The sequence below is a fragment of the Pseudonocardia tropica genome, assembly GCF_040105315.1.
GTDB lineage: Bacteria > Actinomycetota > Actinomycetes > Mycobacteriales > Pseudonocardiaceae > Pseudonocardia > Pseudonocardia alni.
The window spans coordinates 114,145-171,815 of record NZ_JBEDNP010000007.1 but is presented as its reverse complement, the minus strand read 5'-3'; the positions used below and the strand labels follow the sequence as shown (position 1 = coordinate 171,815).

Sequence of the window (57,671 nt, the reverse complement as noted above, 5' to 3'; positions counted from 1 at the left end):
GGTGCGTCGGGTCAGCTCCACGGGTGCTCCTCAGGCGGGGGTGGCGGTGGTGGTCGTGGCGGCGCGCGGTTCGAGCCTGCCGGTGCGCTGCATCCAGCCGATGACGGCGGCGCCGGCGAGCCCGATCGCGAGCAGGACGGCGAACGGGATCCAGCGGCCGGCGCCGTCGGGATGGCGGTCGAGCAGGTTCCCGACGGCGGTGTTGCTCACCGCCACGACGGCGGCGGAGACGAGGTAGTACCAGCCGTAGTAGGTGCCGGCGAGCTGCTCGCTGCCGACGCGGGGCAGCAGGGCGAGCGAGAACGGGTTGGTCATCGCCATGCCGACGGTGAACACCACCGTGCCCGTGAGGACCGGCGCGACGGCGAGCAGACCGGCCGCCGTCCACGCGCCGGCGGGGGCGGTCGGCACGAACGGCGCCGCGACGCCCAGCGGGACGAACCCGGCTCCCATCAGCACGAGCCCGACGGCCATCGTGCGCCCGTCGGTCCAGCGGGCACGGCACCACGCGGTGATGCGGACCTGGCCCAGGATGCCGACGAGGGTCGACACGACGAACACCGCGCCGACCGCACCGGCGACGCCGGACACGCGCTGCGCCTCGACCGGGAGGACCAGGTAGAGCTGGTTGAACAGGGCGAAGTAGCCGGCCCCGCCGAGCGCGAACAGCAGGAACCGGCCGTTGCCGACGACCTCGCCCCAGCTGCCGAGCAGCCCGCGGTCCTGCGGCGGCGCCGGGCGGGCGGGCAGCACGAACAGCTGCGCGACGGTCAGCACCGTGAACACCGCGCACGCCACGGCGGCGACGAGGCGGAAGTCCACCGCGAGCAGCACGGCACCGAGCAGCGGCCCGAGCAGGGCCCCGGCGTGGCCGAACACGTTGAACACGGAGAAGACCTCGGCGCGGCGGTCGCCGGCCTCGGCCATGAGGTAGGCGCGCACCGCGGGGTTGAACAGCGCCCCGGCCAGCCCGGTCAGCACCGCGGCGGCGACCAGCCCGGGCAGGGAGTCGGCGACGACGAACAGCCCGAACGCCACGATCCGCAGCGCGCACCCGACGATGATCACCGGACGGCAGCCGATCCGGTCCGCCGCCGAGCCGCCGACCAGGAACATCCCCTGCTGGGACAGGTTGCGCAGGGCGAGGACGAGCCCGATCGTCGCCGCCGCGTAGCCCAGGCTCGCCATGTGGGTGGCCAGGAACGGCAGCACCAGGTAGAAGCCCAGGTTGATGCCGAACTGGTTCACCACGAGCATCCGGCTCGGCGCGGTCAGCTCGCCGAAGGCGCGCAGCACGACGTACCCCCCTTCGGTTGATCACCTGAACGGGATCACATACGTCCCCCCGGTACAAGTGCCACCGATGCGCACCTGCCGATCGGATGCAGCTCGTTCAGCCCAGGCGGGCGCGGTGGAACCGGGCCCAGGTCCCGGTGTCCGGGCGGGCCGGCCCGACGCCCGACAGGTCCGCGGTGACGCCGACGTGCTCGTCCCCGACCGACCAGGCGGTCGCGTCCTCGCGCAGCAGGAGCTGGGCGCGGCGCAGGGCGTCGGTCCGGCGGGCCTCGTCCGGGGCCCGGGCGGCGACGGCGAGCAGCGCCCGCACGTCGGGGCGGCCCCCCGCGGCGTCCCCGCCCCCGTCGGGCCCGCCGGTCACCGGACCGGCCGCGCCCTCGTCCGCGGTGTCGTCACCGGGGCCCCGGGGCGCCGCGGCCGCGGCCTGCAGGTAGAGCGGGATCGGCTGCGCCGCGGCACGGCGGAACCGGATGCCCGGGGTCGGCTCGACGTCCGGCGGCTCCGGCTCGCGCGGCTCGCACCGCAGCCCGACCGCCGCCAGCTGCTCCACGACCAGATCGGCGGTCGGCCGCGACATCGGGTCGAACGGGTCGAAGAACAGCGGCACCCGCGCCCCGTCCGCCCCCGCCGCGACGACCAGCTCCCGGGCCCGCGCGACGTCGCGCACCACCGGCGCGACCCCGTCCGGGTGGTCGGCCAGCCCGGCCCCGAACAGGTCGTCGCCGGGCTGTGCGAGGTCCAGGAGGATCTCGTGCACCAGCTCCACCCGGTCGATCCCGAGCCGCACCGCCTCGCGCAGCCGCGGGTCGGCGAGCGGGCCGGGCCCGGTGTCGAGGAACCGGGTCACCGAGCCCGGTGCGGACAGCACGGTCGTCCCGGTCCGCCCGAGCAGCCGCCGGGCGCTGTGCGGGAACAGGTCGTGCGCCCAGTGCACGTAGCCGTCCACCAGGGACTGGTAGCGGTTCTCCTCGTCGTCGTCGACCAGGAACTCCACCGCGGGCGCGGGCGGGCGGCCGGCCCAGTGGCCGTCGTGCCGGTAGAGGGCGTCCGGCGAGCCGGGCAGGAAGCGGAACGCGCCGGTGCCGACGGGCACGTCCCCCCGCCCGCCGCGCACGATGCCGGTCCCCGGCGCGGCCAGGGCCAGGGCGAACAGGAAGTCGGGTCGGCCCAGCACGAGCTCCACCTCGGTCGCCGACACCGCGCGGCTGGCGGTCAGGTCCAGGTGCGCGAGCAGCGGCGCGGCCGTCGCCCCGGTCGCGGGGTCGAGCACCCGGCGCAGCGACGCGAGCACGTCGGCCGGGCCCAGCGGTCGCCCGTCGTGGGCGACGGCGTCGCGCAGCCGGATCCGCCAGCGCGTCCCCGTCCGGTCGGGTGCCGCGGAGGCCGCCAGGTGCGGGCGCGGGGTCATGTCCTGGTCCCACACCAGCAGCGTGTCGGCGACGGCGGCCGCCCGCGCCCGGTCCACCGGCCGCCACACCCGGTGCGGGTCGGGTGCCCCCAGCAGGCCGGTCCCGGCGAACGAGGTGACCAGCCGCGGCGACGCCGCGTCGGCCGGCGCGCCGCACGCCGCCAGGGCCGGGATCCCCGCGAGCGCCGCGGACGCACCGGCGGCCCGAAGGAACGAACGACGGCTCAGCTGCACGGCTCCAGGGTGCCGGGTCGGGCGACGGCCAGGGTCGCCGGGATGGATCTCCTCGCGATCTCCGGCAGCCCGTCCGACCCGTCGAGGACCGCGCTGCTGCTGGAGGTGGCGGTGGCCGGGGCGGCCGCGCACGACGGAGTGTCGGCGGAGCTGCTCGCCCTGCGCGACCACGACGTCGTCTTCTCCGACGGCCGCGACCCCGCCGACCACACCGGCGACACCCGCGCGGTGATCGACCGGGTCGTCGCGGCGGACGCGCTCGTCGTCGGCACCCCGATGTACCGCGGCAGCTACACCGGCCGGCTGAAGAACCTGTTCGACGTGCTCCCCGACGACGCACTGGCGGGCAAGCCGGTCGGGCTCGTCGCGACCGGGGCACCGACCACCACTTCCTCGCGGTCGAGCACGAGCTCAAGCCGCTCGTCGGGTTCTTCCGGGCCTGGGCGGTGCCCGGCGCGGTGCATGCGAACAACACCCACTTCACCGGCGGCGACCTCACCGACGACGGCGTCCGCGAGCGGCTGCACGACCTGGCCGACGCCGTCGTCGCGTTCGCGCGGGCGGTGCCCCGTGGTGCCGCGGGACCGGCCGCCCCGGACATCCCGCGCCGCTCCCTGCGCGAGGGGTGACCGCTCAGGACAGGGCGTGGCCGAGCTCCCCGGCCCCGGCGCGGAGCTCGTCGGCGTCGCGGGCGACGAGCACGTGGTCGAGGACCCGGGCGTAGTCGCGCATCGCGCACGACGCCTGGTCCCAGTACCGCTCGGGCTCCGGGGTGATCCACCCGACCCGGTGGGCCCGGCGGGCGAGGGCCTCCAGCTCCGCGGTGCCCGGGGGCAGGCCGTTGGACCGGCCGTCGCCGACGACCAGCACCGCGGTGCGCCGGTCCACGGCGTCGCGGTGCCGCTCGTTCAGCTCGTGCAGGACGCGGCCGTAGTCGCTGCTCGCGTCCAGGTCGATGCCGGGCGCGGCCAGGACCGCGGCGAGCGCGTGGTCGTCGTGGGCCCGCAGCAGCAGGTCGGTGACCTCGACGGGGGAGTCGGTGAAGGCGACCACCCGGCAGCGGAACGCCTGCCGGTGCAGCGTCCGGGCCAGCCGCAGCACGAACGCGGTGACCGACCGCACCGACAGCGACACGTCGACGACGACCAGCAGCCGGACCCGGTCCGGGACCCGCGCCCGGTGGTACAGGTGGAACGGGACGCCGTCGCTGCGCAGCGAGCCCCGCATCGTGTGCCGGACGTCGAGCGGCCCGCGGGCGTGCTCGCGCGGCACCCGTCGCGGGGCGCCGCGCATCCGGTGCAGCAGCTCGTGGCAGGCCTGCGCCATGTCCGCGGAACCCGAGGTGTCGGGGCCGGTGCCGTCGTGGTCGGTGCCGTCGTGGTCACGACGGCGTGACCCACCGGCCTCGACCCGGTCGGCGAGCCGGGTGACGAACTCGGTGATCGCCTCGACCAGACGGTCCAACCGGCCCGTGGAGAGCTCCTCACCCGCGGGCCCGTCGGCGTAGACCGAGTGCGGGTCGTACCCGGCGAGCCAGGCCAGGACGGTCTCGGGGTCGTCGAAGGAGATCGACCCGGAGACCGGTGCGCTCGCCCCGGAGGTCAGCTCCCTGCCGACGGCGGCGCCGGCCCGTTCCAGGTCGAGGGTGTAGGTCGTGCCGCGCCGGCCCCGGTCGTCGCCGGAGGACACCGAGAGCTCCCTGTCCGCCCCGCCGAGTGAGACGTCGTCGTCGTCGCGATGGGGGTTGAACCCCTTCGCGGTCTCCTCGGCGTCGAGCAGGTCGCCCGCCTCGGCCGCGGACGGGTCGTGGTCGGCGAAGCGCCCGAGGGCGTCGTCCTCGTCGGCCAGCTCCAGCTCGTCCGGCAGGCCCTGCGAGCCCGGCCCGCGCAGGCCGGGGCCGCCGCCCCGGCCTGCCCGTTCGTCGTCGGGGAGCAGCCCGAAGAACGCGTCGAAGGCGATCTCGAACCCGGGGCGCTCGTGGACGTACTTGACGGTGACCGCGCGCAGCGACGCGCGCAGCCGGTCGGTGTCGGCGCCACCGACCATCGCCAGGACCCGGTGCACCTCGACCGACTCCGCGGGGGAGACCTCGAGCCGCTGCGCGCGCAGGACCCGGCAGAACGCCGCGGACAGCACCGGCAGCAGCCGTCCGGCGACGCCCCCGGGGCCGGGGCCGGTCATCGGAGGCCGCGGCGGGCCCGGTCGCGCGCACCCGCCGACCCGCCGGTGGACGCCGCGCGGCCCTTCCCGAACGCCCCGGAGGTGGTGTCGGCCGGGCGGCTCGACCGGCGCACCCACCCGGAGTCCTCGGCGACCTCCACCGCGGCGCCGCCGTCGCCGTCGAGCCGGGCGATCGCCAGCTCCCGGTCCGAGCCGTACTTGAGCAGGGCGGCGAGCAGCGTGGAGCGGACCTTCTCGGACTCCCCGGCCGACTCCAGCCCCAGCACGGCGGCGGCTCGCGAGGCGTCGATGACCTCGGATATGGACGGGGACTTGCGCAGGGGGAGCTCCCGCAGCCGCCGGGCGAGCTCGACGACGTCGGCGACGACGTCGGTGGCCACGGCGGGCGCACGCCGGGACACGATCTCGGTCTCGCGCTCGGGCGTCGGGAAGGCGACCTGGTAGTGCAGACACCGGCGTTTGAGCGCGGGGGACAGCTCACGGGTGTCGTTGGAGGTCAGCACCACCCACGGCGTCGAGCGGGCGGTGAAGGTGCCGATCTCGGGCACGGTGACCTGACCCTCGGCCAGCACCTCGAGCAGCAGCGCCTCCATCGACTCCTCGGTCCGGTCGACCTCGTCGACGAGCAGCACGACCGGCTCCGGCGACAGCAGCGCCTCGAGCAGCGGGCGGGGGAGCAGGAAGTCCTCGGTGTAGAGCCCGGTGTCCTCGGCCCGCAGCCGGGCCGAGGCCTGGGCCATGGTGGTGGTGCCCGACAGGAGCTCGCCGATGCGGTCGCGCAGCATCTGGACGTGCATCAGCTGCTTGCCGTAGTCCCACTCGTAGAGGGCGCGCCCGTCGTCGAGGCCCTCGTAGCACTGCAGCCGGACCAGCCGCCGCCCGCCGGCCGCGGCCAGCGACTTCGCCAGCTCGGTCTTGCCGACGCCGGCCGGGCCCTCCAGCAGCAGCGGGCGTTCCAGCGCGGTCGCCAGGTGCACCACGACGGCGAACTCGGGGTCGATGACGTAGTCCTCGCCGGCCAGTGCCTCGGCGAGCGTCTCGGGACTGTCGAACACGGGGCTCCTCGTGGCACAGGGGACGCCGCGCCCGGGGGATCGGCCCCGGGCGCGGCGATGGAAGGGATGCGTGTCCTAGTAGGACTTGTTGAACGCGTGATCCACCAGCGGCACCAGGGACTCGACGGTGCACTCGCGGGGGTTACCCGGGGTGCAGTAGTCGCCCATCATGTGTTCGGCGATCGCGTGGACGGTCTTGTCGTCGGTCGGGATCGAGTCACCGCGGCCCTCGTACTTGCCCGTGTTCATCCGGTTCTTGTCGTAGCTGTCGGAGCGCAGCGAACCGAAGTTGTCCGGGATCCCGACGTCCTTGGACAGCCGGATGGCCTCCTCGACCGCGGCGTCGGCGGCCTGCACGGTGGTCATGTTCCGGGTGTCGACGCCCAGCGCGGTCGCGATCCTGGCGTAGCGCTCGTACCGCGACGGGAGGTTGTACTCCCACACCCGCGGCAGGGCGATGGCGTTGTTGAGGCCGTGGTGGCTGTCGAAGAACGCCGACACCGCGTGCGAGGTGGAGTGCACCAGTCCCAGGCCGCCGGAGTTGAACGCCTGGGCCGCGATGTACTGCGCGTGCATCATCTTCGACCGCGCCTCGAGGTTGCGCGGCTCGTAGGTCGCCTCGCGCAGGTAACGCGCGGTGAGCTCGATCGAGTACAGCGCGTTGCCCAGCGACGGCTCGAAGTCCAGTCGCGACACGAACGGCTCGGACCCGTGCGCGAGCACGTCGAAGCCGCAGTAGGCGGTGAAGTGCTGCGGGCAGCTGTAGTAGAGCAGCGGGTCGTCGAGCGCCAGTGTGGTGACGACGGCGTCGTCGAACCCGACCCACTTCTTCGGGTTGTCCATGTCGGAGGTGTTGGTGATGACGTACGCCCAGGACGTCTCCGAGCCCGTGCCCGCGGTCGTGGAGACCGCGATGTGCGGCGGGTTCTCCGTGTTCGTGGACTTGGAGAAGCCCTCGAACTCGTTGATGTTGCGGCCGTCGTGCGCGATGACGACGCGGGCGCCCTTGGCGGCGTCGTGCGCGGAGCCGCCGCCGATCGAGATGATGCCGTCACACTTCTCGCTCGTGTAGAGCGCGGCGGCGTCCATGCAGTTGTAGTCCTTGGGGTTGGACTCGACCTGGTCGAAGACGACCACGTCGACGCCCTGGTACTCGACCTTCCCCTTCAGCTCCTCGATGATCCCGGAGCCGCGCAGCCCGGTGGTCACGAACAGCACCCGGGTCATGCCGAGGTTCTTCGCCTCGACCCCCAGGATGTCGTGCGCTCCCACCCCGAGCAGGGCCCGGGGGAACGGGTGGAACTCCTTGATCGGGAAGTCCCAGATCTGGTTGAGCTCGATGGCCATTGGCTCTCCTCGACGGCGTCGTCGGCTGGCGGACGAGCACAACCCTGGTTGTTGCGAACTACTGGCAACAGCTACAGATGGGTACCTGACCACCCATTCGTCCGTCGGGGCAGGCGCACCCTCCGTCCGGAGGGGTCACCGGCGTGGGGCGGAGGCCTCGAGGTGGGTCCCGACCGGGGTGAAACCGCTGCGCCGATACCAGTCCCGCGGCCAGTCGGCGGTGTCGGCGCCGAGTGCGAGCAGGTCGCAGCCGTACTCGGCGGCGAGCTCGCGGGAACGGGCCAGCAGTGCCCGGCCGTGCCCCCGGCCGCGGTGGGCCGGGTCGGTCTCCAGGGCGTCGAGCCAGGCCGTGGCCCCGTCGCGGCGGAGGGTCGCGGCCGCCACCACCTGGTCGTCGGCGAAGACGGCGAGGTGGTGCAGGGCGACCACCCGGTCGTCGCCGGTGTCGCGGTCGACGAGCTGGTCGAGGTCGCCGGGGCCGGTGCCGGGCAGGTCCCGGGCCCAGGAGGTGCGCCGGAACCCGCGGAGCTCGTGGTGGTCCAGCTCGGTGACCGTCGACGCGCCGGCGTCCGCGCCGGCGTCCGCGCCGGTCGCGGTGGGGGCGGTCATGGCCTCGTTCGCCGAGACCGACCACCCGGCGCCGCGGAGACCGTCGGCGAGCTCGTCCGCGCCCGGGCCCCACAGCAGCGCCCCGGGGTGCAGGCCGTGTGCGGTGAGCGCCCGGTCGGCCTCGGCGAGCACGGTGGCCGGGTCGGTGCGGTCCGGGCGGTCGAGCAGCAGCTGGTTGTGCATCCGCGACACCGGCCAGGCGTCGGTCCGGACCACGACGCCGCCGCTCACCGGCTCCTCCGCGGTCGCGCCGCGACGCAGCATCGACGGCTCGAACCCCATCGCCCGCACCGCCGCGTCGGGGACCGGGACCTCCGGCGCGGCGAAGCCGTCCGGGCCGGGGCGGTAGGGCGCCACCGTCAGCACCGCCGACGACGGCACCGGCCCGTAGGCGTGCGGGAACCGCATCGACGCCGGGTCGCTCGGCACCCCCGGCTCCCACCGGACGTCCACCCCGGCCGCAGCGATCCGGGCCGGGTCGAGGACGAGCAGGACCAGGTCGGACCGGCCCGCGAACAGGCGTTGCGCGGGCAGGGCGACCTGGTCGGGCGACGACAGGTGCACGAACCCGACCTCGTCGAGGGACGGGGGTGCCACGGCTCCGGTGCCGAGCCACCTCCGCCACTCCCCAGGGGTGCAGAGGTGCAGCAGGACCTTTCCGACCGTCATGGGAGACAGCCTGCCCTCCCCGTCCGATCGGACGGGCGTGGACATCCAGTATTGATTTCCGGCACCGGGTGCCAATAGCGTCCGATCCGCTGCCACCGCCGGCCGGCGGGGCGGTTCACCACCTCTCTCGCCGAGAGTCGGATCCAGCGGAGGTTGCGCATGAGCGAGCACCAGAACCAGGACGCCCTGACCGAGGAGACCCTCGTCGAGGAGGTCTCCATCGACGGCATGTGCGGTGTCTACTAAGCCGCTCGACGCCACGGTTCCGGGCGGTGCCGCGGGGGCGTTCGACCCCGCGGCGCCGTACCGGCTCAGCGAGAGCGTATCGCTGCGGCCGGAACCCTTCGGTGCCCTGGTGTACGACTTCGTGACCCGCAAGCTCTCCTTCCTCAAGACCCCGCAGCTGGTCTCGGTCGTGCGCGATCTGGAGAACCAGCCGGACGCCCGATCGGCGGTCTCGGCCGCGGGTGTCCCGGACGCCCAGCACGACGCGTACCTGCGTGCCCTCGCCGGGCTGCTGACGTCCCGCACGATCGTCGCCCGCTAGTCCCTCCGCCGACCACCACACAGTGAGGTGCCCGTGAAGCTGGTCGACCACTTCCAGTACGGCCTGAACTCGCCCATCTGCCTGACCTGGGAACTCACCTACGCGTGCAACCTCGCGTGCGTGCACTGCCTGTCCAGCTCCGGGCGGCGTGACCCGCGTGAGCTGAGCACCGACGAGGCCAAGGCCGTCATCGACGAGCTGCAGCGCATGCAGGTCTTCTACATCAACATCGGTGGCGGCGAGCCGACCGTGCGCCCGGACTTCTGGGAGCTGCTGGACTACGCCATCGCCCACGACGTCGGCGTCAAGTTCTCCACCAACGGCGTCAAGCTCGACAAGCAGCGGGCCGCGCAGCTCGCCGCGACCGACTACGTCGACATCCAGATCTCGATGGACGGCGCGACGGCCGAGGTCAACGACTACGTCCGCGGCCCGGGCTCGTTCGACACCGCGATCACCGCGCTGGAGAACCTGGCCGAGGCGGGCTTCAAGCACCCGAAGATCTCGGTCGTGATGACCCGGGAGAACGTCGACCAGCTCGACGAGTTCAAGGCCATCGCCGACAAGTACGGGGCCCAGCTGCGGATCACCCGGCTGCGCCCGTCCGGCCGCGGTGCCGACGTCTGGGACGAGCTGCACCCGACCCAGGCCCAGCAGAAGCAGCTCTACGACTGGCTGGTCGCGCACGGAGACCAGGTCCTGACCGGTGACTCGTTCTTCCACCTCTCGGCCTACGGCGAGGCCCTGCCCGGGCTGAACCTGTGCGGCGCGGGGCGCGTGGTCTGCCTGATCGACCCGGTCGGCGACGTCTACGCCTGCCCGTTCGCCATCCACGAGAACTTCCTGGCCGGCAACGTCCGCGACGAGGGCGGCTTCAAGGATGTGTGGGAGCACTCCGAGCTGTTCACCGAGCTGCGCCAGCCGCAGACCGGCGGGGCCTGCGCGAAGTGCCCGCACTTCGACACCTGCCAGGGCGGCTGCATGGCGGCGAAGTTCTTCACCGGGCTGCCGCTCGACGGCCCGGACCCGGAGTGCGTGCAGGGCTACGGCGAGGCGATGCTGGCCGCGCGCGACGGCGGGACGGTCATCCCGAAGTCCGACGTCGACCACTCGCGCTCCGCGCCGCGCAACACCCGTGCGCCCAAGCAGCCGACGATGCTCTCGCTCACCCCGCCGCCGCGCCGGCCGGACCGGGCCTGCGACGAGAACCCGCTCGCCGGGTTCGCGCCGGACGCCGTGCCCGCGGCGCAGCCGGTCGCGGGGAGCTGACCACGGACCTGCTGCTGACGGGGCCCGTCGACCTGCGTGGTCGGCGGGCCCCGTCGCGTGTGCTGTTCGGGCCGCACGAGACCAACCTCGGCGACGCCGCACGCGGGATCACGGCCGACCACGTCGCCTACTACGCGGCGCGGGCCGCGGGGGGTGCGGGGATCGTCGTGGTCGAGCCGGCGTCGGTGCACGCCTCGGACCACCCCTACGCCTACGCCCCCGCCGCGTTCCCGGCCGGCGCCCCTGCCGCGTCGCCCGGTTCCGCGGAGGCGTCGGCATGCGTCGAGATGCAGCTCAGCGGGAGTCGTGAGTCTCTCGAGCCCGCTGAGCCGCATCTCGGCGACCGGGACGCGGTGCGGGTGCCCGCGGCGAAGGGGTGGGCGGCGGTCGTCGCGGCGTGCCGGCCGTACGGGACGCTCGTGCTGGCCGGGCTGGCGCACTCCGGTGGGCAGGGCAGCTCCGCGCACTCCGGGCTCCCGCTGTGGGCGCCGTCGCCGGTCCCGGACGTGGTGTCGCGTGAGGTCCCCGTCGCGATGGGTGCCGCGGAGGTCGACGTCGTGGTCCGCGGCTTCGCCGACGCCGCCCGCGCGGCTGTGGACAGCGGTGTGGACGGTGTGGAGATCTCCGCCGGCCAGCACTCGCTGCTGCGTCAGTTCTGCTCCGGCCTGACCAACCACCGCGACGACGCGTACGGCCGCGACCGCACCCTGCTGCTGCGCGAGGTCCTCGACGCCGTGCGGGCCGTGATCGGACCGGGCCCGCTGCTGGCGCTGCGGCTGTGCGTCGACGAACTCGCCCCCTGGGCCGGGATCACCCCCGACGACGGCCTCGCCCTCGCCCGGGCCGTCGCCGACCGGGTGGACCTGCTCGTGCCCGTCGTCGGGAGCGCGCTGTCGGTCGCCGCGACCCGGCCGGGCCCGCACACGCCCGAGGCGTTCCTGCGGGCCCGGTGCGGGGAGCTGCGGCGTGCCCTCGGCGGAGCGACGACGGTCGTCCTGGCCGGCAGCGTCGCCGTCCCGACCCTCGCCGAGGACGCTCTGAGCAGCGGCGACGCCGATCTCGTAGAGATGACGAGAGCTCAGATCGCGGACCCGCGGCTCGTCGCGCTGACCCGGGCCGGGACGCCCGAGCGCATCCGGCCGTGCCTGCTCACGAACTCCCTCGCCGCGGCCCGGGACCCGCGCAACCCCGTGGTCGGCGACGAGCTGGAGCCGCGGTCGGGGCACGAACGGACCGACCCGGACCCGGACCCGTCGCGTTCCGCGGAGCGCGTCGGCCGGGCCGGACCGGAGGCGGGACCGCGTTCCGCGGAACGGACCGCCGGGGCGCGGCGCCCGGTGCTCGTCGTCGGGGGCGGGCCCGCGGGGCTCGAGGCGGCCCGGACCCTGGCGCTGCGCGGACACCCGGTGACGCTGCACGAGCGCGGCGACCGGCTCGGCGGCCTGCTCCCCGCTGCCGCGGTGCTGCCCGGCCGGGACCGGCTCGCACTGCCGGTGCCGTGGTGGGCCGCGGAGCTCGACCGGCTCGGCGTCCTGGTCGTGCTCGGCTCCGAGGTGGACAGCGCCGCGCTCGAGGCGGCCCGCGGGCGGGGCGACGCGGTCGTGCTCGCGACGGGCTCCCGGCCGTCGCCGTCGGTGCGGGACACGGACGTCCCGGTGCTCACCGCGGCGGAGCTGTGTGCCGGGATCGCGCGGTCGGCCGCCCCCGTCACGGACGGCCCGGCGCACCACGAGGTGGAGCAGGGAGACGAGCGGCAGCGCCGTGATCGGGTGGACGAGGGTCACGGCGGATCCGGCGACGCCCGTGCGGGAGACCGTGACCCGGTCGTCACGGTGCTCGCCGCCGCGCGCGTTCCGCGGAACGCACCGGTGCTCGTCGTCGACCCGCTCGGGGACTGGACCGGACCGGGGGTCGCGGAGCTGCTCGCCGCAGCCGGACATCCCGTGGTCCTGACCACCCCGGACGCCGTCGCCGGGCACCAGCTCGGCCGCTGCGGTGACATGGCCGCGGCGAACGCGCGGCTGGAACGCGCCGGTGTCCGCCGGGCGGTGTTCACCCGGCCGCGGGGCGTCCGGGACGGGGTCGCCGAGCTGGTGGACGTCCACACCGGAGCGGTGACGACGGTGCCGTGTGCGGCCGTCGTCGACTGCGGGCCGCGGCTACCGCAGGACGCCCTGCCGGTGCTCCCCGGCTGCGCGGTCGCAGGGGACCGGGTGGCGCCACGGACGCTCGCCGAGGCGGTGCGGGAGGGGCGGTGGGCCGCGTTCGCCGTGGCGGACGTCGACGCCTCGGCTGGCATCACGGCCGGTGCGGCTCTCTCGCCGCTCCCGGGCACCGCGCCCGCCGCGCCCGTGCCAGCGCCCGCCGCGCCCGTGCCAGCGCCCGCCGCGCCCGTGCCAGCGCCCGCCGTGCCCGCCGTGCCCGCCGTGCCCGCCGTGCTCCCGGGGTCCGCGCCCGCCGGGCCCCGCGGACGCATGGCACCGCATCCGGGGCCCACCGCGGTCGCGACGCCGGAGACTGCCGATCGGGAACACCCGCGGCCCCGGCTCGGCGACGCCGTGCGCCTCGGCCGCGCCGTACTCCGCAACCGGATCGTCTTCACCGCCCATCTCACGGGCTTCGCCGAGGGCGGCATGCCGACGGACCGGCACACCGCGTACTACGCGGCCCGCGCCGCGGGCGGCGCCGGACTGGTGATCACCGAGGAGCACGCCGTCCATCCCGGCGACCGGCCCTACGAGCGGCTGATCCGTGGCCACGACCCGGCGGTGCTGCCCGGCTACCGCACCCTCACCGACGCGGTGCACGCCCACGGCGCCCTCGTGCTCGCCCAGCTCAACCACAACGGCGCGCAGGGGTCCGGGATGTACTCGCGTGCGGCCGTCGTCGGACCGTCGGCGCTGCCCGACCCGATGTTCCGCGAGGTCCCCGCCGAGCTCGACGCGGACGGGATCGGCGGGATCGTCGACGCCTTCGCCGACGTCGCCGCACGCTGCGTCGAGGGCGGGTTCGACGGCGTCGAGCTGCAGTGCTCGCACGCCTCGCTGCTGCGGCTGTTCCTGTCCCCGGCCACCAACCGTCGCACCGACGCCTGGGGGCGCGACCGGGCGAAACTGGTGCTCGACGTCGTCGCCGCCGTCCGCGCGGCCATCGGCCCGGACCCGGTGCTGGGCCTGCGGATCGGCGTCGACGAGCGCATCGTCGGCGGCATCACCCCCGCCGACGGCGCGGACCTCGCCCGCCGCCTCGCCGCGACCGGGCAGGTGGACCACCTCAACACCTCGATCGGCGTCGCCACCTCGACGCTGCACCTGATCGAGCCGTCCATGCACACCCCGTCGGGCTACGCCGGGCACCTCGCCGCGACCCTGCGCCGCGCCGTCCGTGCCGCCGGGGCGGACCTCCCGGTGATCGGGGTCGGCCGGTTCACCACGCCCGCCCAGGCCGCGGCGGCGCTGGACCGCGGGGAGTGCGACCTGGTCGGCGTCGCCCGCGGGCAGATCGCCGATCCCGGCTTCGCCGACAAGGCCCTCACCGGACGCCCGGTACGCCGGTGCGTCGGGTGCAACCAGGACTGCATCGGCCGGGTCGGGCTGAACCTGGCGCTGGGCTGCGCGGTCGACCCGGCCGCCGGGCGCGAACGGCTCGTCCCGCCCGTCCGGGCCGCCGATCCCGGCGCGGGGCGGGTGCTCGTCGTCGGGGCCGGGCCGGCCGGGCTCGCCGCGGCAGCCTCGCTCGCCGGGCGCGGGCACCGGGTGCTGCTCGCCGAACGCGCCGGCACCCCCGGTGGACGGCTCGCCCTCGCGGCGACCGCGCCCGGGCGGGCCGAGCTCGGCCACGCCGTCGCCGACCTGCTGCGCGAGGCGCACGAGGCCGGGGCCGAGATCCGGTACGGCACCACCGTCGACCGCGGGTTCGTCGAGGAGCTGGAGCCCGCGGCGGTCGTCGTCGCCACCGGGTCGGTGCCCGCCGCCCCGCCGTGGGATCCGGAGCGGCTGGCCGTCCCCGTCGACGACGTGCTGGCCGGGGTGCGTCTGCCCGCGGGCCCGGTGCTCGTCGTCGACGAGCTCGGGTTCCACCAGGCCACCTCGGTCGCCGAGCTGCTCGCCGCCCGCGGGCACGCCGTCGAGGTCGTCACGCCGGCGCTGGTCGTCGGGCAGGACCTCGGGCTCACCCTGGACCGCGAGGGGTTCCGCCGCCGCGCGCACGCCGCCGGGATCCGCTGCCGCACCGACCTCGCCGTGCTGGGGGTGCTGCGCAGGGGTGAGCAGAGCCGCGCCGAGCCCTACTGCAGCGTGCAGCTGCTGCACCACCCGACCGGCCGCACCGAGCGGCGCGACGTCGGCGCCGTCGTCGCCGCGACGGCCACCGTCCCCGCCGCCCGCCTGTGGACCGCGCTGGCCGGCGGGCCGTGGCCGGTGCACCGGATCGGCGACGCGCTGGCCCCGCGCCGGTTCGACGCCGCGATCCGTGAGGGCCGCCTCCTTGACCTGAAGCCGGGTCGAGTTCCTACGGTCGTCCGGTGACCACCGAGATCCCGGTCCGCCGCGCCGGACCCCGCGAGTGGGCCGGGCTGGCCGTCCTCGCGCTGCCCCTGCTCGTCCTCGCCCTCGACGTGAGCGTCCTCTACCTGGCCGCGCCCGCACTGGCCGCCGACCTCGCCCCGACCGCGACCCAGGAGCTGTGGATCCTCGACATCTACGGCTTCCTGATCGCCGGGTTCCTCATCACCATGGGCACCCTCGGCGACCGCATCGGACGCCGGCGGCTGCTGCTCGTCGGCGGCGCCGCGTTCGCCGCGGCGTCGGTGCTGGCCGCCTTCGCGCCCACCGCCGAGCTGCTGATCGCGGCCCGCGCGCTGCTCGGGGTCGCCGGGGCGACCCTGATGCCCTCGACGCTCGGGCTGATCTCGACGATGTTCCCCGACCCCGCCCAGCGGCGGTTCGCGGTCGCGGTGTGGATGACGACGTTCTCGGTCGGCATCGCGATCGGCCCGCTCGTCGGCGGGGCGCTGGTCGGGTCGTTCTGGTGGGGCGCGGTGTTCCTCATCGGCGTCCCCGCGATGCTCGCGCTGGTCGTCCTCGGCCCGTTCCTGCTGCCCGAGGAACGCACCGACGGCGGCGGGCGGTTCGACGTCGCCGGGGTCGTCCTGTCGCTGGCCGCGATGCTGCCGCTGGTCTACGCGGTGAAGAACCTCGCCGCCCACGGCCCGGGCCCCGGGGTGCTGGTCGCCGGGGTCGTCGGCGTGGTCGCGGGGACGGCGTTCGTGCGCCGCCAGCGCCGGCTGCCCGACCCGCTGCTCGACGTCGCGTTGTTCACCCGGCCCGCGTTCACCGCGGCGGTGTCGGTGCTGCTCATCGGGCTGCTCGCCGTCAACGGCCTGTTCTTCGTGCTCCCGCAGTACCTGCAGCTGGTCACCGGCCTGTCCGCGCTCGCCGCCGGGGTCTGGATGCTGCCGCTCGCGCTGGCCACCGTCGGCGGGTCGCTGGTGACGCCGGTGCTGTCGCGGCGGTTCGGGGTGCCCGCCGTCGTCGCCGGGTCGGCCGCGTTCGCCGCGGTCGGCGCGTTGCTGGTCGGGCTGGTCGGCGCGGGCTCCGGGCCGGTCGCGCTGGTGGCGCTGACCGCGGGCACCGTGCTCGGCCTGGGCCCGATCGGCGTGCTCGCGACCGACCTGGTCATCGGCTCGGTGCCCAGCGCCCGCGCCGGGTCCGCGGCGTCGATCTCGGAGACGGCGGGCGAGCTGGGCGTGGCGCTCGGCGTCGCCGTCACCGGCAGCGTGCTCACCGCCGTCTACACCGGACGGCTGGTGCTGCCCGGCGGGCTGCCCGCCGACGTCGCCGACCGGGCGGGGGAGAGCCTGGCGGGCGCGGTCGCCGCGGCCGCGCGGCTGCCCGGCACCGGCGGGGACGCGCTCCTCCTGGCGGCCCGGGACGCCTACACCGCGGGGATCGGCGTCGTCGGGCTCATCGCCGCCGGGCTGCTGACCGGCGCCGTCGTCCTCGCGGTGACCGCGCTGCGCCGGACCGGGACCTGAGCGGGCAGGCTGGGAGCGTGCTGCTCGCGGATCTCACCTGGCCCGACCTCGACCCGGCGGTCGCGTACACCCTGCTCGTGCCGGTCGGGTCGACCGAGCAGCACGGCCCGCACCTGCCGCTGGGCACCGACACCGCCGTCGCCTCGGCGGTCGCGGCGGCGCTGCACGACGCCGACCCGGCGCTCGTCCTCGCCCCGGCGCTGCCGTACGGGGCCGCGGGCGAGCACGAGGGCTTCCCCGGCACCGTGTCGATCGGGGAGGACGCGCTGCGCACAGTCCTCGTCGAGTACGGCCGCTCGGCGTGCCGGTGGGCGTCGCGGCTGGTGCTGCTCAACGGGCACGGCGGCAACGTCGCCGCGCTGCGGTCCGCGGTGACCCTGCTGCGCCACGAGGGCCGCGACGCCGGGTGGCTGTCCTGCGTCGCCGACGTCCCCGGGGTGCCGCTGGACGCGCACGCCGGACGCTACGAGACCTCGTTGCTCGCCCACCTGCACCCCGGTCTGGTCCGCACCGACCGCGCCGAGGCGGGCGACACCCGGCCGCTGCGCGAGGTCATCGGCGAGCTACGGGCCGGGGGCATCGCCGCGGTCAGCCCGAACGGCGTGCTCGGTGACCCGGCCGGCGCGTCGGCCGGGGAGGGGGCGCGGCTGCTCGCGGCGATCACGGCGACGGCGTCCGCGGCGGTCACCGCGTGGGACCCCGACCCCGGTACCGGCCGCCTCCGCCCGCCGCCGGCGTAGCGCGGGATCACGCCGCTCGCTCACACCGCGGGGTGCACCAGCAGGGGTACGAGCTGCTCGGCGGTGGTGAACGAGCCGTGCTGGCCGGGCAGCGTGGACAGGAACGGCTCCGCCCCGCTCCGGACCACCGCGGCCGTCCCGTGCATCGCGACGACGACGTCGCCGACCCGGTCGAGCACCCGGTCGGCGACCGGCCCGAACCAGCCCCGGGCCACCGCCTCCTCCCGGGTGACGACGGCGGCGTCGTCACCGAGCACCGACCGCCAGGCGGCCAGCACGTCGGCCGCCGCCCCGGGCTCGGTGTAGACGTGCCGGGAGCGCGGGTCCCCGCCGAGCAGCGCCACGCCGTCGGACAGCGCCGGAGTGGTGTCGGCGTCGACGGTCCGGTCGACGGTGACCATGCCGTGGTCGCCGGTCACCGCCAGCAGGGTGCCCGCGGGCAGCGACTCCAGCAGCATCGCGAGCAGCGCGTCGACCTGGCGCAGCTGCCAGCGCCACGCCGGGCTCCCGGGGCCGTACAGGTGGCCGACCTTGTCCAGGTCGGCGTGGTAGCCGTAGACCAGCCGCGGACCGGGGCCCTCCGCCCCGGCGAGGATCTCCACGGCCAGGTCGCCCAGCGCGGCGACCCCGCGGTACTCGCCGCCGCGCAGCCCGGACCGGGTCAGCCCGGAGGTCCGGAACTCCAGCGGTGACACCGACCGCACCGCGACGCCCGCCGCCGCGGCCCGCTCCAGCACGGTCGGCTCCGGCTGCACCCGCTCCGGGACGAGCCGCTCCCGCAGGTCCCGGCGGCCCGACGACCAGCCCAGCGCGTCGAGCAGCTCGCCGTCGACGCGGAACCGCAGCCCCAGCGTGCCGTGTGCGCCCGGCGGCAGCCCGGTGCCGAGCGAGGTCAGGCTGATCGGGGTGGTCGAGGGGAACCCGACGGTGAGCGGCCCGGTGTCGGCGAGCCCGGCCAGCACCGGCGCGTCGGCGGCGTGGGCGTGCAGCAGCTCGTGGCCCAGCCCGTCGACGAGCAGCAGCACCGCGGCACCGGCCCGCGGGAGCCCGAACGCGGGCGGCCGGTCGTCGAGCGGGGCGCCGATCGCGTGCAGCAGGGCGGGGAGGACGTCGGCCAGCGTCGCCGAGCCGTAGCGGGGGAGGACCTCGGGCATGCCCGGGAGTCTGCCCCGGCGGGACCCGTGCGGACCACGCCGATCGGGCAGGTGCGGGTGTCGACCCGCGACGGCCGGGGATGGAAGGCTCCCGAGGTGACCGCCGCCCGGACCGACCCCGACCGCCCCTCCGCCACGATCTCCCCGGGCCCGGCGGACCGGCGGCTCCCGGACGGCTTCCGGGTGCTGCTCGACCGTCGCACCCGGCGGCTCGACGGCGGCGCGGCGCTGCTCGGCGGCGCCCCGCCGCGGCTGGTGCACCTGTCCGCGCGGGCCCGCGCGCTGCTGCCCGCCCCCGGGCGGCCGCTGGTCGTCACCGGCCCCACCGAACGGTCCCTGGCCCGCACCCTGCTCGACGCCGGGCTCGCCCACCCCGTCCCGGACGCCCCGGCGGTGATCAGCGCGGCGGGGGTCGCCGCTTCCGAGGTCACCGTCGTCGTCCCGGTGAAGGACCGCCCGCTGGACCGGCTCCTCGCCGCGCTGGCCGGGACCGGGGTGGCCGGCCCGGTCGTCGTCGACGACGGGTCCGCCGACCCGGCACCGCTGCGCCGCGCCGTCGAGCGGGCCGGGGGGACCGTGCTGCGGCACGCCACCCCGCGCGGCCCGGCTGCCGCCCGCAACGCGGGCCTGGCCGCCGCGACCACCCCGTTCGTGGTGTTCCTCGACTCCGACGTCGTCCCCGAACCCGGCTGGCTGCCCCCCCTGCTCGCCCACCTCGCCGACCCCGCGGTCGGTCTCGTCGCACCGCGGATCGTGGCGCCGGACCCGGATCGGGGCGGCGGGCCGCGCGGGGCGGTCGGGCGCTACGAGGCGGTGCGGTCGTCGCTGGACCTGGGGCCCGACCCGGCGCTGATCGTGCCGCGGTCCCGAGTCGCCTACGTGCCGAGCGCGGCGATGCTCGTCCGGGTGTCGGCGGTCGGGCCGGTCGCGTTCGATCCGCGGATGCACGTCGCCGAGGACGTCGACCTCGTCCTGCGCCTGCACGCGGCCGGCTGGGCGATGCGCTTCGAACCCGTCGCGCGGGTCGCCCACGACCACCGCACCCACCCGGGGGAGTGGCTGCGGCGCAAGGCGTTCTACGGCACCGGGGCCGCGCCGCTGGCGCGCAGGCACCCCGGCGCCGTCCCGCCGGTGATCCTCTCGCCTTGGACGGCGGCGGTCTGTCTGCTGCTGCTCGCCCAGCGGCGGGGGGCGACGGCGCTCGCCGCCGTCGTCACCGGGGTCGCGACCGAACGGCTGTCCCGGAAGCTGCCCCGGCTCGACCACCCGCGGCGCGGGGCGGCGCTGCTCACCGCGCTCGGCCTGTCCGGGGCGCTGTGGCAGACGGCGTCGGCGCTGACCCGGCACTTCTGGCCGGTCGCCGCCCTCGCCTGCCTGGTGTCGCGCCGGGCCCGCCGCGCGGTCGTCGCGGCGGCGCTGGCGGAGGGGCTGGCCGACTGGTGGCGCCACCGCGACCGCGACCCGCGGGTGCGGACCGGGCCGCTGCTGCACCTGCTCGCGCACCGGCTCGACGACCTCGCCTACGGGGCCGGTCTGTGGTGGGGCGCAGCCCGGCATCGGACGGTGGCACCGTTGCGCCCGACCGGTCCTGGCGCTCGACGCTGATCCGGATTAGGCTTACCTGGCCTAACATGTGGTACCACTCCGTCCGGGTTGGCCTGAACGGGTGATTCGTGTTGCGTCGCGGATCCGATTCTGCGGGCGGCTCCCGCCCCGTTCTCCGCGCTTGCGGTCGCGCACGACCGGTCGTTGCCGTGACGTCGGCGACACGCAGCCCGACCTCCCGGTGGCCCGTCCCGGGCTCCTTGCACGCCAGGAAGATCGGGAGTGTGATGTGGGCGCTGCCACACGAGACGTGCGGCAACTCTCCGGGCACGCCGGCGTGGTCGCGAGTCAGGCGACGGCGAACGGCGTTCCTCGGACGAAGCCCCCGGTCAGACCCCGCGCCTCGGAGCGTGCGTGGTCGCGTACGAGGAGTGAGAGTTCATGACAGAGGTCCGGGTCACCGTCGACGGCGTGAACTACGCCGACGACGTCGAGCCCCGCATGTTGCTCGCGCAGTACCTGAGGGAGACGCTGGGCAAGACGGGGACGCTGATCGGCTGCGACACCAGCAACTGTGGTGCCTGCACGGTTCATCTCAACGGGCAGAGCGTGAAGTCCTGTTCGGTGCTCGCGGTCCAGGCGGACGGCGCCGAGGTCACCACCATCGAGGGCCTCGCCCGCGACGGCCGGCTGCACCCGGTGCAGGAGGCCTTCCGCGAGTGTCACGGCCTCCAGTGCGGGTACTGCACGCCGGGAATGATCATGGCTGCGGTGGACCTGCTCGGGGACAACCCCGACCCGTCCGAGCAGGAGGTCCGTGAGGGCATCGAGGGCAACCTCTGCCGCTGCACGGGCTACCAGAACATCGTGCGCGCCGTGCAGACCGCGGCGAAGAACATGAAGCCGGGAGCCGCCGCTCAGCTCTCCGGCCAGGCCGCCCCGGTTGCGGGAGGTAACTGACGTGACGACGACCGCCGAACCCACCACGACCGGCGAGATCGGCAAGGCCCGGGTCCGCAAGGAGGACCAGCGCCTCATCACCGGCCGGTCCCGCTACACCGACTCCATCACCCCTCCGGGAACCGTCCACATCGCCGTCGTCCGGTCGACGATCGCGCGGGCGACCATCACCTCGATCGACAAGTCGGAGGCCGAGAGGGCCCCGGGTGTGTTCGGCGTCTACACCGCGGCCGACCTCGGTGCGGAGGAGGTCGGCATGCCCTGCGCGTGGCCGGTCACCCCGGACCAGAAGGCCCCGCAGCGCCCGGTGCTCGCCGTCGGCCGCGTCAACTTCTCCGGCGAGGGCGTCGCCGTCGTCGTCGCCCGGTCGGCCGCCGCCGCGCGCGACGCCGCCGAGCTCGTCGAGGTCGACTACGAGCCGCTCGACCCGGTCCTCGACATGGAGGCCGCCGCGCAGGACGGTGCCGAGCTGGTCCACCCGGACCTCGGCACCAACGTCTCCGCGACCTGGGTGTTCGACTCCGCCGCCGCCGGCACCGGTGCCGACGTGGCCGAGGCCATCACGGCCGCCGAGGCCGACAGCGACTCCGTCGTCGTCCGCCGCCGCTTCCGTCAGCAGCGTCTGATCCCCGCGTTCATGGAGCCCCGCTCCTGCGTGGTGGACCCGACCGGCGAGCAGCTGACCATCTGGGCCGCGACCCAGGTGCCGCACATCCTGCGCACCATGACCACGGTGACCCTCGGGGTGCCGGAGTCCAAGCTGCGTGTCATCGCCCCTGACGTGGGCGGCGGCTTCGGCGGCAAGATCGGCGTCCTGCCCGAGGAGATGCTCTGCGTGCTGCTCGCGCAGAAGCTGGGCAAGCCGGTCAAGTGGACCGAGACCCGCAGCGAGTGCATGCTCACCGCGCACCACGCCCGGGACCAGATCCAGGACCTCGTGATGACCGCCAAGTCCGACGGCACCATCACCGGGTTCGACGTGCACCTCTACGCCGACATGGGCGCCTACCTGGGCCTCGTCGGGCCGGGTGTGCCGATCCTCGGCGCGTTCATGTTCAACGCGATCTACAAGATCCCCGCGCTGAGGTTCACCTGCTCCAACGTCTTCACCAACAAGACGCTGACCGACGCCTACCGCGGCGCCGGCCGTCCCGAGGCGACGTTCGCCATCGAGCGGATGATGGACGAGCTCGCCGTCGAGCTCGGCCGCGACCCGATGGAGCTGCGCGAGCAGAACTGGATCTCCCACGAGGAGTTCCCGTTCACGACCGTCGTGGGCCTGACCTACGACACCGGCAACTACGAGCAGGCCACGCAGCGCGCGATGGAGCTGTTCGACTACGCCGGCCTGCGCCGTGAGCAGGAGGAGCGCCGCCGCTCGGGCGACCCGGTCCAGCTGGGCATCGGCATCTCGACCTTCACCGAGATGTGCGGTCTCGCCCCGTCCCGCGTGCTCGGCTCGCTGGACTACGGCGCCGGCGGCTGGGAGGCCGCCGGCATCCGGATGCTGGCCACCGGCAAGGTCGAGGTCACCACCGGTGCCTCCGCCCACGGCCAGGGCCACGAGACGGCGTTCTCACAGATCGTCGCGGACAAGCTGGGCGTCGCGTTCGAGGACGTCGAGATCCTGCACGGCGACACCCAGGTGGCGCCGAAGGGCCTCGACACCTACGGCTCGCGCTCGCTGGTCGTCGGCGGTGTCGCCATCGTCAACGCCGCGGACAAGGTGATCGCGAAGGCGACGAAGATCGCCGCGCACCTGCTCGAGGCCTCCGAGGACGACATCGAGTTCGAAGGAGGTCGGTTCACCGTCCGCGGCACCGACAAGGGCAAGGCCATCCAGGAGATCGCGTTCGCCGCGTTCATGGCGCACGACTACCCGGAGGGCATGGAGCCGTCGCTGGACTCCGACGCCGTCTTCGACCCGGAGAACTTCTCCTACCCGCACGGCACCCACCTCGCCGCGATCGAGGTCGACACCGACACCGGCCGGGTCACCCTGCGCAAGTACGTCTGCGTCGACGACATCGGCACCGTCATCAACCCGCTGATCGTCGAGGGCCAGGTGCACGGCGGTCTCGCCCAGGGCATCGCGCAGGCCCTGTTCGAGGAGGCGAACTACGACGACCAGGGCACCCTGGTCAACGCCACGTTCGTCGACTACACGATCCCGTCCGCGGCGGACCTGCCCAGCTTCACCACCGAGACCGTCTCCACCCCGGCGACCTCCAACCCGCTCGGTGTGAAGGGCGTCGGCGAGGCGGGCACCATCGCCTCGACCCCGGCAATCCTCAACGGCGTGCTGGACGCGGTCCGGCACCTCGGCGTCGACGAGATCGAGATGCCGACCACCTCGCAGCGTGTGTGGCGGGCACTCCAGGTCGCGAAGGGCAGGAGCCCGCAGCAGACCCCGAGCGACACCCACGCGCCAGGAGGCGGGCTCGGCTCCGTGGACCCCCACAGCGGCGAACCGAACAACCCCAAGGGAGAGGTCCAGTGATCCCGGCGAAGTTCGACTACGTCCGGCCCTCCTCGGTCGAGGAGGCCGTGTCGGCCCTGCGGTCGGCCGGTGAGGACGCCAAGATCCTCGCAGGCGGCCAGAGCCTGCTGCCGGTGCTGCGCCTGCGGATGGCCGCGCCGAGCACAATCATCGACCTCGGGGGCATCCCCGAGCTCAGGCGGATCGGCGAGGACGACCAGTACGTCATGGTCGGCGCGATGGCCACCCACCACGAGGTCATGCGCAACGACCTGGTCAACTCCCACGTGGAGCTGATCGCCCGGGCGACCGGGACCGTCGCGGATCCGCAGGTCCGCCACCGCGGCACCCTGGGCGGCGCGCTCGCGCACGCCGATCCGGCCGGTGACCTGGGCGCGGCCGCTCTGGCGATGGACGCCGAGTTCGTCGTCCTGGGCGCCGGTGGCACCCGCCTGGTGACCGCGGCGGACTTCTTCCAGGACTACTTCACGACCGCGATCGGCGAGGGCGAGATCCTCACCATGGTCCGGTTCCCGAAGCGGACCGGCTGGAGGTGCCACTACGAGAAGTTCAACCGGGTCGCCCAGGCGTGGTCGATGGTGGCCGTCGCCGTGGCGCTGAAGGTGGACGGCGGGACGATCACCGAGGCCCGCGTCGGCCTGACCAACATGGGCAACGTGCCGATCCGGGCGACCGGTGTCGAGGCGGCCCTGGTGGGTCAGGCCGCGGGTCCGGACGTCGCGAAGGCGGCCGCCGAGCACGCGCTCGAGGGCACGTCCGCTCCGAGTGACGCGGACGCCGCCGCCGACTACCGTGAGCACCTGGCGAAGGTTCTCACCGGTCGTGCGGTCCTGGCCGCGGTCGGCTGACGTACCCGAGGAACACACCCACGCCGGCGTCGGCCCCGGGACCGGCGCCGGCGTCCGTTCGAGGAGGCTTGGCGGAGAAGATGCAGCTGGAGAACAAGTTCACGATCGCGGCGCCGATCGAGGACGCCTGGAAGGCCCTCAACGACCCGGAGCTCATCGCTCCGTGTTTCCCCGGGGCGACCCTGACCGAGTACGAGGGCGACTCGTTCCAGGGCACCGTCAAGGTCAAGCTCGGCCCGATCTCGCTCACCTACAAGGGCAAGGGCACCTACATCGAGCGTGACGACGCGAACCACAAGGTCGTCATCGACGCGTCCGGCCGCGACGCCCGCGGCAACGGCACCGCCAAGGCCATCGTCACCGGCACGATGGTCGCCGACGGACCGGACAAGACCTCGGTCACGATGGTCACCGACATGACCGTCACCGGTCGTCCGGCGCAGTTCGGCCGCGGGGTCATCTCCGACGTCGCCGACAAGATCATCGGGCAGTTCTCGAACTGCGTCGCGGACAAGCTGACCGGCCCCGGTGCCGCGTCGTCCAACGGCGCGGGCCCGAAGCACGCGGCCGACGAGACCAGCCCGATCCCGGCCGTCCCGCCGGCGCCGGGTGAGCAGGCCGCGCCCGCCCCGGTGAAGCGGACCTACCAGCCGCAGAGCAGCCCGGTCGAGGCCATCGACCTGCTCGACTCGGCGGGCGCGCCGGTGCTCAAGCGACTCGTGCCCGTGCTGGGTGGCGTGGGCGCGCTCGTGCTGCTGCTCGTGCTGGTCAAGCGACTGCGCGGCGGCTCGAAGGGCTGAGTCCCCGCACGTCCCTCCGGGCCGGTACCGCGTTCCGCGGTGCCGGCCCGCGGCGTTGCGGGGCAGGATGGTGCCGTGCGAGCGGGTGAACGGAACGGGCTGACCGACGTCGAGGGACTGCGGGTCGGGCACGCGGCGGTGAGCGGGCCGGGTGCCCGCAGCGGGACGACGGTGGTGCTGGCCCCACCGGGCGGCGCGGTCGCCGGGGTGGACGTCCGCGGCGCCGCACCCGGCACCCGCGAGACCGACCTGCTCGACCCGGTCGCGACCGTCCAGCGGGTGCACGCCGTGACCCTGTCCGGGGGGAGCGCCTTCGGTCTCGACGCCGCCTCCGGGGTGATGGCCCGGCTGGAACGTGCCGGCGAGGGGTTCCCGGTGCCCGGTGCCGTCGTACCGATCGTGCCGGCCGCGGTGGTGTTCGACCTCGGACGCGGCGGCGACCCCCGGATCCGGCCGACCGCCGACACCGGAGCCGCCGCCTACGACGACGCGCACGCCGGCCCGGTCGTGCAGGGCTCGGTCGGGGCGGGCACCGGTGCGGTGTCCGGCGGGCTGCGCGGCGGGGTCGGGTCGGCCTCCGCGGTGCTCACCGAGGGCTCTGCCGCCGGGACGACGATCGCGGCCCTGGTCGTGCTCAACTCCGCCGGTGCGGCCGCGGACCCGGCCACCGGTGAGGTGTTCGGTGCCCGGCACGGTCTGCCGGGCGAGTTCACCGCCGGGGTGGCTCCGGCCCTGGCCCCGCCGGAGCGGCTCGCCGAGCTGTACGCGGCGCACGTGAACCCGCTGGGGACGGCGACGACGCTGGTCGTCGTCGGCACCGACGCGGCCCTGGACAAGGTCGGCTGCACCCGGCTGGCGACGATGGCGCACGACGGCCTGGCCCGGTCGATCTCGCCGGTGCACACGATCCGCGACGGCGACTGCGCGTTCGCGCTGGCCACGGGAACCCGGGACGCGCCGGACGTCGCCGGGGTGTTCGCGCTGCAGGCGGCCGCGGCGGAGGTGACGGCACGGGCCGTGGCGCACGCACTGCTCGCGGCGGAACCGGCGCCGGACCGGCCGTCGTACTCGTCGCTCCTGGTGGGTCCGTGAGCGCGCCGAACCCGTGGCTGGGGCGCCCGCGTGCCCCGCGACCACCGTCCGCGCCGGACCCGGACGCGGTGCGTCTGGTGGGGCTGCCCCGGCGACGGGCCGCGGCCCGGGCGGTGAACGACGTGGTGCGGGGCGTGGACGTGCGCGCGTTCGGCGACGGGTGGACCGTGTCGTTCCTCAGCGGCTACTACACGGTCTGCCACACCATCGACCAGCTGCTCGACGCCGTCGCCCCGCCCGGGGAGCGGGAACTGCTGCGGGCGACGGTGCTGGCCGCGGCCGACGGGACCGCGGGCCGGGGCTGACCGGCCCGGCCGCCCGAGGCCGCGGACCCGGGGCCCGGTCTGCGCCCCGCCGCCGTCGGCCGCGGCCGGTCGCACTACGGACGAGCGGCCGCGGCCGGTCGCCCTACGGACGAGGTCAGTCGTCGTCCCGGTCGTCGTCCCGGTCGTCGTCGTGGTGGTCGTCGTGGTCGTCGCTGTCCAGGCGGTCGCGGTCGTGGTGGTCGACGTCGTGGTCGAGGACCGCGCCGGTGGCGGCGTCGATGTCGATGTCGTGCTCGGTGGTGCCGTTCCGGACCTCGACCTCCCAGTGGTCCCGGTCGTCGCTGCCGTCGTCGTCGCGGTCGTCCCGGTCGTCGCTCTCGAACTCGCTCGCCGTGACGCGGCCCCCGCCCGCGGCGGCCAGGGCGGCGCGCTCGGCGGCGGCGCGGTCGACCGCGGGCGCGGCGGTGGCGGGGGCTGCGGGCGTGGCGGCCGCGGACGCCGTGGGCGCGGCGGTGCGGGGCAGCTCCGGGGGCAGCAGGTCGGCGGTGCGGGCGATCGCGGCGCCCGTCGGGACGACGGTGAGCTCGTCCGGGGCGCCGCCCGCGCCGAGGGCGAGGGCGGTGCCCCCGCCGACGAGCAGGAGACCGGTGGCGGCGACGGCGGCGACGGTGAGCGGGGTACGCACGGTGATCTTCCTCCGAGAGGTTCCGGCTGGTCCGGGTCGGTGCGACCCGGGTGCTGGTGGGAACTGTGCCGCCGCCCGCCCCAAGGTCGCGCTGCGTGAGCCCTAAGGCGGCGTTAGGGCCCGGAGCGGCCGAACTACAGTCGTCGGGGTGTCGACCATCAGCCCGGACGAGGGAGTGGCGCGCCGGCTGAAGGCCCTGGCCTGCACGGCGCCGCTGCACGACCTCGACGCCCGCAAGGGGCGGCTCGACTGGGACGCGACCGGCTACCAGATGGCCGAGATCGGCCTGCAGGCGATCGACCAGGTCACCCTGGCCATGGACTTCGACCACGGTGCGGACCACGCGGAGGTCGTGCGGCGGCTGCTGCCGTTCGTGGGCGCGCAGGTGCCGGGAGCGCCGCGGTCGGAGTACGTCCGCGTCGCACAGTGGGTGATCGACAACCTGATCAACGTCGGGTCGATCGACCGCGGGTTCGCCGTGGAGTACGGCACGACCGACGACGACGGGCGCTACGTGCGTCGCCGGTTCGACTTCAAGCTGCTCGTCGAGGTGGCCGCCCCGGACGGCGGGATCTACCTGCGCGCCTCGGACGAGGCGATCAACGTGCTGGTCGGGGCGCTGGACACCGACGTCGAGTCGGCCCAGGAGGCGGCCGAGACGAAGCTGGAGACGCTGATCGTCCGCGGTCGTCTCGGCGACGCCCGGCTGGCCGCCGAGCAGGCCCGTTACCGGACCGTGCAGTATGCGGAGTCGTTGCGGCGCAAGCTGGAGGCGACCCGGCGCGACGTCCGCTCGGTGGACTGGCTCGACGCCGTCCCGCAGCTGCTCGACGAGGCGCTGACCCACATCGAGTCCCGCTACCGCGCCGAGACGATGATCAAGGCGAACATCGCCGACGCCCGTGACGAGGCCACCGAGCCCGGTCGCCGCCGGCAGGCCGCGGAGCTGGTGACCGTCGTCGACGACTGCATCCAGCGGCACACCCAGCTGCAGGCGCGGTTGCAGGAGGCGGGCGCGTCGTTCCGCGCGGAGCAGGACCGCCAGCAGTTCTCCGGGAAGCCGAAGCGGGCCGCCGTCGACGTGTTCGGGCAGCTGCTGCGACCGTCGCTGGCGCTGACCGTCGAGGCGGCGCACGACCCGGTGACCGGCTACTTCGGTGCCGGGGCCGGCGTGCGGAACCCGTCGGTGCCGAGTCTGGGCGGGCTGGTCGAGACGCTGCTGACACCACCGAGCGACCGGGACCCGTTCGGCGCCGAGGTGCCCGAGCCGGAGCTGGCGCCGCAGCCGCGCGAGCGCTTCGGGGTGGAGACGTGGGCGGCCGCCGACGCGGTGCTGCCCGCCGACGCCCGGCACCCGGTGCGGCTGTCCGCGGCGCTCGCGGCGGCCCGCGCGGCCGGGGCGGACCTGCCACAGCTGGTCGCGCTGCGGGCGATGCACGCCGTCGGGACGGCGGTGGCCACGGCACGGACCCAGGGCGACCCGTCGGTGCTGATCGCCGTCGACGACGGGACGGTCCTCGACGACCCCGAGTTCGGCGGCGCGGACCTGCTGCTGGCGCGGGCCGGGGTGCAGCGCGGACAGACGAACCGACGGACGGCGCAGACATGAGCGACACCGAGACCGCGGCCCGCCTGGTCGGCTACGGCATGCGCCCCAAGGCGCTGCCCGGCCGCGACCCCGACTACGCCGACCTGGTCCGCCGCTACCGCGAGGACGACGAGTTCCGCACGACCGTGCAGCGCGTCGCGTCCGGCCTGGGCCTGGTCGTGCTGGCCGTCGACACCGGCCCGGGCATCGTGCTCGCCGCGACCGAGGGCTCGGTGTTCGAGATCCGGATGGACGAGTACGCCCGCCGCACCGCCCTGGCCAACCGGGGCGCCGACAAGGTCCTGCACGGGATCGCGCACCTCGCCGTCGCCGCGCTGGCCTTCCCCCGCCCCGACGACCTCGGCGACGACTCCTACGTCGGCCGGGTCTCGGTGGAGCTCGTCGACGGCGCCGTCCGCGAGGCCTGCCGGGTGCTGAACGAGCGTGCCGCGGGCCCCGCCGACCCCGAGTCCGACGCCCCGCAGCTCGAGGAGGTCTGGCGGGTCTGGCAGCGCCGCCCGGAGGCCACCGCGACCAAGGACGGCCGCGTCGGCGAGTCCACCACCCGCGGGATCGTCGGCAAGGCGCTCCGGTTCCTCGCCGACCAGGGCTTCCTCGTCCCGGTCGGTGCGGAGGGCGCCTACCGGACGACGCCGCGGTACCAGGTGCAGGTGCGCGAGCTCGCGGCCCAGCGCGCCTTCGACGAGCTGCTGGCCCTGAACGTCCTGCCCGCCGCGACCGCCGCCGGGACCCTGGTGACCGAGCACGACGGCGTGTTCGACGCGCCGGGCTCCGGTGCTCCCGGCACGCCCGGTCCCGACGGTGCTGCCGGCGCGTCCGGCGTCTCCGGCTCGGTCGACGGGCCTGGTCCGGAGGACACGCCCGGGGCGGGGAGCGACCCGGACCTCGACGACCCGTCGGACTCGGGGGAGGCCGCCGGGCCGTCGTCGGCGCCCGATCCGGCATCCGCGGTGGGGCCGGTCGCAGAGCCCGAAGCTCCCGCGGGCGAGGTCACAGGGAACGGTGCCGGGGGCGACGGCCGGACCGGCTCTGTCGGCTCTGTCGGTGATGCAGTTTCGGCGGAAATGGCTTACCCGGTAAGCGAGTTCGCGCAGGACGGTGCCCGGGGTGACGGCGTGGCCGGTGCCCCGGTCGGCTCGGTCGGTGGGGCTGGGTCGAGGGAATTCGCTTACCCGGTAAGCGAACTCGCACAGGACAGCGCCGGGGGTGGCGACGCGGCCGAGGAAGGACACCCTGCCGACGCGGGTGCAGAGCGTGCGAATCCGGCCGATCCGGCCGCCGCCGACCCGTCGAGCACCCCGCCGACCGACCACCCCACGGAGGACCGCGATGTATGAGCTGACCCGCGTCCGCCTGTTCTCCGTCGGTCCGACCGCCGCGCGCTACCAGGACGTCGCGCTCGACCTGCGGGGCGTCGGGGCCCCGGTGAAGGTCGCGGTGCAGGAGGACCTGTTCGCCCCGGACGCGCTCGACCGCACGACGCCGCGTCGGCCGTCGCCGGCCTCGGTGCTGTTCCTGGAGAACGGCGGCGGCAAGTCCGTCCTGCTCAAGCTGATCTTCTCGGTGCTGCTGCCCGGGCGGCGCCAGGTCGTCGGGACCACCAGCACCACGGTGCTGGAGAACTTCGTGCTGGCCGAGGACGTGGCGCACGTCGTCTGCGAGTGGATGCACGTCGGCACCGGACGGCTGCTGGTCACCGGGAAGGTGTCGGAGTGGCGCGGGCACGTCGCCTCCACCGACCCGGAGAAGCTGGCCGACGCCTGGTTCTCCTTCCGGCCGGTCCCCGGGATGGGCCTCGACGACCTGCCGTTCACCCACGACGGGCGCCGGGTCACCCTGGCCGCCTTCCGGGAGCGCCTGCAGACCGCGCACCGCGAGCACCCCGACGCCGAGCTCGACTGGGAGACCGGGCACCGGGACTGGACCCGCCACCTCGTCGACGTCGGGCTGGACCCGGAGCTGTTCCGCTACCAGCGCGCGATGAACGCCGGTGAGGGCGAGGCCGCCGAGGCGTTCTCGTTCTCCTCCGACGAGGCGTTCGTCGACTTCCTGCTGCGCGCGGTGCTCGACCCGGCGGAGCCGCAGAACGTCGCCGAGCTCGTCGCCGGGTACGCCGACCGGCTCGCCCAGCGCGAGGAGCTGGAGACCGAGCGGGAGTTCGTCGACGGCACGCTGTCCCGGCTCGAGCCGATGGTCGACGCCGAGGCCACCGCGACCGCCGCCCGCGACGCCGAATCCGCCGCGCGCACCGCACTGGCGGCGACCGCGTCGCGGATCGCGGCCCGCCGGATCGCCGAGGAGGCCCGCTCGGTGACCGCCGCCGAGGAGGTCACCGGCGCGGTCGAGGCCGAGCAGTCCGCGGCCCGGGCGGCGGAGCGGCTGCAGGACACCGTCGGTGAGCTGCGCAGACTCACCGCTGGGCTCGCCGTCGAGGCCGCGGAGCGGACCGTGGCCGAGGCGACCCGCGAGCGCGACGCCGCGTCGGCCGTGTCGATGGCCCGCGACGCCGTCGAACCGGTCCTGGCGCACCGCGTCGCCGCCGCCGGGGCCGCACGGCTGCGTGCCCGCGTCGAGGAGGAGGAGCAGAAGGCCCGGCCCGCGCTCGCCGCCCGGCAGGACGCCGCCCGCGCGCTCGCCGGGGCGCTGGCCCGGGTCGCCGCGGAGGCCGACGCCGCCGCCGACGCGGCGGAGGAACACCGCGCCGACGCCGAGGAGCGCGCGGCGGCCGCCCGTCGCGAGCAGGTCACCCGCACCGCCGACGCCGCCCGCGCCGAGAGCGCCGCCACCACCGCCCGCGAGGCCCTCGACGACCTCGACACCCGGGTCGCCGCCGCCGTCTCCGCCGGGCACCTGAAGACCGGGTCCACCGCGGCCGACGTCGAGGACGAGACCGCCGCCGCCCGGGCCGACGCCGAGCGCTGCGCCACCGCGCTCGCCGACGCCGACACCGCGGCCGCCACGATCCGCGAGGAGCGACGGGCCGCCGAGGCCCGCCGCACCGCCGCCCAGGACGCGGCGGCCGCCGCCCGCGCCGACGCCGCGACCGCCGAGGCCGCGCGCTCCGCCGCGGAGGCCGACGCCGTCGCGCTCGCCGGGGAGCTCCGGCCCGCGGAGCTGCTCGGGCTCGACGAGATCCGCCCGGACACCGACGCCGGCCTCGTCGTCGACACCCTGACCACCGCGATCCGCGGTGCCGAGCGGGAACGGACGACCCTGCACGGCGACCAGCGCCGCGACGAACGCGCGCTCGCCGCGCTCGGTGACGGCGGCCTGCTGCCCGACCCGCCGGAGATCGAGGACGTCCTCGCGGCGCTGGAGGCCGCCGGGATCACCGCCTGGTCCGGGCGTCGCTACCTGGCGAAGCTGCCCGCCCCCGACCGGGAGACCGTGCTGGCGCGGCTGCCGCACCTGGCGGGCGGGGTGCTGCTCAACGACGTGCGCGACGCCGGGCGGGCCCGCGCCGAGCTGGACGCGGCACGGCTGCTGCCGGCCTGCCTGGTCGCGGTCGGCACCACCGCCGCGCTGCACGCCGACGCGGACGCGGCGCCCGGGATCGCCTTCGTCGTGCCGCCCAACCCGGCCCTGCACGACGAGGAGGCCGCCGAGCAGGTCCGGGTCCGGCTCGTCGCCGAGACCACCGAGCGCGCCGCCCGGCTCACCGAGCTGGAGACCGTCCTCGACGACGACCGCAGGCTGCGGGACCGGTTCGCCGCGCTGCGCGACCGTCGTCCCACCCTCGCCGACCTGACCGGCGCCGCCGGGGCCGCGGAGACCGCGCGGGCCGCCGCCGTCGCCGAGCACGAGGCGACCCGCGCCGAGGTCGAGGACCTCGACGGGCGCGCCGACCGGCTCACCGTCGACCGGCCGGGCCTGGAACGGACCGCCGGGGACACCCGTCGCCGGGCGGACGCGCTGGCCGCGCTGCGCACCGAGCTCGCCCGCCGGGCGACGCACGAGGAGCGGATGCGCACCGGGGAGGCCGACGCCGCGCGGGCCCGCGCGGAGGCCGACGCCGCCGGGACCACCGCCGACCGCGCCGGTCGCGAGGCCGCCGACGCCCAGCAGACGCGGGACCGGCACCGCGGCATCGGCACGACCCTGCGCGACGAGGCCGCGGCCCTCCCGGTCTCCGCCGACGAGGTCGGCGGGCGGGACGGGGAGCCGGAGGGGACACCCGAGGGATCGCCGGCCGAGCTGCGCGAGGTGTTCCAGCGGGCCCGCGACGCCTACGCCTCGGCCTCCGTCGACACCGACCTGCACGGTGCGCTGGAGCGGGCCGAGGCCGACGCGCGGGAGCGGCGGGTCGCCGTCGACGGGCTGCCGCGCACCGTCGTCGAGGCCGCGACGGCGTTCCTGCACACCCCCGACGGCGCCGACGCCGCGAGCCGCCGCGCCGCCGCCGAGCAGGCCCGGACCGCCTACGACGAGGCCGAGCGCCGCCGCGCCGACGCCGCGACCGAGCTGGCCGTCGCCCGCCGCGAGCTGGAGCGGTTCACCGGCGGCGAGCGGCCGATCGACCACGGTGCCGAGGGGCGCTGCACGAGCTGCGCGCCGTACGACCCGCCCCGCGACCCCGAGCACGGCCGCGAGCTGGTCGCCCGCGCCACGGCCGACCTGGACGCGGCGGGCAAGGACCTGGAACGCCGTCGCCGGGCCCGGACCGACGCCGAGGACGCCCACCGCACCGCCACCGACCTCGCCCGCGGGTTCGGGCTGGTCGTGTCCTCGCTGGACGACACGCCCGAGCCGGCCGGGGTGCCGTTCGACGGTGACGTCGAGGCCGCCCAGGCCGCGCTCAAGCGTCACCAGAACGCCGTCCGCGACGCGGCGGGGGAGCGGACGCGGGCCGAGAAGAAGGTCCGCGAGGGGGTCGACGCCGTCGCCCGCTTCGCCCAGGACCCGCGGTTCGCGACCCTGAGCTCCCCGGTGCACCGCCACATCGGCGGCGTCGACCGGTCGGAGATGCCCGGCCTCGCCGCGGAGTGGATCGCCGCGCTGCGCCCGCGGCTGCGCTCCCTCGACGACGACCTCGGCAACATCGAGCGGCACCGCTCCGGGATCGTCACCCGGCTGTCCGGGATGGTCGGCGAGGCGCTGCGCACGGTGCGCCTCGCGCAGCGGCTGTCCCAGCTGCCCGAGGGCCTCGGCGACTGGTCGGGACAGCAGTTCCTGCGGATCCGGTTCGAGGAGCTGCCCGACGCGGCACTGCGCCACGAGCTCGGCGCCGTCGTCGACCGCACCGCCACCGGCATGGCGGGCGGCAGGGCGAAGGACCGGCGTGACGGCATGTCCATGCTGCTGCGCGGGGTCCGGGCGGCGATGCCGAAGGGTGTCCGGGTCGAGATGCTCAAGCCCGACGCCGTGCTGCGCACCGAGCGGCTGCGCGTCTCCGCGATCAAGGACGTGTTCTCGGGCGGGCAGCAGCTGACCGCGGCGATCGTCCTCTACTGCACGATGGCGGCGCTGCGGGCCCACCAGCGCGGGCAGGGCGGGCGGGCGCACGCCGGCGTGCTGTTCCTCGACAACCCGATCGGGCGCGCGTCGGCGGGGTACCTGCTGGAGCTGCAGTTCGGCGTCGCGCAGGCCCTCGGCGTGCAGCTGGTCTACACGACCGGGCTGTTCGACGCGGGCGCGCTGTCGTCGTTCCCGCTGCTCGTGCGGCTGCGCAACGACGCCGACCTGCGCGCCGGACGCAAGTACCTGTCCGTCGACGAGCGGGTCACCCGGTCGGTGCCCGACGCCGACGCCCCCGGCGGCCGGATCACCGCCGCCCGCGTCTACCGGCGCCCCGAGGCCGCGGTGGCCGCCGGCACCGGCGACGACGGCGCGGGGTCGGCCGGATGACCCCGCCCGGGCCGGTCGCGGAGCGGCTCGCGGAGCTGCTGACGGCCTCCGGACGGACCCGGATCCCGCGCTCGGCGGTGCGCGCGGCGTTCCTGCAGGCGGACCCCACGATGGTCGGCAGCGTCGACGCCCGGCGGAACCTCGCCGGGGTCCTGGCGGAGCTGGCCGCCGCGGGCGTGCTGGTGCCGACCGACCGGACCGACGACGGGGTGCCGCCGCTGCCGAACTCGGTACGGCTGGTCCGGGCGCGCGTGAACGTCGCCCCGGCCACGGCCGACCGGGGCCCGTGGCATCCCGCGCTGTCGGGGGCCGCGGACCTGCGGCGGCCCCCGCGGGTGCTGCTGCAGGTCAACGACTGGCTGTTCGCCCACGCGTCCCGCGCCGTCGAGGTCCCGCTGCGCGAGCGCGCGCTGGAGATCACCGGCGACGAGAAGGCCTTCGACGGCCCGCTGCCGGGCGGGCTGACCCCGGAGGTCCTGCGGGCCCGCCGGGTCGTCCCGCCGCTGCACCGCGATCGCCTGCCCGGCGACGGGCCGGTGCTGATCGTCGTCGAGAACGCCGACACCCTGGACTCGCTGCGCCGTGCCCTGGCGCCCGACCCCGGCCCGGTCGGTGGCCTCGCCTGGGGCGCGGGGAACGCGTTCGCCGCGTCGGTGCTCGCACTGCGCGACGACCCGCCCCCGGCGATCCGCTACTTCGGCGACCTCGACGCCGCCGGGCTGCGTGTCCCGCGTGCCGCCTCCGACCTGGCGCAGGCGCACGGCCTGCCGCCGGTGCGGCCCGCGACCGGGCTGTACCGGGCGCTGCTGCGGCACGGGCGTCCGGCGTCGTCTCCGACGGTGGACCACAGCGACGTCGAGTGGCTCGACGCCGGGCTGCGCGGTCCCGTCCGCGACCTGTTCGCCGCCGGGGCGCGGTTGGCCCAGGAGGCCGTCGGGGTCACGGTCCTGGCCGGTGACCCGGACTGGCGCGACGGGCTCACCCCGGCCTGAGGGCTGACCCGGTCCGGATCAGCTGTCGGCGCGGTCGAACTCGACCCTCCGCGGTGTCGGCGGTGCTCGGCGCGGCGGGGGTCTCCGAGCGGCGGGGCTCAGCCCCCCGGCGGCCCCAGCTCCAGCTCCACCCGCAGCCCGCCCCCGGCCGGGGAGTGCACCGTCAGCGCCCCGCCGCCCTGGTCGGCGGTGCGCCGGGCGATGTCGAGGCCCAGCCCCGTCGAGCCGCCGCCGCTGACCCCGCGGGAGGTGGGGTCGGTGCCGGGCGCCAGCCCCGGGCCGTCGTCGTGCACGACGACCCGGGCGCCCCCGCGGGACCGGGCCGACAGCTCCACGCCGAAGGCCGTGCCGTCCGGGGTGTGCGCGAAGACGCTGCCCAGCAGCGCGTCCACGCACGCCTCCAGGTCGCCCGGCGCGCAGGCCACGGCCAGCGGGCCGTCGGCCAGGTGCAGGGTCACCGAGCGGTCGGTGTCCTCGGCCAGCACCCGCCAGAACTCCACCCGCTCCCGGACGACGGCCGCCGCGTCCGCGCTGCGGGTCGTGCCGCCGCGTCGCCGGGCCTGCTCGATCGCGCCGGTCACCGCGCGCTGCACGCCGTCGACGCCGGCCGACAGCCGTGCGGACTCGTCCGGGTCGCGCAGGGCCTCGGCGTCGAGGCGCAGGGCGGTCAGCGGGGTGCGGACCCGGTGCGCCAGGTCCGCGACGTTCTCCCGTTCCTCACGCAGCAGCTCCGAGATCCGCCCGGCCAGCCCGTTCAGCGCACCCGCGACGACACCGAGCTCGGCCGGGGCGCCGGGGTCGGCGCGCGCGGACAGGTCCCCGGCCGCGAGCCGCTCCGACACCCCGGACAGGTCGGTGGTGGCGTCGACGAGGGTGCGGGCCAGCCGGTCCGCGAGCAGCAGCCCTCCGGCGAGCAGCACCAGCGACAGCCCGCCCAGCAGCAGCCAGGAGCGGGTCACGCCGCGGGTGAGTTCGGCGTCGGGGACGAACACGCGGATCGCGGCGTTGCCGCCCGCGGCGCCGGTCACCGCGAACACCAGCTCGCGCCCGCCGTCCGCCTCGGTCGACGCGCTCGTCCCGAGCAGCCCCAGCCGGACCACCGGGCTGCGCGGTGCGGGCGCGCCGAGCACGGTGCCGTCGGGCAGGAACACCGAGACGTCGGAGGCGTCGCGGCCGTCGGCGTTCTGGACGGCGGGAACGAGCACCGACCGGTCCCCGCCCGCGACGGCCGGGGTCAGCACCTGGGCCTGGACGGTCGCCGCGGACACGGCCGAGCTCTCCGCGACCGAGCGGATCAGCGTCGCGAGCGGCACCGCGAACGCGACCAGCACCAGCAGCACGGTCGCCCCGACGAGGACGAGGATGCGCCGTCGCATCAGGCGGTGCCCGGCCCGGTCCCCGGCGGCGCGGACGGCGCGGACGGCGCGGACAGCCGGACCCCGACGCCGCGCACCGAGTGCAGGTAGCGCGGGGCCTGCGCGGTCTCGCCGAGCTTGCGGCGCAGCCACGACAGGTGCACGTCGACGGTCTTGTCGGCGCCGCCGTAGGGCTGCTGCCAGACCTCGGTCACCAGCTCCCGCTTGCTGACGACCTGGTCGGCGCGGGCGGCGAGGTGGTGCAGCAGGTCGAACTCGCGCGGGGTCAGCTCCAGCTCGGCGCCGTCGAGCACCGCGCGCCGCGAACGCGGGTCCACCGACAGCCCGCCGACGACGACCGTCGGGTCGGCCGCCCCGTCGCCGAGGCGCCGCAGCACCGCCCGGATCCGGGCGTCGAGCTGGGCGGCGGCGAACGGCTTGACCAGGTAGTCGTCGGCGCCCGCGTCGAGCACGGAGACGATCTCGGTCTCGTCGTCGCGGGCGGTCGCGACGATCACCGGCACCGTGCTGGCGCCACGCAGCATCCGCAGCATGGTGGTGCCGTCCATGTCGGGCAGGCCGAGATCGAGCACCACGAGGTCGGGCCGCTTCCCGACGGCGTGCTCCAGCCCGGCCATCGCGGTCGGTGCGGAGTCGACGGCGTGCCCCCGCTCGGTCAGCCCACGGATGAGCGCACCGCGGATGCCGGGGTCGTCCTCGACGATCAGGATCTGGGCCACGGAGGGAGAACCTATCCGCTGCGATCCCGCCCGCGGTGGGGCACAGCCGTCGCTTGTGTCCCGTTTAGGGATCCGTTAACCGGGGCCCGGGGCATGCTGTGGGCGTGGAACGACCGACGCGCCCCGTCCTGCAGATCGCGCTCTGGACCGCCGCGGCCGCCGGTGCCCTGCTCCTGGGCCTGACGGCCGTCGGGAGCATCGGCAGCGACCTCGCGGGCACGCAGACGCAGCCGCTCAGCGCCGAGCAGGTGGACGCCCGGCTGGCCCAGCAGGCCGCCACCGCCGCGGCACCGGCACCCGCACCCGTCGCGACGACGGTGCCCGCCGCCGCCCCGCCCGCGGTGGTGCAGGCCGGAGCGGCGGGGAACGTCCTGGTCCGCTGCGACGGCGCGACCCCGCGGATCGTGTCGGTCAACCCCGCGCAGGGCTGGGAGCGCGAGGACGACAAGGACATCGGCCCGGCCGAGGTCGTCCTCGACGGCGACGACGTCCCGGACGTCCGGGTCACCCTGAGCTGCGCCGGCGGGGTGCCGGCCGGCCGGGTCGCGACCGTTCCCGAGGACTGAGCGACCGTCCCCGGGGACCGAGCGACCGTCCCCGGGGACCGAGCGACCGTCCCGGGGGACCGAGCGACCGTCCCGGGGGACCGAGCGACCGTCCCCGGGGACCGAGCCGCCGGACGGGCCGGGGCGTCCCGGGGGACACTCCGGGTCTCAGCCGCCGGCGAACGGCGGGAGCACGTCGAGCGTGGCCGCCCCGCCGACCGCGGCGGAGCGGTCGCGCACCGCCACCTCGTCGAGCAGGAAGCTGCAGCGCAGCAGCACCTGCGCCAGCTCCGGGCCGTGTGCGGTGCCGAGCGCGGCGACGGCGTCGGCCACCGTCGCGTCGCCGGGCAGCTCGACGGTCTCCTCGCCGGTGCCGGCGGCCGCCTTGGCGGCGGCGAAGTAGCGGACGGTCAGCGTGCGGGTCACCGGGGACGTGGTGAGCGAGGGGGTCATGCTCATCCTCCGATCGCGCTCATGGGGCGCGCGGGCTGCAGGAATCCGGGGTCGTCGATGCCGTGGCCGGCCTTCTTGCCCCACATCGCGTCGCGCCAGACGTCGGCGATCTCGGCGTCGGTCGCGCCGCCGCGGAGCATGGCGCGCAGGTCGGTCTCGCCGGTGGCGAACAGGCAGGTGCGGACCTGGCCGTCGGCGGTGAGGCGGGTCCGGTCGCAGGCCCCGCAGAACGGACGGGTCACCGAGGCGATCACCCCGACGGTGGCCGGGCCCCCGTTCACCACGAACCGCTCGGCGGGCGCACCGCCGCGGTCCTCGTCGGACGGGGTGAGCACGAAGCGCTCCTCGAGCCGCGCCAGGATCTCGTCGGCGGTGATCATCTCCGTGCGGCGCCAGCCGTGCTGGGCGTCGAGCGGCATCTGCTCGATGAAGCGCAGCTGGTAGCCGTGGGTCAGCGCGAACTCCAGCAGGTCCGCGGCCTCGTCGTCGTTCACGCCGCGCAGGAGCACCGTGTTGATCTTCACCGGGGACAGGCCCGCGGCGTGCGCGGCGGCCATCCCGTCGATGACGTCCGACAGCCGGTCGCGGCGGGTGATCCGCGCGAACCGCTCCGGGCGCAGGGTGTCCATCGAGACGTTGAGCCGGTTCACCCCGGATGCCGCGAGGGCCTCGGCGCGGCGGGCGAGTCCGATGCCGTTGGTCGTCAGCGAGATGTCCGGGCGGGGCTCCAGCGCCGACGCCGCGGAGAAGATCTCCTCCAGACCCCTGCGCAGCAGCGGCTCGCCGCCGGTGAACCGCAGCTCCTCGATGCCGAGGTCGTGCACCGCGACGGCGATGAGCCGGTTCAGCTCGTCGTCGGTCAGCTGCTCCGAGCGTGGCATCCAGTCCAGGCCCTCGGCGGGCATGCAGTAGGTGCAGCGCAGGTTGCAACGGTCGGTGAGCGAGATCCGCAGGTCGGTCGCGACCCGGCCGAACCCGTCGACGAGACGGGGGTCGGCCGGTCGGGCCGGGTCCCGGGACGTGCCGCCCCGCGGCGACGGCAGGCCGAGCTCGGTGGTCATGGGCCCGAGGCTAACCGCCGTCGCCCGCGCCCGCCCAGGGTGGGTTTTCCCAGCTCAGACCGGTGATCCGCACCCGCGGACGTGGCCGCGGTCACGCCGTCGCAGGTGCGGAACTAGTCATCGTGTACCTAGTCGGGAAGACGGGGAACACCGCTACTGCCGGTGGGCCTTCAGCTCCTGCCGGGCGACCGAGCGGATGTGCACCTCGTCCGGTCCGTCGGCGAAGCGCAGGGCGCGCGCCCAGGCGTAGAAGTAGGCCAGCGGGGTGTCGTCGCTCATCGCGGCGCCACCGTGCACCTGCATCGCCCGGTCGATCACGGTGCACGCCATCCGCGGCACGACGACCTTGATCGCCGCGATCTCCGTGGCCGCGCCCTTCGCGCCGTGGTCGTCGATCAGCCAGGCCGTCTTGAGCGTCAGCAGCCGGGCCTGCTCGATCTCCATCCGGCACAGGGCGATCTGTTCGCGCACCACGCCCTGCTCGGCCAGCGGCTTGCCGAATGCGACCCGCGCCCGCGCGCGCTCGGTCATCAGGTGCAGCGCCCGCTCGGCCATGCCGATCAGCCGCATGCAGTGGTGGATGCGGCCCGGGCCCAGCCGGGCCTGGGCGATGGCGAACCCGCCGCCCTCCTCGCCGAGCAGGTTCGACGCCGGCACCCGCACGCCGTCCAGGCGCAGCTCGGAGTGCCCGTGCTGGTCCTGGAAGCCGAACGTCGGCAGGTGCCGCTCGATCGTGAGTCCCGGGGTGTCGCGCGGGACGAGGATCATCGACTGTTGCCGGTGGGTGGAGGCGTCCGGATCGGTCTTGCCCATGACGATGAAGATCCGGCAGCGCTCGTCCGCGGCACCGGAGATCCACCACTTGCGGCCGTCGACGACGTAGTCGTCGCCGTCGCGCCGGATCCGGGTCTCGATGTTCGTGGCGTCCGACGACGCGACGTCCGGCTCGGTCATCGCGAACGCCGAGCGGATCTCGCCGTCGAGCAGCGGCTCCAGCCACTGCTGCTTCTGCTCGTCGGTGCCGAACAGGTGCAGCGTCTCCATGTTCCCGGTGTCCGGGGCCTGACAGTTGATCACCTCCGGCGCGATGACCGGGGACCAGCCGGAGACCTCCGCGACCGGCGCGTACTCCAGGTTCGACAGCCCCGAGACGTCCGGCAGGAACAGGTTCCACAGGCCGCGCCCGCGGGCCTTCGCCTTCAGCTCCTCGACCACCGGGGGCAGGGCCCACTCCTCCGGGGTGCCGCGTCGCTCGGCCCGGAACGCGGCGTAGGCGGCCTCGGCCGGGAGGACCTCCTCGTCGAGGAAGGCGCGCATGCGCGCGGTGTAGTCGGCCGCCACGGCGCCGGGTGCGAAGTCCACGTCACCGATCAGACCACAGGTCCCCGGCACCCGGCAGCGCGCGATCCCGACGTCCCGCGGGGTATCCAGCGTGGCACCACCGCAGGAGCGACCATAGTATCCGGATCGTGCCGCACTTCAGGATCTCCGAGGCCGCCCGACTGCTCGGCGTCAGCGACGACACCGTCCGCCGCTGGGTGGACGCGGGGACGCTGCCGGTGCAGGCGGACACGTCGAACCGCAAGGTCATCGACGGCGCCGCGCTCGCCGCGTTCGCCCGCGACCACGCGTCCGCCCCGCCGGACCCCTCGGTGGTGCAGCGCTCGGCCCGCAACCGCCTGGTCGGCCTGGTCACCTCGGTGCTGGCCGACACGGTGATGGCCCAGGTCGAGATGCAGTGCGGCCCGCACCGCGTGGTGTCGCTGATGAGCAGTGAGGCCGTGCGCGACCTCGGTCTCGAGCCCGGCGCGCTCGCGGTGGCGGTGATCAAGTCGACGAACGTGGTGGTGGAGACACCGGGCGGGCACCTGTGACCCCCGGGGCCGGCACCGCCCCCGCGCCGGCCCCGACCCGGCGACGCGAGGGCGCGGCCGACCGCCACGGCACCGGCGTCGGCCTGCCGGTCTGGATGTGGGTCCCGGCCGGCATCGGCTTCCTGGTCATCGCGCTGCCCGTGCTCGGCCTGCTGTGGGAGGCCGACTGGGCGGAGACCCCCCGTCTGCTCACCAGCGGGGCCGCGCTGTCGGCGCTGCGCCTTTCGCTGCTCACCGCGGCGATCTCCACGACGCTGTGCCTGCTGCTCGGCGGGCCGCTCGCGGTGGTCCTGGCCCGCGGCCGGATCAACCGGCTGCCCCGCCTGATGCGCGGGATCCGCTCGGTCGTGCTGCTCCCGCTGGTGCTGCCGCCGGTCGTCGGCGGGCTCTCGCTGCTGTTCCTGCTCGGCGCGAACGGGCTGGTCGGGCAGGGACTCGACACCGCGTTCGGGATCTTCATCCCGTTCTCGACGGCCGCGGTGGTCCTCGCGCAGACCTTCGTCGCGATGCCGTTCCTCATCGTGTCGCTGGAGGGCGCGCTGCGGACCGCGGGGGAGCGCTACGAGGCGACCGCGGCCACCCTCGGCGCGTCGCCGGGGCTGGCCTTCCGCCGGGTCACCGTGCCGCTGGTGCTGCCCGGACTGGCGTCCGGGCTGGTGCTGGCCTTCGCCCGCTGCATGGGCGAGTTCGGGGCGACGATCGCGTTCGCCGGCAGCCTGGAGGGCACCACCCGGACCCTGCCGCTGCTGGTCTACCTGCAGGGCGAGACCGACGTCGCGGGGGCCGTGGCGCTGTCGCTGCTGCTCGTCGTCGTGTCGCTGGTCGTGATCGTCGTCGGGCGTCCGCGCGGACTGGACGGCCGCGGATGAGCAGCGGCGGCGACACGGTCGAGCTCGGTGTGGACCTGAGCGCGCGGCTGGACCGGGACGGGTTCGCCCTGGACCTGGAGCTGTCGGTCGCCCCGGGCGAGGTGCTCGCGGTGCTCGGCCCGAACGGGGCGGGCAAGTCCACGATGCTCGGCATCCTGTCCGGGCTGCTGCGCCCGGACTCCGGGCACCTGCGCGTCGACGGCCGGACGCTGCTCGACACCGCCGACGGCACCTTCGTGCCGCCGCACCGGCGCGGCGTCGGGCTGCTCGCCCAGGAGCCGCTGCTGTTCCCGCACCTGTCGGCGCTGGCGAACGTCGCGTTCGGGCCGCGGGCCCAGGGCACGCCCCGCGCCGCGGCCGACTCCCGGGCCCGTGAGCTGCTCGACGCCGTCGGTGTCGGCGGGCTCGCCGCCCGCCGTCCCGCGCAGCTGTCCGGCGGCCAGCAGCAGCGGGTCGCGCTGGCCCGCGCGCTGGCCCCCCGGCCGGGGCTGCTGCTGCTCGACGAGCCGCTCGCCGCCCTCGACGTCGACGCCACCCCCGCCATGCGCACCCTGCTGCGCCGGGTGATCGCCGACGGCAAGCAGACCGCCCTGCTGGTCACCCACGACGCGCTCGACGCGCTCGTGCTCGCCGACCGCTTCGTCGTGCTGGACCGGGGCCGGATCGTCGAGTCCGGCCCCGCCCGGGACGTCCTGGCCCGGCCGCGGAGCGCGTTCTCCGCCCGCATCGCCGGGCTGGACCTGGTGCCGGGCACCGCCGAGGGCTCCGGGGTGCGCACCGCCGACGGGACCGAGATCCGGGGCCGGGCCGTCGAGGTGGCCGAGGGGGAGCCCGCCGTCGCGGTGTTCCCGCCGTCGGCGGTCGCGGTGCACGCGAGCAGACCCGAGGGCAGCCCGCGCAACGTCTTCCCGGTCCGGATCGCCGCGCTGGAGCCGCGCGGGGACACCGTGCGGCTGCGGGCCGCGCCCGTCGCCGGGGGGCCGGACTGGGTGTCCGGGCTGGCCGCCGACGTCACCCCGGCCGCCGTCGCCGAACTGGGTGTCGAGCCCGGTCACGAGGTGTGGTTCGCGGTGAAGGCGACCGAGGTCGCCGTGCACGGCCGGCACGCCTGAGGTCGCGGCCGATCCGCTGATCGTGCAGCTCGGGGCCCTGCCGGGCCCCGGTCGGGAGGGCTCCCCGGCGCCGCCGGTACCGAAACGCTCCGTCACCCGAGTGGTCCCACGTGTCACCCGGGCCACCATCGTGTCTCTCGCACCAGGCGTCACAGGCGAATAGCGTCGCTGTCTGTGAGCCCCATGCGTCCCCGCGCCGCCCGACTGGTCACTGCCGGTGTCCTGGCGGTAGCGCTCGGTGTTCCTCTCGCGTCGACGGCGTCCGCCGCCGAGACGGCGCCGTCGGCACCCGCCGGGTACCTGGTGCAGACCGCGACCGACGGGCAGACGCGGGCCGCCGCGGAGTCCGTCGGCGTCGAGCCGAAGGTCACCTTCGACAGCGTGGTGCACGGCTTCGCCGCGGACCTCACTCCCGCCCAGGCGGCCGAGCTGCGCGACCGGCCCGGCGTCGTCGGGGTGGAGGAGGACCGCGTGATCTCCCCGCTCGACCCGCAGGCCGTCCACCAGGACGCGCCGGTCGGCCCGCCCGCCGGTGCCGAGCAGGCTCCGGGGAACTGGGGGCTCGACCGCATCGACCAGCCGAACCTGCCGCTGGACGGGCGGTACCGGCACACCGCGACCGGCGCCGGGGTGGACGTGTTCGTCCTCGACACCGGCGTCGACGCGAGCCACCCGCAGTTCGGCGGCCGGGCGAAGCTCGAGCTCAACACGATCGACCGGACCGACACCGACTGCGACGGGCACGGCACCGTCGTCGCCGGGATCGCCGCGTCGAAGGACTACGGGGTGGCCCCGGGCGCGAGGGTGCGCGCGGTGAAGGTGCTCGACTGCAACGGCACCGGGACGCTGTCGTCGCTGGTCTCCGGTCTGGACTGGGTGTCGAAGAACAAGCGCGGCCCCGCGGTCGCGGTGATGTCGTGGAGCTACGGCGGCTCGCCGATCCTCCAGCAGGCCGTCCAGCGCATGATCGACTCCGGGGTGTTCGCGGCCTCCTCGGCCGGCAACACCGGCGGCGACGACTGCGCCGCCCTGCCCCGCGCGATCGGGGACGTGCTGGTCGTCGCGAACTCGACGATCGACGACAAGCGCTCGTCGAACTCCTCGACCGGCCGCTGCGTCTCGCTCTACGCGCCGGGCACCCGGATCGTCGCGCCGGTCCCCGGTGGCGGCACCGCCTCCTACAGCGGGACCTCGATGGCCGCGCCGTTCGCGGCCGGGGTGGCGGCGCTCTACAAGCAGGCCCGCGGCGACGCACCGGCCACCACCGTCAAGAAGTGGATCGCCGACAACGCGGTGCCGGGGAAGATCGACGGCGGCGGCGCCGGCGGCACCCCGAACCGGCTGCTGCAGACCGGCGGGCTCTAGACCCGGGTCTCGTCGGCCCACTCCCACAGCTCGTACGCGGGCTGGTCGAGCAGGTCGTTCAGCTCGGCCGGGTCGTACGACGGGGCCGCGACCCACACCGTCCGGTCGGTCCACAGCCACGCGAGCCGCGGCCGGCCCGCACCGGGCAGGACGGGCACGCCGTCCTCGGCCGGGTGGTGGTCCAGCAGGGCGTCCCAGCCGTCCGGGCCCGCCTCGTCGAGCGCACCGAGCACGGTCCCGCTGGTCACCGGCTCGCCGTGGTCGGCGACGGACGCGGCGATCCGGTCCGGGTCCACCACCCCGTCCGGCAGCACCCCCGCCCCGACCAGCACGTCCAGCACCCGGTCCAGCCGCTCGCGCCCCTCGGCGGACAGCACGGGCACGACCCGCACCGCGTCCGGCAGCGTCGAGGTCGCACCGCCCGCGCCCGGCACCACGACCGCCGTCGCCGGAACCGGCGCCGCCGCGACCTCGGCCCGCCGTGCGAGCCGCCACGACCGCCGGGCCATGACCCCGAACACCGCGACGGCCACCGCGGCCGCCACGAACAGGGCCGGGTGACCGGCCTGCGCCCCGATCACGACGAAGTAGCCGGCGACCACCACCGCGCCCGCCACCGAGATCGCAGCGGAGACCCGGTCGACCGTGCCAGGGCGTGCCATGACCGCAGGATAGGCGCGGCCCCCGGTGATCCGGATAGCGTCCGGCGCATGCCCGGCACGCCCCCCGCCGACCTCGCGTCCCTCACCCGTCGCTACCTCGCCCCCGCCACCCCCGAGTGCTCCACGTTCGTCGAGGACACCGAGTGGGAGCCGATCGTCGACGGCGTCGACTACTTCGCCCGGCTACGGGAGCTGTTCGACCGGGCGGGGCCCGGCGACACGGTGCTGGTCACCGGGCTGAACCTCGAACCGGACATGGACCTGCACGGGCTGGCCCCGGACGAGGACGGCCACGAGGCGCTCGCCGACCGCTTCGCCCGCCTCGTCGACGCCGGCGTGGACGTGCGCGTGCTGCTCACCGCGGCGCTGTTCTCCGGCTCCGTCCCGGGGGTGGCGATCGGGCCGTTCCGGGCGAACGCGTTCGCCGCGCTGGAGCTGCGCCGCCGCCCCCAGCTGGCCGGGCGGGTGCTGCTCGACTGGTCCGGCTCCGGGATCGGCTGCCACCACCAGAAGGTGGTGCTCACCCACGTCGAGGGCGAGCTGACGGCGTTCGTCGGCGGGCTGGACCTGTCCGCCAACCGGTTCGACGCCGAGCCGCACGACCGGCTGTCCATCGGCGAGGAGCGCTGGGGCTGGCACGACGGCGCCGCCGCGCTGCGCGGGCCCGGTGCCGCCCGGGTCTGGGAGGTCTACCGCGGCCGGTGGACCGAGGCCGCGACGCTGCCGCCGCGCCGGTTCATGGTCGGCCCCGCCGACTGGGAGCCGATGAACCCCGGGCCGTTCGCCGCCGACCTGCCGGTCTCGCCGCCCGCGCCGCCGCGCTCCGCCCCGGGCACCGCGGTGCAGGTCCTGCGCTCGCTGCGGCCGTGGAAGATCGACCACTTCGGGATGCTCTACCGGCGGCACTGGACGGTGCTCCCGCGGCACGGCGTGCAGGAGGTCTTCCACACCCTGTCCGCGGCGATCCGCGGCGCCCGGCGCTACGTCTACCTGGAGGACCAGTACTTCTTCGAGGTCCCGGGCGGGCGACGGGCGTTCCGGCTCAACGGGCTGCTGCGCGACGCCGCGGCCCGCGGGGTGAAGGTCGTGCTCGTCTGCTCGGGGCGCAAGGACCCGGTCGACGCGGGGGTGAACAAGTTCCGCCGCCGCGTCACCGGCGACGTCCAGCGCGGCGTGATCGACCAGCTCGACCCGGGCGACCGCGGCAACGTGATCATGCACCGGATCGAGGACCTCACCGTCCACACCAAGCTGGCGCTGGTCGACGACGTCTTCGCCGCCATCGGGTCGGCCAACTTCTTCTCCCGCTCGATGCGCGGCACCGACACCGAGCTGTCGACGGCGTTCGTCACCACCGGCGACCAGGTGCGCGACCTGCGCGTACGACTGTGGGCCGAGCACCTGCGCACCGAGCTGACCGACGAGCTCGCGCCCCGGCTGGCCGACCTGGACCTCGCGCTGGGCATGTGGCGCCCGGAGTGGCTGCCGCCGGACGCGCCGGCCGGGACCTGGCGGGTGCCCGGCTATCCCGCCGGGTTCGCCCCGGCCGAACGGGTGCTGGTGCCGGTCGGTCCGTGGCCGGAGCCGTCGCCGCGGCCGCTGCGCCGCGCGGCCCACGGGGCGCGGCGCGGGGCGGCGAAGGTCGCCGAGTCGGGACGGCGACGCCTGAGCAGCTGAGCCCCGGTGTGTCCCGTTTCGGGACAGCCACCCGGGTGGGACGCGCGTCACCCTCGTCCTCGACACCGGCGCCGCCGGACGACGAGGAGGTCGTAGCGATGACGAGGACCAGTGCCGTGCGGGGTGCGGCGTGAGCGCGATCGACAACCCGTACTACTCGCCCGAGTTCCACGGCGACTACGAGCTGGTCGACATCGGCCGGCTCGAGCTGGAGGAGGGCGGGGTCATCCCCGCCTGCCATCTCGCCGTCGCCACCTTCGGGACGCTGTCCGAGGCGAGGGACAACGCGATCCTGGTGACGACCTGGTACTCCGGGACCCACCAGATCTGGCGCGACGCCTACATCGGCCCCGGCCACGCGCTGGACCCCGAGCGGTACTTCATCGTCGTCGTCGACCAGATCGGCAGCGGGCTGTCGACCAGCCCGCACAACGCCGCGGGCCCGAACGCCGGGATCGCGATGTCGGCGTTCCCGCACGTCCGGATCGGCGACGACGTCGTCGCCCAGGAGCGGCTGCTGCGCGAGCACCTCGGCATCGAGACCCTGGAGCTCGTCGTCGGCGGGTCGATGGGCGCCCAGCAGACCTACGAGTGGATGGTCCGCTTCCCGGACAGGGTCAAGCGGGCCGCGCCGATCGCCGGTACCGCGCGGAACACCCCGCACGACTTCCTGTTCACCCGCACCCTGGTCGAGGCCATCACCTCCGATCCGGGCTTCGCCGGCGGGGAGTACGCGTCGAACGCCGACGTCGTCGCCGGGCTGGAGCGGCACGCCCGGATCTGGGGCGTCATGGGGTTCTCCACCGAGTTCTGGAAGCAGGAGGTCTGGCGGGCCCTGGAGTTCGAGACCGCCGAGGCTTTCCTGGAGGGCTTCCTGCAGCCGTACTTCACCGCGATGGACCCGAACGACCTGCTGTGCATGGCGTGGAAGTGGCAGCACGGCGACGTCTCCCGGCACACCGGCGGCGACCTCGCCGCGGCGCTGGGCCGGGTCACCGCGACGACCTTCGTGATGCCGATCGACGAGGACATGTTCTTCCCCGTCCGCGACTGCGCCGCCGAGCAGCAGCTCGTGCCGGGCGGCGAGCTGCGGGTGGTGCAGGACGTGCTCGGGCACCTCGGCCTGTTCTCGGTGAACCCCGAGTTCATGCCGCAGGTCGACCGGCACCTGCGCGAGCTGCTCGGCACGAAGGCATGAGCCCCGGCGGTGCGACGGCGTCGTCGAGTTCGCCGTCGCGCCGCCGGCCCCACAGGCGAAGGAGCCGACGATGAGCGACACCATGCGTGGACTGGCCTTCCTGGAGAGGGGAACGGTCGGCCTCGTGGAACGACCCGTCCCGGAACCCGGGCCGGGGGAGGCGGTCGTCCGGACGACCGCCTCGTTGATCTGCACCTCCGACGTGCACACCGTCGACGGGGTGCTCGAGGTGCCGCAGGGGCGGCTGCTCGGGCACGAGAGCGTGGGCGTCGTCCACACCGTCGGGTCCGGGGTCACCTCGGTGCGGGTCGGCGAGCGGGTGGCGGTCAACGCCGTCACCCCGGACGGCACCTGCGACGCCTGCCAGGCCGGGTACACCTCGCAGTGCGGCGGCCCGCTCGGCGGGTACCGGTTCACCGTCCAGAAGGACGGGAACATGGCGGAGTACTTCCACGTCAACGACGCGGACTACAACCTCGCGCCGATCCCGGACTCGCTGTCCGACGAGCTGGCGGTCTACGCCTGCGACATGCTCTCGACCGGCTTCATCGGCGCGGAGAACGCGGCGGTCCCGATCGGTGGCACGGTCGCGGTGTTCGCCCAGGGCGCCGTCGGGCTGTCGGCGACGATCGGGGCGCGGCTGGTCGGGGCGGGTCTCGTCATCGCCGTCGACGGGATCCCGGAGCGCCGGAAGCTGGCGGAGCGGTTCGGCGCCGACATCACCCTCGACCCGGCCGACGGTGACGTCGCCGAGCGGATCGTCGAGCTCACCGGCGGCGGCGTCGACTCCGCGATCGAGGCGCTCGGCGCGCAGGCGACGTTCGAGGACTGCCTGCGGGCGACCAAGGCCGGCGGCACGATCTCCAACCTCGGTTACCACGGTTCCGAGGGCCCGACCCTGACGATCCCGCTCGACGCGTTCGGGCTGGGCATGGCGGGCAAGAAGATCGCGACCGACCTCTGCCCCGGCGGCCGGTACCGGATGCAGCGCCTGATGCGGCTGATGGACACCGGCCGGGTGGACCCCGGCCCGATGACCACGCACCGGTTCGGGATCGGCGACGCCGAGAAGGCGTTCGCCATGATGAGCACCAAGCAGGACGGCATCATCAAGCCGCTCATCACCTACTGACCCCGCCGCGCGGCGGTACGGGAACGGGCACGGGCCGGACGTCGAGTCCGGCCTGTGTCCTTTTCTGGGACACCGGGGCCCCTGCGACTCGTGGCACTGTGAGGGTGCGCACAAGGAGGTGTCGAGGTGATGGATCGTTCGCCCGACCGTCGGCTGGTCCTCTCGTCCGCCCGGGTGGACCTGCTCGAACGGGGCACGAGCCCGGAGCTGCACGGTGTCCCGGAGGTCGTCGCCGCGTCCTGGAAACGCTGTGTGTCCCAGGGCGTCGGACCGGAGTCGTTCTCCGGCGGGTACTCCGAGGAGTTCGACGCCGCGTCCCGTCTCGTGCACTGCGCCGCCCCCGTGCTGGACCGGCTCGCCCAGCAGATCGCCGACATCCCGGCCTGCGTGGCGCTGAGCGACGACCGGGCCCGGATCCTCAGCCGCATCGACGGCGACCCGTGGATCAGCAGGCTGCTCGACCGGGTGCACTTCGCCCGGGGGTTCGGCTACGCCGAGGGCGCGGTCGGCACCAACGGCGTCGGCACCGTGTTCGAGTCGGGCCGGTCGGTGCAGATCGTCGGCGAGGAGCACTTCGTGGCCTCGCTGCAGTCCTTCGCCTGCGCCGGGGCGCCGGTGCGCGACCCGTTCACCGGACGGATCGAGGGTGTGCTCGACATCAGCTGCCTCAGCGACCACTCCTCGCCGGTCTTCCACTCGATGGTCCGGGTCGCGGCCGCGCAGATCGAGCAGAACCTGCTGCTCGACCGCGACGTCGTCCAGCAGGCGCTGTTCGACCGGTACACCCGGACGGAGTCCCGGTCCCGGGACGCGGTGCTCGCGGTCGGGACGCGCAGCGTGCTCAGCAACCGGGCGATGTCGACGCTGGTGTCCGCCACCGACCTGCAGGCGCTGGAGGACCACCTGCGGTTCCTGGCCGAGCGGCACGACGACGTCGACGCGCTCGTCACGCTCCCGTCCGGCGCCACCGTGCGGATCGACGGCGACCGCGTCGTGGCCGGGTCCACGGTCGCCGGGATGGTCGTGCGGGCCCGGCTGGTCTGCGACGTCGACGCCACCCCGCCGCCGGTGCGGTCCGGACCGGCCGTGACCGGCGCCAGCACCTCGCCGTCGATGCAGGCCGCCGAGCGGACGGTGTCCGACGCGCTGTCCCGCGGCGCCCCGCTGCTCCTGCTCGGCGAGCCGGGCTCGGGGCGGACCCGGATGCTGGGCCGGCGGTTCCGGCGGCTGTACCCCGACGGCGAGGTCGTGGTCGTCCCGCGGGCGGAGATCGAGTCCGCCCCGACGACGGTCGGCCGCCGTATCCGTGCCGACGCCGCCGTCCCGCGGCTGTGGGTGCTCGGTGACATCGACGCGCTGTCGGCGGCGTCGGCGTCGGTCCTGGCCCGTGAGCTGCACGTCCGGGGAGGGCGGACCGCCCTCGCCGCCACGGCCGTCGACGGGACCCGGGCGGCCGGGGAGGAGAACCGGCTGCTGCGGATCTTCCGCCGCTCGGCCACCGTGACGCCGCTGCGCCACCGCACCGCGGACCTGCCCGGTCTCGTGGCCGAGGTGCTGGGTGACCTCGTCCCGCAGCGCGAGGTCCGGGTGACGGCCGAGGCGATGCGGCTCCTGGAGCGCTACCGCTGGCCGGGCAACGTCGGACAGCTGGTCGAGGTGCTCGGCCACGCGCTGCGGCGGCGTCCGGTCGGCGACATCGAGCCCGACGACCTGCCCTCGGTCTGCCAGAGCGTGCCACGGGAGCCGCTGCGCCGCGTCGACGAGCTGGAACGCGACGCGATCGTCCAGGCGCTGCGGGAGCACGACGGCAACCGCAAGGCGGCCGCCCTCTCGCTCGGCCTCGCCCGCTCCACGCTCTACCGCAAGATCCACCAGTACGGGATCAGCGTGTAGCGGCCGAGAATGGGACACCCGGGAGGCTGAGACAGCGGTCACTCTCGTCGTGTCAGGAACGACAGAGAGGTGACGACGATGACGTCGAGCAGCGACACCGCTGTACCGGGACCCGACGGCGCCACGCCGGTCGAGGTCGACGCCGTGGTCCTCGGCGCAGGGGTGGCCGGGCTGTACCAGTTGCACCAGCTCCGTGAGCAGGGGCTGACCGTCCGCGCGTTCGAGGCGGGCTCCGACGTCGGGGGCACCTGGTTCTGGAACCGCTACCCCGGCGCCCGGTTCGACTCCGAGGCCTACATCTACCAGTACCTGTTCGACGAGGAGCTCTACAAGGGCTGGAGCTGGAGCCAGAAGTTCCCCGGCCAGCCTGAGATCGAGCGGTGGCTGCACTACGTCGCCGACCGCCTCGACCTGCGCCGCGACATCTCCTTCGGCACCCGCGTCGTGAGCGCCCACTACGACGACGACCGTGGCCGCTGGACCATCCGCACCGATCGCGGCGACGTCGTCGACACCCAGTTCTTCGTGACCTGCGGCGGGATGCTGTCGGCGCCGATCACGAACCAGTTCGAGGGCCAGGAGTCCTTCGCCGGGCAGCTGGTCTACACCTCGTCGTACCCGGCCGAGGGCGTGGACGTCGCCGGGAAGCGGGTCGGGGTGGTCGGGATCGGCGCGACCGGCATCCAGGTCATCCAGACCATCGCCCCGGACGTCGGGCACCTGACCGTCTTCGCCCGCACGCCGCAGTACGTGCTCCCGATGAAGAACCCGTCCTACGGCCCGAACGACCACTCCTGGTACAAGTCGCGCTTCGCCCGGCTGAAGCAGACGATCCCGCACACCTTCACCGGGTTCGAGTACGACTTCGAGCACTCCTGGCACGACCTCGGCGCCGAGCAGCGGCGCGACATCCTGGAGGAGATCTACGCCGATGGCTCGCTCAAGCTCTGGCTCGCCGGCTTCGCGGAGATGTTCTTCTTCGAGGACGTCTCCGAGGAGGTCTCGGAGTTCGTCCGGGAGAAGATGCGCGCGCGGCTGAAGGACCAGCACCTGATCGACACGCTCGTCCCGACCGACTACGGCTTCGGCACCCACCGCGTGCCGCTGGAGCGCGGCTACCTCGAGGTCTACCACCAGGACAACGTCGACCTGGTCAACTGCCGGGACACCCCGATCGCGCGGCTGCGGCCCGAGGGGATCGAGCTGGCCGACGGCACCGTCGTGGAGCTGGACGTGATCATCCTGGCCACCGGGTTCGACGCGGGGACCGGCGCGCTCACCCGGATCGACATCCGGGGCCGCGACGGCCGGTCGCTGGCCGAGGAGTGGGGCCGCGACATCCGCACGACCATGGGGCTGGCCAAGCACGGCTACCCGAACCTGCTCACCACCGCGACCCCGATGGCCCCGTCGGCGGCGCTGTGCAACATGGCCACCTGCCTGCAGCAGCAGACCGAGTGGATCAGCGGCGCGATCGCCGCGGTCCGGGCGCAGGGCGGGTCGGTGATCGAGCCGACCGCCGAGGGCGAGCAGGAGTGGGTCGACCACCACGAGGAGACGGCCGGGGCGACGCTCGTGCCGAAGACCGACTCCTGGTACATGGGCTCGAACGTGCCCGGCAAGCCGCGCCGGATGCTGTCCTACATCGGCGGGGTCGGCACCTACCGGCAGAAGTGCGAGGAGGAGGCGGCCGCCGGCTACCCGAAGTTCGCGATCACCTGACCGGTACCGGTGGGGGCGGCGCGAACCGGCCGCCCCCACCGGTGGGTGTTGGCACGGGCATCCAGGAGGGATGAGGATGTGACCACCAGCACCGAACCGCCCGAGGAGTACGACGTCGTGACCTCAGCCGCCGCAACCCCCGCCGTCCCGTCCTATGCGTCCGGGACCTCGGACACCCCGTTGCTCGGCGACACCATCGGCGACGACCTCGACCGCACCGTCGCCCGGGTCCCCGACAACGACGCGCTCGTCGAGGTGCAGACCGGGCGCCGCTGGACCTACCGCGAGCTGCGGACCGCCGTCGACGACCTGGCCACCGGGCTGCTGGCCGCCGGTCTCACCGTGGGGGACCGGGTCGGGATCTGGTCGCCGAACACCGCGGAGTGGACGCTGACCCAGTTCGCGACGGCCAAGATCGGCGTCGTCCTGGTCAACATCAACCCGTCCTACCGGACCCACGAGCTGGAGTTCGTGCTCGAGCAGGCCGGGATCTCGACGCTGGTGTCGGCGTCGTCGTTCAAGACCTCGGACTACGAGAAGATGATCGGCGAGGTCCGGGCGAACTGCCCCGACCTGCAGCGGGTCGTGATCACCGGCTCGCCCGAGTGGGACGCACTGGCCGCGGGCGACGCCTCCCGCCGCGACGAGCTGGCGCGGGTGCAGGCGTCGCTGACGGCCGACGACCCGATCAACATCCAGTACACGTCCGGGACGACCGGGTTCCCGAAGGGCGCGACGCTGTCGCACCACAACATCCTCAACAACGGCTACTACGTCGGCCGGACCTGCGGCTACACCGAGGCCGACCGGGTCTGCATCCCGGTGCCCTTCTACCACTGCTTCGGCATGGTCATGGGCAACCTCGCCTGCACCACCAGCGGCGCGACGATGGTCGTCCCGGCGCAGGGCTTCGACCCGAAGGCGACCCTGCACGCCGTGCAGCAGGAGCGGTGCACCTCGCTCTACGGCGTCCCGACGATGTTCATCGCCGAGCTCAACGACCCCGGCTTCGCCGACTACGACCTGTCCAGCCTGCGTACCGGGATCATGGCCGGCTCGCCGTGCCCGGTCGAGGTGATGAAGCAGGTCGTCGACCGGATGGGCATGACCGAGGTGACCATCGCCTACGGCATGACCGAGACCAGCCCGGTGTCCACCCAGACCCGCGCCGACGACTCCGTCGAGCGCCGGGTGTCCACGGTCGGGCGGGTGCACCCGCACCTGGAGGTCAAGGTCGTCGACCCGGAGACGGGCCGCACGCTGCCGCGCGGCGAGCCCGGCGAGCTGTGCACCCGCGGCTACTCGGTGATGCTGGGCTACTGGGAGCAGCCGGAGAAGACCGCCGAGGTCATCGACCGCGCCCGCTGGATGCACACCGGCGACCTCGCCGTGATGGACGACGAGGGCTACCTCACCATCACCGGCCGGATCAAGGACATGGTCATCCGCGGCGGCGAGAACGTGTACCCGCGCGAGATCGAGGAGTTCCTCTACACCCACCCCGACGTCGTCGACGCCCAGGTCATCGGCGTCCCCGACGAGCGCTACGGCGAGGAGCTGTGCGCCTGGGTGGTGCTGCGCGAGGGCGCCGCGTCCCTGACCGCCGACACGCTGCACGAGTTCGCCACCGGGAAGCTGGCGCACTACAAGATCCCGCGCTACGTGCTCGTCGTCGACGAGTTCCCGATGACGGTCACCGGCAAGGTCCGCAAGGTCGAGATGCGGGAGAAGTCGGTCGGGCTGCTGGACCTGGAGAGTGCGGCGAGGGTCCGAAACGCCTGACCCCGGACGGGTCCCAGGCGTACCATCGGTGACGGCGCGTCCGGCGAGCCCGGGCGCGTTTGTCGTGCACGCAGCAACACAGCAAGCAGGAATCGAGGACGACGGTGCCCACCGGCAGGGTGAAGTGGTACGACGCGGAGAAGGGCTTCGGCTTCCTCTCCCAGGACGGCGGTGAGGACGTCTACGTGCGCAAGGCGGCGCTGCCGTCCGGCGTGGAGGCGCTCAAGTCCGGCCAGCGGGTCGAGTTCGGGATGGCCGAGGGCCGCCGCGGGCCGCAGGCGCTCTCCGTGCGCATCGTCGAGAAGCAGGCGTCCGCGGTGGAGAACGCGCGCCGCCCCGCCGAGGAGCTGCACGGTCTGATCGAGGACATGATGGGTCTGCTGGAGAACAAGATCCAGCCGGCGTTGCGGCACGGGCGCTACCCGGACCGCAAGACCTGCAAGCTGGCCGCCGAGGTCGTGCGGGCCGTCGCCCGCGACCTGGACGGCTGACCGGCCGCTGCCGGGCGCCCGGCCCCGCCGTGGCGCCCGGGCGCGGCGCGCCCCGCCCCGGAGACCGCGCGGCGACCCGGCGCGGTGCGTGGCGACGTGTGCGTGGGGCGCAGTGGAGCGTCGCGGGGTGCCGTGTGCGTGGCGTCCCGTGTGCACGGGTGCCGCGGAGTGCCGTGGGCGCGGCGGAATGGGGGCGGGTGCGGGCGGTGTTGGGGCGAACGTGCGCCTGTCGATGTTGGACCGCTCGCGGACGCGGGCCGGGGAGCCCGACGCCGCCGCGGTCCGCGGGACGGTGGCGCGGGCCGTCCGCGCCGAGCAGCTCGGCTACCACCGGTTCTGGGTGGCCGAGCACCACGCCGTGCCCGGGATCGCGTCGGGCAGCCCGCCGGTCCTGATGGCCGCGGTGGGCGCGGCGACCTCGCGGATCCGGGTCGGCTCGGGCGGGATCATGCTGCCCAACCACCAGCCGCTCGTCGTCGCGGAGCAGGTCGCGCTGCTGGAGGCGCTGCACCCCGGGCGGATCGACCTGGGCATCGGCCGCTCGCCCGGGTTCACCGAGCCGGTCCGTCGCGCCCTGCGCGCCGGCGGGGCCGACGACGCGGGGTTCCGCGCCGCCCTCGACGAGCTCCGCGCCTACCTCGACGGCAGCGGCCCGGTGACCGCCCGGCCACGGCTGGAGCACGCCGTTCCGCTGTTCCTGCTCGCCACCGGCGCGGGACTGCGGCTCGCCGGGGACCTGGGGCTGCCGGCCGTCGTCGGCGGTCCGGTGCTCGACGACCCGGCGGCGCTGGCCGACTACCGCGGGCGGGCCGGGGACGCTGCGCACCTCGTGGTGTCCGCCGACGTGCTGGTCGGGGACCCGCGGCTGGCGCTGTCCGAGGCGTGGGCGCACGCCTCGGCCCGCACCACCGGCGAGTTCCCGCCGCTGGAGCCGCCGGACCCGCACCGCGCGACGACCCGGCGCCAGCGCGAGACCGTGGACCGGGCGCTGGCGAACGCGATCGTCGGCGACGAGGACACCGTCGCCGAGCGGCTCGACGACCTCGTGGCCCGCACCGGCGCCGACGAGCTGCTGGTGTTCTCCTCGACCCACGACCGCGACGCGCAGGCCGACTCCGACGCCGCGCTGGCCCGGCTGCTCGGCGCGGGCCGCTGAGCCCCGGGTCGGGCCCGCTCAGCCCTGCTCGCCGACCAGCACCCAGGTCGCCCGGACCGGGAACTGGATGTCGGTGCTCTCCGGGTCGATCGACGGCGGCGCCCCGAACACCTGCACCTGCGCGGTCACGAGCCGGTCGCCCGGCTCGGGCAGGGACAGCGTGAAGTCGGTGCGGGTGTCCGGCGCGGCGATCGCGCTGCGCTGCTGGACCGGGGTCGGGTCGGTGCCGCGGGTGAACGCGTAGGCGACCTGCCACGGCGCGGAGGAGACCTCCTCGGGCACCGTGATGCGGACCTCCGTCCCGGGCGGGACCTGCGCGGTCACCCGGGCGTTCGGGGCGTCCTGGCAGTTCTGCAGGCTGGTGTCGCAGAACTGGGTGGGCGCGGCGGTCAGCGAGGCGCCGCCGACGTCGAACGTCACCGTCGGGGCCTCGCCGCCGCACCCGGCGAGGGCGAGGGCGGCCGCGGCCAGGGTCCCGGCCAGCACACCGGCGGACCGACGGGGGCGCGGTCGGGAGCGGGTGATCACGCCGACCAGCGTACGGATCCGGGCCCGGCGCGCGGGTGGGCCCTCAGCGGGCGACGGCCGGGCGCGGCCCCAGACCGGGGACCAGCGAGGTGCCGCGGCGCACCAGCGCGGCCTGCAGCGCGAACACCGCCACCACCCCGGTCACGATCACGAACCCGGTGCGGAAGGTGTCGTGCGGGGCGAGCACCCCGATCGCGCCGCCCAGCACCCAGGCCAGCTGCAGGACCGTCTCCGACCGCCCGAACGCCGACGCCCGCGCGTCCTCGGGCAGGTCGCGCTGCACCACCGCGTCGAGGCAGACCTTCGCCAGCGCGCTCGCCGTCGACGCGACCAGGGCCGCGACCACCGCCGTCGGAACGCCCGGCAGCAGCG

Annotated in this window: 46 protein-coding genes and 2 pseudogenes (1 of these 48 running past the window's edge); 32 read left to right on the top strand and 16 right to left on the bottom strand. The window is 75.2% G+C overall.

What is annotated here, in order from left to right:
• Positions 1-30: 30 nt before the first annotated feature.
• Positions 31-1,296 carry an MFS transporter gene (locus WHI96_RS13910; RefSeq protein WP_345653744.1) on the bottom strand — a complete coding sequence of 422 codons (1,266 nt, stop codon included), beginning with the start codon at positions 1,294-1,296 and terminating at the stop codon, positions 31-33.
• 97 nt (positions 1,297-1,393) lie between these two features.
• Entirely contained in the window at positions 1,394-2,938 is a 1,545-nt protein-coding gene (locus WHI96_RS13905) for an ABC transporter substrate-binding protein (protein ID WP_345653746.1), read from the bottom strand.
• A 42-nt stretch (positions 2,939-2,980) separates the two neighbouring features.
• Here WHI96_RS13905 and WHI96_RS27860 point away from each other — a divergent pair.
• Positions 2,981-3,259, top strand: a pseudogene (locus WHI96_RS27860) (NADPH-dependent FMN reductase); the annotation flags it as partial.
• 137 nt (positions 3,260-3,396) lie between these two features.
• Entirely contained in the window at positions 3,397-3,567 is a 171-nt protein-coding gene (locus tag WHI96_RS13895) for a hypothetical protein (protein WP_345653751.1), read from the top strand.
• Between the two features lie 4 nt (positions 3,568-3,571).
• On the opposite strand, the gene madC is transcribed toward WHI96_RS13895, so the two are convergent.
• The 4 genes from madC to WHI96_RS13875 all read right to left on the bottom strand — a co-directional run bounded on the left by madC (position 3,572) and on the right by WHI96_RS13875 (position 8,799).
• On the bottom strand, positions 3,572-5,119 hold the full coding sequence (gene madC / locus WHI96_RS13890; RefSeq protein WP_345653754.1) for a MadC family VWA domain-containing protein: 1,548 nt from the start codon (positions 5,117-5,119) through the stop codon (positions 3,572-3,574).
• Positions 5,116-6,174 (bottom strand): MadB family AAA-type ATPase, encoded by a 1,059-nt coding sequence (locus tag WHI96_RS13885; protein ID WP_345653757.1) that lies wholly within the window; start codon positions 6,172-6,174, stop codon positions 5,116-5,118. The genes madC and WHI96_RS13885 overlap by 4 nt, the downstream gene beginning before the upstream one ends.
• Positions 6,175-6,249: 75 nt before the next feature.
• The gene (gene mdo, locus WHI96_RS13880) at positions 6,250-7,521 is read right to left on the bottom strand and encodes an NDMA-dependent methanol dehydrogenase (protein ID WP_425571725.1); all 1,272 of its coding nucleotides are present in this window, start codon (positions 7,519-7,521) and stop codon (positions 6,250-6,252) included.
• 135 nt (positions 7,522-7,656) lie between these two features.
• On the bottom strand, positions 7,657-8,799 hold the full coding sequence (locus tag WHI96_RS13875; protein ID WP_345653760.1) for a GNAT family N-acetyltransferase: 1,143 nt from the start codon (positions 8,797-8,799) through the stop codon (positions 7,657-7,659).
• 159 nt (positions 8,800-8,958) lie between these two features.
• On the opposite strand from WHI96_RS13875, the gene mftA reads away from it, so the two are divergent.
• The 6 genes from mftA to mftE are packed head-to-tail and all read left to right on the top strand — an operon-like array spanning position 8,959 to position 17,389.
• Positions 8,959-9,045 (top strand): mycofactocin precursor MftA, encoded by an 87-nt coding sequence (gene mftA, locus WHI96_RS13870; RefSeq protein WP_345653820.1) that lies wholly within the window; start codon positions 8,959-8,961, stop codon positions 9,043-9,045.
• Positions 9,035-9,346: a mycofactocin biosynthesis chaperone MftB gene (mftB, locus tag WHI96_RS13865; protein WP_345653763.1), complete on the top strand. Its 312-nt coding sequence runs from the start codon at positions 9,035-9,037 to the stop codon at positions 9,344-9,346. The genes mftA and mftB overlap by 11 nt, the downstream gene beginning before the upstream one ends.
• A 33-nt stretch (positions 9,347-9,379) precedes the next feature.
• Entirely contained in the window at positions 9,380-10,615 is a 1,236-nt protein-coding gene (gene mftC, locus WHI96_RS13860) for a mycofactocin radical SAM maturase (protein WP_345653766.1), read from the top strand.
• 59 nt (positions 10,616-10,674) lie between these two features.
• Complete coding sequence (locus WHI96_RS13855) at positions 10,675-15,141, top strand: oxidoreductase (RefSeq protein WP_345653770.1); 4,467 nt, start codon at positions 10,675-10,677, stop codon at positions 15,139-15,141.
• Complete coding sequence (locus tag WHI96_RS13850) at positions 15,138-16,649, top strand: MFS transporter (protein ID WP_345653773.1); 1,512 nt, start codon at positions 15,138-15,140, stop codon at positions 16,647-16,649. Before WHI96_RS13855 ends, WHI96_RS13850 begins: the two co-directional genes overlap by 4 nt.
• 17 nt (positions 16,650-16,666) lie before the next feature.
• Positions 16,667-17,389, top strand: a complete 723-nt coding sequence (gene mftE / locus WHI96_RS13845; protein ID WP_345653776.1) for a mycofactocin biosynthesis peptidyl-dipeptidase MftE — start codon at positions 16,667-16,669, stop codon at positions 17,387-17,389.
• Between the two features lie 20 nt (positions 17,390-17,409).
• Here mftE and WHI96_RS13840 read toward each other — a convergent pair whose 3' ends face one another.
• Complete coding sequence (locus tag WHI96_RS13840) at positions 17,410-18,543, bottom strand: alkaline phosphatase family protein (protein ID WP_345653779.1); 1,134 nt, start codon at positions 18,541-18,543, stop codon at positions 17,410-17,412.
• A 27-nt stretch (positions 18,544-18,570) separates the two neighbouring features.
• Between WHI96_RS13840 and mftF the strand changes: the two genes are divergently transcribed.
• From mftF to WHI96_RS13805, 7 genes are all read left to right on the top strand, one after another.
• Positions 18,571-20,148, top strand: a complete 1,578-nt coding sequence (gene mftF, locus WHI96_RS13835; RefSeq protein WP_345653782.1) for a mycofactocin biosynthesis glycosyltransferase MftF — start codon at positions 18,571-18,573, stop codon at positions 20,146-20,148.
• A 381-nt stretch (positions 20,149-20,529) separates the two neighbouring features.
• The gene (locus WHI96_RS13830) at positions 20,530-21,048 is read left to right on the top strand and encodes a (2Fe-2S)-binding protein (RefSeq protein ID WP_345653785.1); all 519 of its coding nucleotides are present in this window, start codon (positions 20,530-20,532) and stop codon (positions 21,046-21,048) included.
• 1 nt (position 21,049) lies between these two features.
• Complete coding sequence (locus WHI96_RS13825) at positions 21,050-23,548, top strand: xanthine dehydrogenase family protein molybdopterin-binding subunit (protein ID WP_345653788.1); 2,499 nt, start codon at positions 21,050-21,052, stop codon at positions 23,546-23,548.
• The gene (locus tag WHI96_RS13820; protein WP_345653791.1) at positions 23,545-24,396 is read left to right on the top strand and encodes an FAD binding domain-containing protein; all 852 of its coding nucleotides are present in this window, start codon (positions 23,545-23,547) and stop codon (positions 24,394-24,396) included. Before WHI96_RS13825 ends, WHI96_RS13820 begins: the two co-directional genes overlap by 4 nt.
• An 80-nt stretch (positions 24,397-24,476) precedes the next feature.
• Entirely contained in the window at positions 24,477-25,196 is a 720-nt protein-coding gene (locus WHI96_RS13815) for an SRPBCC family protein (RefSeq protein ID WP_345653823.1), read from the top strand.
• A 75-nt stretch (positions 25,197-25,271) separates the two neighbouring features.
• The gene (locus WHI96_RS13810) at positions 25,272-26,288 is read left to right on the top strand and encodes a P1 family peptidase (protein ID WP_345653794.1); all 1,017 of its coding nucleotides are present in this window, start codon (positions 25,272-25,274) and stop codon (positions 26,286-26,288) included.
• The gene (locus tag WHI96_RS13805; RefSeq protein ID WP_345653797.1) at positions 26,285-26,593 is read left to right on the top strand and encodes a hypothetical protein; all 309 of its coding nucleotides are present in this window, start codon (positions 26,285-26,287) and stop codon (positions 26,591-26,593) included. The genes WHI96_RS13810 and WHI96_RS13805 overlap by 4 nt, the downstream gene beginning before the upstream one ends.
• A 115-nt stretch (positions 26,594-26,708) precedes the next feature.
• Here the strand turns inward: WHI96_RS13805 and WHI96_RS13800 are convergent, their stop codons facing one another.
• Positions 26,709-27,239, bottom strand: coding sequence for a PepSY domain-containing protein (locus tag WHI96_RS13800; protein WP_349302388.1), 531 nt, complete (start codon positions 27,237-27,239; stop codon positions 26,709-26,711).
• Positions 27,240-27,387: 148 nt separating this feature from the next.
• On the opposite strand from WHI96_RS13800, the gene WHI96_RS13795 reads away from it, so the two are divergent.
• From WHI96_RS13795 to WHI96_RS13780, 4 genes and pseudogenes are all read left to right on the top strand, one after another.
• Complete coding sequence (locus WHI96_RS13795) at positions 27,388-28,848, top strand: hypothetical protein (protein WP_345647613.1); 1,461 nt, start codon at positions 27,388-27,390, stop codon at positions 28,846-28,848.
• Positions 28,845-29,582 (top strand): annotated as a pseudogene (locus WHI96_RS13790) (hypothetical protein); the annotation flags it as partial. The gene WHI96_RS13795 and the pseudogene WHI96_RS13790, both read left to right, overlap by 4 nt.
• A 595-nt stretch (positions 29,583-30,177) precedes the next feature.
• Positions 30,178-34,692: a hypothetical protein gene (locus WHI96_RS13785; protein ID WP_349302387.1), complete on the top strand. Its 4,515-nt coding sequence runs from the start codon at positions 30,178-30,180 to the stop codon at positions 34,690-34,692.
• Positions 34,689-35,684 (top strand): DUF2399 domain-containing protein, encoded by a 996-nt coding sequence (locus WHI96_RS13780; protein WP_345640278.1) that lies wholly within the window; start codon positions 34,689-34,691, stop codon positions 35,682-35,684. The genes WHI96_RS13785 and WHI96_RS13780 overlap by 4 nt, the downstream gene beginning before the upstream one ends.
• Positions 35,685-35,782: 98 nt before the next feature.
• On the opposite strand, the gene WHI96_RS13775 is transcribed toward WHI96_RS13780, so the two are convergent.
• Positions 35,783-37,060 (bottom strand): sensor histidine kinase, encoded by a 1,278-nt coding sequence (locus tag WHI96_RS13775; RefSeq protein ID WP_345640281.1) that lies wholly within the window; start codon positions 37,058-37,060, stop codon positions 35,783-35,785.
• Entirely contained in the window at positions 37,060-37,779 is a 720-nt protein-coding gene (locus WHI96_RS13770) for a response regulator transcription factor (RefSeq protein ID WP_345640284.1), read from the bottom strand. The genes WHI96_RS13775 and WHI96_RS13770 overlap by 1 nt, the downstream gene beginning before the upstream one ends.
• A gap of 104 nt (positions 37,780-37,883) precedes the next feature.
• Here WHI96_RS13770 and WHI96_RS13765 point away from each other — a divergent pair, with 104 nt between their 5' ends.
• Entirely contained in the window at positions 37,884-38,345 is a 462-nt protein-coding gene (locus WHI96_RS13765) for a hypothetical protein (protein WP_345640287.1), read from the top strand.
• Positions 38,346-38,492: 147 nt separating this feature from the next.
• Here the strand turns inward: WHI96_RS13765 and WHI96_RS13760 are convergent, their stop codons facing one another.
• The 3 genes from WHI96_RS13760 to WHI96_RS13750 all read right to left on the bottom strand — a co-directional run bounded on the left by WHI96_RS13760 (position 38,493) and on the right by WHI96_RS13750 (position 41,200).
• Positions 38,493-38,777, bottom strand: a complete 285-nt coding sequence (locus WHI96_RS13760; RefSeq protein WP_345640290.1) for a MoaD/ThiS family protein — start codon at positions 38,775-38,777, stop codon at positions 38,493-38,495.
• Positions 38,778-38,779: 2 nt separating this feature from the next.
• Complete coding sequence (moaA, locus tag WHI96_RS13755) at positions 38,780-39,838, bottom strand: GTP 3',8-cyclase MoaA (RefSeq protein WP_345640293.1); 1,059 nt, start codon at positions 39,836-39,838, stop codon at positions 38,780-38,782.
• Between the two features lie 153 nt (positions 39,839-39,991).
• Positions 39,992-41,200, bottom strand: coding sequence for an acyl-CoA dehydrogenase family protein (locus WHI96_RS13750; RefSeq protein WP_345640296.1), 1,209 nt, complete (start codon positions 41,198-41,200; stop codon positions 39,992-39,994).
• Positions 41,201-41,307: 107 nt separating this feature from the next.
• Between WHI96_RS13750 and WHI96_RS13745 the strand changes: the two genes are divergently transcribed.
• From WHI96_RS13745 to WHI96_RS13730, 4 genes are all read left to right on the top strand, one after another.
• Positions 41,308-41,712: a TOBE domain-containing protein gene (locus WHI96_RS13745; RefSeq protein WP_345640299.1), complete on the top strand. Its 405-nt coding sequence runs from the start codon at positions 41,308-41,310 to the stop codon at positions 41,710-41,712.
• A gap of 95 nt (positions 41,713-41,807) precedes the next feature.
• Positions 41,808-42,581 carry an ABC transporter permease gene (locus tag WHI96_RS13740; RefSeq protein ID WP_345640482.1) on the top strand — a complete coding sequence of 258 codons (774 nt, stop codon included), beginning with the start codon at positions 41,808-41,810 and terminating at the stop codon, positions 42,579-42,581.
• Entirely contained in the window at positions 42,578-43,693 is a 1,116-nt protein-coding gene (locus tag WHI96_RS13735; RefSeq protein ID WP_345640302.1) for a sulfate/molybdate ABC transporter ATP-binding protein, read from the top strand. The genes WHI96_RS13740 and WHI96_RS13735 overlap by 4 nt, the downstream gene beginning before the upstream one ends.
• A 183-nt stretch (positions 43,694-43,876) precedes the next feature.
• Complete coding sequence (locus WHI96_RS13730; protein ID WP_345640486.1) at positions 43,877-45,058, top strand: S8 family peptidase; 1,182 nt, start codon at positions 43,877-43,879, stop codon at positions 45,056-45,058.
• Here WHI96_RS13730 and WHI96_RS13725 read toward each other — a convergent pair.
• Positions 45,055-45,720 (bottom strand): hypothetical protein, encoded by a 666-nt coding sequence (locus WHI96_RS13725; RefSeq protein ID WP_345640304.1) that lies wholly within the window; start codon positions 45,718-45,720, stop codon positions 45,055-45,057. The two genes, WHI96_RS13730 and WHI96_RS13725, sit on opposite strands and share 4 nt — an antisense overlap.
• Positions 45,721-45,768: 48 nt before the next feature.
• Between WHI96_RS13725 and WHI96_RS13720 the strand changes: the two genes are divergently transcribed.
• The 8 genes from WHI96_RS13720 to WHI96_RS13685 all read left to right on the top strand — a co-directional run bounded on the left by WHI96_RS13720 (position 45,769) and on the right by WHI96_RS13685 (position 56,771).
• Positions 45,769-47,397, top strand: coding sequence for a phospholipase D-like domain-containing protein (locus WHI96_RS13720; RefSeq protein WP_345640306.1), 1,629 nt, complete (start codon positions 45,769-45,771; stop codon positions 47,395-47,397).
• A gap of 130 nt (positions 47,398-47,527) precedes the next feature.
• On the top strand, positions 47,528-48,595 hold the full coding sequence (locus WHI96_RS13715; RefSeq protein WP_345640309.1) for an alpha/beta fold hydrolase: 1,068 nt from the start codon (positions 47,528-47,530) through the stop codon (positions 48,593-48,595).
• 70 nt (positions 48,596-48,665) lie between these two features.
• The gene (locus WHI96_RS13710; protein WP_345640312.1) at positions 48,666-49,727 is read left to right on the top strand and encodes a zinc-binding dehydrogenase; all 1,062 of its coding nucleotides are present in this window, start codon (positions 48,666-48,668) and stop codon (positions 49,725-49,727) included.
• Between the two features lie 129 nt (positions 49,728-49,856).
• On the top strand, positions 49,857-51,620 hold the full coding sequence (locus tag WHI96_RS13705) for a sigma-54-dependent Fis family transcriptional regulator (protein WP_345640489.1): 1,764 nt from the start codon (positions 49,857-49,859) through the stop codon (positions 51,618-51,620).
• Positions 51,621-51,698: 78 nt separating this feature from the next.
• Positions 51,699-53,342, top strand: coding sequence for a flavin-containing monooxygenase (locus tag WHI96_RS13700; protein ID WP_345640315.1), 1,644 nt, complete (start codon positions 51,699-51,701; stop codon positions 53,340-53,342).
• Positions 53,343-53,459: 117 nt separating this feature from the next.
• Positions 53,460-55,124 carry an AMP-binding protein gene (locus WHI96_RS13695; RefSeq protein ID WP_345640491.1) on the top strand — a complete coding sequence of 555 codons (1,665 nt, stop codon included), beginning with the start codon at positions 53,460-53,462 and terminating at the stop codon, positions 55,122-55,124.
• A gap of 104 nt (positions 55,125-55,228) precedes the next feature.
• Complete coding sequence (locus tag WHI96_RS13690; RefSeq protein ID WP_062398128.1) at positions 55,229-55,615, top strand: cold-shock protein; 387 nt, start codon at positions 55,229-55,231, stop codon at positions 55,613-55,615.
• Between the two features lie 232 nt (positions 55,616-55,847).
• Entirely contained in the window at positions 55,848-56,771 is a 924-nt protein-coding gene (locus WHI96_RS13685) for an MsnO8 family LLM class oxidoreductase (RefSeq protein WP_345640319.1), read from the top strand.
• Between the two features lie 18 nt (positions 56,772-56,789).
• On the opposite strand, the gene WHI96_RS13680 is transcribed toward WHI96_RS13685, so the two are convergent.
• On the bottom strand, positions 56,790-57,299 hold the full coding sequence (locus tag WHI96_RS13680; protein WP_345640322.1) for a DUF2771 family protein: 510 nt from the start codon (positions 57,297-57,299) through the stop codon (positions 56,790-56,792).
• A gap of 43 nt (positions 57,300-57,342) precedes the next feature.
• Positions 57,343-57,671, bottom strand: the 3' portion of a protein-coding gene (locus WHI96_RS13675; RefSeq protein ID WP_345640325.1) for an MFS transporter. Its footprint extends 1,198 nt past the window's final position; the window shows 329 of its 1,527 coding nt (coding positions 1,199-1,527); its start codon lies off the right edge, out of view; the stop codon is at positions 57,343-57,345.

What these genes read in the sequence shown, in the direction of transcription:
- madC (WP_345653754.1), bottom strand. Translation starts at nt 5,119, where the DNA reads ATGACCGGCCCCGGCCCCGGGGGCGTCGCCGGACGGCTGCTGCCGGTG.
- mdo (WP_425571725.1), bottom strand. Translation starts at nt 7,521, where the DNA reads ATGGCCATCGAGCTCAACCAGATCTGGGACTTCCCGATCAAGGAGTTC.
- WHI96_RS13875 (WP_345653760.1), bottom strand. Translation starts at nt 8,799, where the DNA reads ATGACGGTCGGAAAGGTCCTGCTGCACCTCTGCACCCCTGGGGAGTGG.
- mftA (WP_345653820.1), top strand. Translation starts at nt 8,959, where the DNA reads ATGAGCGAGCACCAGAACCAGGACGCCCTGACCGAGGAGACCCTCGTC.
- WHI96_RS13840 (WP_345653779.1), bottom strand. Translation starts at nt 18,543, where the DNA reads ATGCCCGAGGTCCTCCCCCGCTACGGCTCGGCGACGCTGGCCGACGTC.
- WHI96_RS13830 (WP_345653785.1), top strand. Translation starts at nt 20,530, where the DNA reads ATGACAGAGGTCCGGGTCACCGTCGACGGCGTGAACTACGCCGACGAC.
- WHI96_RS13815 (WP_345653823.1), top strand. Translation starts at nt 24,477, where the DNA reads ATGCAGCTGGAGAACAAGTTCACGATCGCGGCGCCGATCGAGGACGCC.
- WHI96_RS13785 (WP_349302387.1), top strand. Translation starts at nt 30,178, where the DNA reads ATGTATGAGCTGACCCGCGTCCGCCTGTTCTCCGTCGGTCCGACCGCC.
- WHI96_RS13780 (WP_345640278.1), top strand. Translation starts at nt 34,689, where the DNA reads ATGACCCCGCCCGGGCCGGTCGCGGAGCGGCTCGCGGAGCTGCTGACG.
- WHI96_RS13775 (WP_345640281.1), bottom strand. Translation starts at nt 37,060, where the DNA reads ATGCGACGGCGCATCCTCGTCCTCGTCGGGGCGACCGTGCTGCTGGTG.
- WHI96_RS13760 (WP_345640290.1), bottom strand. Translation starts at nt 38,777, where the DNA reads ATGACCCCCTCGCTCACCACGTCCCCGGTGACCCGCACGCTGACCGTC.
- moaA (WP_345640293.1), bottom strand. Translation starts at nt 39,838, where the DNA reads ATGACCACCGAGCTCGGCCTGCCGTCGCCGCGGGGCGGCACGTCCCGG.
- WHI96_RS13740 (WP_345640482.1), top strand. Translation starts at nt 41,808, where the DNA reads ATGTGGGTCCCGGCCGGCATCGGCTTCCTGGTCATCGCGCTGCCCGTG.
- WHI96_RS13735 (WP_345640302.1), top strand. Translation starts at nt 42,578, where the DNA reads ATGAGCAGCGGCGGCGACACGGTCGAGCTCGGTGTGGACCTGAGCGCG.
- WHI96_RS13730 (WP_345640486.1), top strand. Translation starts at nt 43,877, where the DNA reads ATGCGTCCCCGCGCCGCCCGACTGGTCACTGCCGGTGTCCTGGCGGTA.
- WHI96_RS13725 (WP_345640304.1), bottom strand. Translation starts at nt 45,720, where the DNA reads ATGGCACGCCCTGGCACGGTCGACCGGGTCTCCGCTGCGATCTCGGTG.
- WHI96_RS13720 (WP_345640306.1), top strand. Translation starts at nt 45,769, where the DNA reads ATGCCCGGCACGCCCCCCGCCGACCTCGCGTCCCTCACCCGTCGCTAC.
- WHI96_RS13710 (WP_345640312.1), top strand. Translation starts at nt 48,666, where the DNA reads ATGAGCGACACCATGCGTGGACTGGCCTTCCTGGAGAGGGGAACGGTC.
- WHI96_RS13705 (WP_345640489.1), top strand. Translation starts at nt 49,857, where the DNA reads ATGGATCGTTCGCCCGACCGTCGGCTGGTCCTCTCGTCCGCCCGGGTG.
- WHI96_RS13700 (WP_345640315.1), top strand. Translation starts at nt 51,699, where the DNA reads ATGACGTCGAGCAGCGACACCGCTGTACCGGGACCCGACGGCGCCACG.
- WHI96_RS13685 (WP_345640319.1), top strand. Translation starts at nt 55,848, where the DNA reads ATGTTGGACCGCTCGCGGACGCGGGCCGGGGAGCCCGACGCCGCCGCG.